Origin of the sequence: Paenibacillus provencensis, from assembly GCF_042678545.1 — a bacterium.
GTDB classification, from domain to species: domain Bacteria; phylum Bacillota; class Bacilli; order Paenibacillales; family Paenibacillaceae; genus Paenibacillus; species Paenibacillus provencensis.
Window position 1 is genome coordinate 1 of record NZ_JBHTKX010000012.1, and the last position, 55,861, is coordinate 55,861.

The window sequence follows — 55,861 nt, forward strand, 5'->3', positions numbered from 1 at the left end:
TTTGTTGCACAAATGCTCGTTTGGTGGCGATAGCGGAGGGGTTCCACACGTACCCATCCCGAACACGACCGTTAAGCCCTCCAGCGCCGATGGTACTTGGACCGCAGGGTCCTGGGAGAGTAGGACGTCGCCAAGCACATAAGACACTATCGATTTTCATCGATAGTGTCTTTTTTATTTGCATGACCTCTTATATAGAGCTCTTCAGATTGACAATTAGATTTAGATCTGACAAACTTTTGCTAGACTGAATCCCTATATTCACTCTCATAAATACATAGAGACTACAAATGTGCTAACTTACAAAATAATAAAAATAGTGAGGTGGGACCATGGAAATTCGGCAATTGAAAATGGAAGAGTTTGATGTAAGTACACAGTTATCTGAATATGCTTTTAGGTATAAGCTGACAGCCGATGAGAAGGAAAAGCGTAGGCAGCACTTCGTTCCTGAGCAGTACTGGGGCTTGTTTGATGATGAAGAGCTGCAAGCGAAGCTGACGCTATTGCCTTTTAAAGTATATGTAAATGGTAAAATATTTGATATGGGGGGCATTGCGGGGGTCGCCACTTGGCCGGAAAACCGTAGAAAGGGTCATGTCTCCCAATTGCTCAAGCATGCGCTGCAGGAAATGAAAAATCAAGGACAGAGCCTATCGTTCTTACACCCTTTTTTGGTGCCCTTTTATCGTAAATACGGCTGGGAGGTCTTTGCGGAATACAAAAGGTACTTCATTCAAGCTCGCCAGCTCCCCCCAAGAGTAGAATACGAGGGGAAGATTGTCCGTGATGTAACAGATATCGCTATACTTGATGGGTTGTATCAATCTTTTGTCAGTCGCTATAATGGTACCTTAGTCCGTGATGAAGCATGGTGGAAGCGCTCCGTGCTGAACGAGGATGGACATACGGCAGTGTACTATTCTCCTGAAGGAGAGGCGCAAGGATATGTGCTTTACGAGAATAAAGACAAAGAGCTTATATGTGATGAGTTTGTTTATCTGAATGAGAATGCACGCCGTGCGCTGCTGACTTATTTTGCAAACCATCCTAGTGAGCAGTTTAAGATAAGCATGGTACCCGTAGACGACGAGCTGCCCTTCTTGCTGCCTGAACCGAGAGTGAAGCAGGAGCTTGTTCCTTATTTTATGGCACGTATTGTTGATTTGAGAGCTTTTATCGATCAGTATCCGTTTGAAGCGAAGCATAGCTTGAACCTGATCCTCCAAGTGGAGGATCCTGTCGCATCCTGGAATACGGGATTCTGGCAGCTGACCGTAAGCGAGGATGGACACGGCAATATAGAACCTCTTCCTTCTGATGATAAGTTATCTGCGGATGTATCTGGGGACATTCAGTCATTTACAGCGATGTTTATGGGCTACAAGCGGCCACGAGAACTTTATTTAATGGAACGATTAGCAGGGAACCCGCTTAGAGCAACCCAGCTTGATCATGTGATTCCTGCGGGTCGAACATTTTTTATGGACTTCTTCTAATTTAACTTTGTGGCAGCTCAGGCTTAGGTAAGATACTTGAAGTTTTAAACTCTCCTGAACAATTCAGGGGAGTTTTTTTCGTAAGGCGCATATTTTATGTCAAAATGAGAAAAATGAAAAAGGAACGCCTCTTGAGAATTCTACATAATGTGATATAATGAATACAAAGTCAAAGAAAGTCAAAGTCAACAGAGATCAAACAGATAAATGTATCAGGGGACTTCTAATGTGAGTTTTATATGCGAAAGAGATTCGCACTCCATCCGAGATGGGTAATTTCAAGGATGGGTAGTAACCTCAGTAGGGAGATTTTTCCTTAGATACAGATGATCCGTGTAATTTAATGTAATGATTTCGAGCTATTAAGGGGCTAATATAGTGGGGGATGTAGAATGCGCAATATTTCTGATATTATCGAACAATATCTGAAAAATATTTTGCAGGATAGCTCTGAAGGCATGATTGAGATCCAAAGAAACGATCTCGCTGATAAGTTCTCTTGTGTACCGTCTCAGATTAATTACGTCATCAGTACAAGGTTTACCCTTGAAAAAGGCTATCTGGTGGAAAGTAAACGTGGCGGGGGCGGATATATTCGCATTCAGCGTGTGGAGCTTCCTGCACAGTTTGCTCTAAACGGGCATTTTCATCAGCATATTGGGGATGAGATTAATCAGACGGCAGCAGAAGGGCTTATCTATCAGCTGGAAGAGGCCGGATTCCTCAACCGCAGAGAGGCTGCTTTGGTCAAGGCGGCTATATCGCGAGAAGTACTGCTTATTAAACTTCCCTATCGGGATCAGATTCGCGCTCGAATGCTAAAAGCAATGCTGATCTCGGTCTTGGGCAAATGAATAGGATTGTTCATATGATCAAGAAAGTGAAGCAAAGGAGGTAAGCGGTTATGATGTGTCAACAATGTAATGAACGCGCAGCAACGCTCCATTTTACAAAGATAGTAAACGGAGAGAAGACGGAATTCCATATTTGCGAGAACTGTGCTAAGGAAAAAGGTGACCATATCTCAGGTATCTCTAATGGTTTTTCCATTCATGGGCTCTTGTCTGGTCTTATGGACTTTGAATCAGGCAAATATAAAACGGCTGGAGCACCGTCTCCGGAGACACTTCGCTGTGAGCAATGCGGAATGACGTTTAGTCAGTTCAGTAAGCTGAACCGATTTGGCTGCAGCTCCTGCTACAATCATTTCTCCAGTCGCTTGGATCCGCTTCTGAAACGCGTGCATGGCAACACCACACATATCGGGAAAGTACCCGTGCGCGCAGGGGAGAAAATCCACCTGAAACGAAGAGTGGATGAATTCAAGCGTGAAATGCAGGAGAAGATCAATCTTCAGGAATTTGAAGAGGCCGCTAAATTGCGTGACCAGATTCGTGAGCTTGAAAAAGAGATAACACAGGAGTAAAGTTTGGTAATAGAGTAAGGAGGTGTGCACCATGTCGGATATCCGGTTTACCGAAAAACCACTAAGTGATTGGATGCGGAATACCGCTGCTGACTCAGAGATTGTCATCAGTAGCCGGGTAAGAGTCGCTCGTAATGTGCAGAGCTTTCCGTTTCCAATGCTGGCAACAGAAGAACAGTCGAGAGAAGTGCGTCGCAACATTATTGATGTTCTTGGATTTGAGGAGGTTCATAAGTTTGGTGAATTCCATGTACTGAATTTGAATGAACTGGATCAATTCGATAAAGAAGTTCTGGTCGAAAAACATTTGATCAGCCCCGATCTTGCGAACGAATCGAGAAACGGAGCTGTAATCCTCAGTGAAGATGAATCCATTAGCATTATGGTGAATGAAGAGGATCACTTGCGTATCCAATGTTTATTCCCAGGTTTCCAGGTGCAGGAGGCATGGAAGAGAGCATCAGCGATTGATGATGTGTTCGAAGCCCATATCAATTATTCATTTGATGACAGAAGGGGCTATCTAACAAGCTGTCCTACCAATGTAGGCACAGGTCTCCGAGCTTCCGTAATGATGCATTTACCGGCTCTGGTCATGACGAAGCAAATCAGCCGAGTGCTTACTGCCGTATCACAAGTCGGTCTCGCTGTTCGCGGAATTTATGGGGAAGGCAGCGAAGCGACAGGGAATCTGTTTCAAATATCGAATCAAATTACATTAGGACAGTCCGAAGCCGAGATTATTGAGAACTTATATAGTGTCGTTCTTCAGATCATTGGTCATGAGCGTAATGCACGCGAGAGACTGATGCGCGATTCGAAGCAGCGCATTATGGACCGGGTTATGCGTTCTTACGGGATTCTATCCCATGCGGTGATTATGGATTCTAAGGAAGCTGCACAGCGCTTGTCGGATGTTCGATTGGGCATTGACCTTGGGTTGATTGAAGAGCCCTCTATTGTGCAAATGAATGAACTGAATGTCATGACTCAGCCCGGTTTTTTACAGAAAAAATTCGGTGAAGAAGTCTTGGACCCCAATGCGAGAGACATCTACCGCGCACAAATGATTCGAGATGTTCTTAAACATTAGCCCTGAGAAAGTATTTGGATTTACCGTTAGAGCGAATGCTTTACTTTCTCGGTGGGGATATAACAGTAATAACCCTGTTGAGTGCTGTTCTTGTCATAGGTAATAGGCAGGATAAGTAATCAGCTTGGGATGATACCGACTATTGTCGGCCAGAGCTGTCCGTGACAGGGCAACCTGGATAGAGATAAAAGCAATTAAACTTGTGGAGGTGCAAGAACTATGATGTTTGGAAGATTTACAGAACGAGCGCAAAAAGTGCTGGCTTTAGCTCAAGAAGAAGCGGTTCGTTTAGGTCATAATAACATCGGTACCGAACATATTTTGCTCGGCCTGATTCGAGAAGGCGAGGGCATTGCTGCCAAAGCTCTGATCGGTCTGGGTCTAGGACTTGAGAAAATTCAAGATGAAGTAGAAACGCTCATTGGCCGCGGTCAAGAGCAGCCTACGAACATTGCATATACACCACGTGCCAAGAAAGTCATTGAACTTTCGATGGATGAAGCACGTAAACTGGGCCATACCTACGTTGGAACCGAACATATTTTGCTCGGGCTTATCCGTGAAGGTGAAGGGGTGGCGGCACGAGTGCTGAACAACCTGGGCATCAGCCTGAACAAAGCTCGTCAGCAAGTGCTTCAATTGCTCGGAAGCAGCGAAGCGGTGTCCAGTCATAACGGAACACAAGCTAACGTTAGCACACCAACACTGGACAGCCTTGCACGCGACCTTACTTCCATTGCGAAGGAAGGCAACCTGGATCCGGTGATCGGCCGGAGCAAAGAGATTGAGCGTGTTATTCAGGTGCTGAGCCGCCGTACAAAGAACAACCCGGTGCTAATTGGTGAGCCAGGGGTAGGTAAAACAGCGATCGCTGAAGGTCTAGCTCAGAAAATTATTGCGAACGAAATTCCTGAAACGCTGCGTGACAAACGTGTTATGACCCTTGATATGGGCTCCGTCGTTGCAGGAACGAAATACCGTGGTGAATTCGAAGACAGACTTAAGAAGATTATGGATGAGATCCGCCAAGCAGGAAATATTATTCTCTTCATTGATGAGCTGCATACGCTGATTGGAGCAGGGGGAGCAGAAGGAGCTATTGATGCATCGAACATCCTTAAGCCGGCTCTGGCCCGTGGAGAACTGCAATGTATTGGTGCGACTACCCTGGATGAGTATCGTAAATATATTGAAAAAGATGCTGCGCTTGAGCGCCGTTTCCAACCGATTAATGTCGATCAGCCTTCCGTGGATGAAGCGATTCAAATCCTGCACGGCCTGAGAGATCGTTATGAAGCGCATCACCGTGTGAAAATTACAGATGAAGCGATTGAACAGGCAGTTAAATTGTCTGATCGTTACATTACTGACCGGTTCCTCCCGGATAAAGCAATTGACCTGATTGACGAAGCGGGCTCCAAAGTAAGGCTCAACTCTTATACGGTACCGCCTAATCTTAAGCAGCTCGAGAACAGACTCGATGATATTCGCAAAGAAAAGGATTCAGCTGTTCAGAGCCAGGAATTCGAGAAGGCGGCTGCCCTGCGAGATACAGAGCAGAAGATTCGCGAAGAGCTGGACGTAACGAAGAATCAGTGGAAGGAAAAACAAGGACGTACTGACTCCGAGGTAACGCCTGAAGATATCGCACAGGTCGTAGCCAGCTGGACGGGGATTCCTGTCAATAAGCTGAAGCAGGAAGAAACTGATCGACTGTTGAACATGGAAGGTATTCTGCACGAGCGTGTTATCGGGCAGGATGAAGCCGTTAAAGCAGTCAGCCGTGCAATCCGCCGGGCACGTGCAGGTCTAAAAGACCCGAAACGTCCGATGGGCTCCTTCATCTTCCTGGGACCAACTGGGGTAGGTAAGACAGAGCTCGCTCGTGCTCTTGCCGAATCGATGTTTGGCGATGAGAATGCCGTAATCCGGATTGATATGTCCGAATACATGGAGAAGCACTCCACATCCAGACTGGTTGGAGCGCCTCCGGGATATGTTGGCTATGAAGAAGGCGGTCAGCTGACTGAAAAAGTACGCCGCAAGCCATACTCTGTTGTTCTCCTGGATGAGATTGAAAAAGCCCATCCGGAAGTATTCAACATCCTGCTTCAAGTGCTGGAAGACGGTCGTCTGACAGATTCGAAGGGCCGTGTAGTCGATTTCCGCAACACACTCATCATCTTGACGTCGAACGTGGGTGCAGATGCCATTAAGCGTAATTCTACGCTGGGCTTTACGGCCGTTGTAGACGCAGGTGCGAATTATGACAACATGAAGGGTAAGGTGATGGATGAGCTGAAGAAGAGCTTCCGTCCTGAATTCCTTAACCGGATTGATGAGATCATCGTATTCCATTCCCTTGAGGAAAAACATATCGGTGAGATTGTTACCCTGATGGCGGAGGAGCTGCGTAAACGTCTGCGTGAGTATGATGTCGACTTTGAGCTGACAGATCAAGCGAAGTCGTTCCTTGCCAAAGAAGGCTTTGATCCTGCTTATGGGGCTAGACCGCTCCGCAGAGCAATTCAGAAGCATATTGAAGACCGGCTCTCTGAAGAGCTGCTCACGGGTAATGTGATAAAGGGTGATTCCCTGCTTATTGATGTGGACGAAGGAAATTTGGTGGTCACCAAAAAAGATAGTGTATCTACACCTACAAGTTCTTCTTAAATTTGTTTGCATCTGGATAGAATGAACTTAAGATTTCATTGTTCAATGCCACACGTATAACTATAAATGTTGGAAAGGGTTCTTGTCGCGTGAGCGATAAGGACCCTTTTTTTCAGGCAAGTGCATGATAGGCAGAAGTCATTTAAAAAGAACTGACTTGGAGAAAATACATCCTGTGTAAAGTTTGGTAATTATGCTTTACGTCAAAATGCATTCAATGTTAAACTTTTATTAAATCCTTTTTTAGTAAATTCGGCATTTGCACTTAAAGACGATTTTAATCGAATAGTGTAAAAATAAGGAGAAGTGAAGTGGCTAAAGTTAAAACGAAGTTTTATTGTACCGAATGCGGCTACGAAGCCCCTAAATGGTACGGTAAATGTCCGGGGTGTCAGTCCTGGAACTCCATGGTGGAGGAAACCGAAAGTATCGTTAAGACACAAGGGAGAGGTTCTTCCCTTTTTGATAGTAAAGAAAAGCCTCAGCCCATCATAAACATAGAGAGTGACCAGGAGCCCCGCATCCTTACAGGTATTAAGGAACTGAATCGAGTGCTCGGCGGCGGAGTCGTTCCGGGCTCTCTTGTTCTGGTCGGCGGAGATCCGGGTATCGGTAAATCTACGTTGCTCCTGCAAACCTCTCATGCTATGACTACAGCGGGACTGCGAGTGCTGTATATTTCCGGTGAGGAATCGGTAAGGCAGACGAAGCTGCGTGCGGATCGGCTGGAAGCTTTGTCTCCTGAGCTGTACGTGCTCAGCGAAACAAATATGGAACGGATTGAGGAAGCAGTCAAACAGGTGGAGCCGCATTTTTTGGTGATCGACTCCATTCAAACGGTGTATTTACCCGAAATTACGAGTGCGCCGGGCAGTGTGGCTCAGGTAAGGGAATGCACTTCAAGATTTATGCGAATTGCCAAAGGGCAGGGCATTGCGACCGTGCTTGTAGGGCATGTTACTAAGGAAGGGGCGATCGCAGGACCGCGAATGCTTGAGCATATGGTGGATTGTGTGCTCTATTTCGAAGGCGAAAGACATCATACGTATCGGCTGCTTCGTGCGGTGAAGAACCGTTTTGGCTCTACCAATGAGATGGGGATTTTTGAGATGGGTGAAATCGGGTTAACCGAGGTTGCCAATCCATCCGAGATGTTCTTGTCCGAACGACCGCTTGGGGTAGCAGGCTCCACTGTTGCTGCCAGCATGGAAGGGACCCGTCCAATGCTTGTTGAGCTTCAGGCACTGGTATCCGCAACCCAATTCCCTTCTCCAAGACGTATGGCTACCGGTGTTGATTACAATCGTATGGCACTCATCATCGCCGTGTTAGAAAAGCGTCAGGGCATGTTTTTACAGAACCAGGATGCTTATATAAACGTTGCCGGAGGGGTGAAGCTGGATGAGCCCGCTATTGATCTGGCGGTTGCCGTCAGTGTCGCATCTAGCTTCCGGGATATGCCGACCAAACCTTATGATGTTGTGTTTGGCGAGGTAGGCCTTACGGGTGAGGTTCGGGCCGTATCTCGTGCGGAGCAGAGAGCAAAAGAAGCGCAAAAGCTTGGATTCAAACGGGTGATTATGCCAGAGAAGAGCCTAAAAGGCTGGAAGCACCCGAAGGGAATAGAACTTATCGGTGTAAACACCGTCGGAGATGCACTAGCGGTTGCTTTAGATTAGGGGGCATTGAAAGATGAAAGAATCGAGCCAATTGGATAAAATGAATAATCTCTTAAGATTGGTTTCGCCCGGAACACCATTTCGAGAGGGACTGGAGAACGTGTTGCGTGCAAAAACGGGTGCGCTTATCGTTGTTGGTTACAGTCCTGAAGTAATGGAGGTTGTGGATGGCGGTTTTTCGATCAATTGTGATTTCTCTCCAAACTATCTATATGAGCTGGCCAAGATGGACGGAGCCATTATCTTAAGTGAGGATTTAAAACGAATTTTGTATGCGAATACGCAGTTGATTCCTGATTCTTCCATTTCTTCTTCTGAAACAGGAATTCGGCACAGAACCGCGGAGAGGGTTGCCAAGCAGACAGGCAAGCTCGTCGTATCGATATCACAAAGACGTAATATTATTACGCTCTACCAAGGTACACTGCGGTATGCATTGAAGGAAATTGGCGTAATCCTGACCAAAGCGAATCAGGCGATACAAACGCTTGAGAAATACAGAGCTGTGCTCAATCAATCCTTGACCAATCTCAGCGCGTCCGAATTTGAAGAGCTGGTGACCATACCTGAGGTTGTTAATGTCATTCAGCGTGTGGAAATGGTTCTTCGAATTAAGATGGAGATCAAGCGCTACATCAATGAGCTCGGGAATGAAGGGCGGCTTATCTCCATGCAGATGGAGGAGCTTGTCAGCAATACGGAAGAAGAAGCGATGCTTCTGTATAAGGACTATGCCAAGGATGACAGCGATGAGAAGATCAAAGAGATTGTGAGTGGTCTCAAACGTTCAACAGATGATGAACTGCTGGATACCCACCATATTGTCCGTTTGCTCGGCTATCCTGCATCAGCTGCGACCTCCGAAGAATCAGTTGCCCCAAGAGGGTACCGTGTTCTAAGTAAGATTCCTCGACTGCCAAATGTAATTATTCATAATTTGGTGGAGGAGTTTGAACACTTGCCGCACGTCATTATGGCAACAATTGAAGAATTGGACGAAGTCGACGGCATCGGAGAAGTACGTGCGCGTACGATCAAGGATGGACTGAAGCGACTACAGGAGCAAATGTTCATTGACAGACAAATATAAATAATTGAGAATTAATTATAATTTGTGTTTTTTATTGCCGCACATATGGGGTGACGTGATGATAACAAAATCAATTCCGAATTTATTTACCTTGGGTAATTTATCACTCGGAATGATTGCCATTTTGCTGGCCTCAGAGGATCAGTATACGACTGCTGCTTTTATGGTGGTCATAGCAATGCTCCTTGATGGTTTGGATGGCCGGATTGCAAGGGCGCTGAATGCTCAAAGCGAATTCGGTAAAGAACTGGATTCACTTTCTGATATTGTATCCTTTGGTGCCGCTCCTGCTTATCTGATGTATACCGTTTCTTTTCAGGAAGCTCCGGTAGCCATTGCTTGGATCGTAACCAGCGTATTTCCGATATGCGGTGCTCTGAGGTTAGCCCGATTTAATGTTAAACCCGGGATTCCCGGTTATTTCACAGGACTGCCTATACCGGCTGCAGGTGGAGTTCTTGCATTGCTGTCCTTATTTAACAAAGATATTTCTGCACCGTTTATGATGGTTGCTACACTGCTATTATCCTTGCTCATGGTTAGTTCGCTGAAATATCCAAATTTCAAAAAAGTAGGCATCCCCAAAAAAGCGGTGTGGATCGCTCCATTGGTCGTTTTGTTTTCAATTGCACTTGCATTTTTGTTCTCTGAGCAATTATCTATGTTTGTATTTATTCCTTTAGTGTTGTATGCCGTATACGGCCTGTCCCATAGTGTACAACGATACATTCACCGCAGACGCAATCGGAATCGGAATAAGAACCAGGAAGATGAAACATCACATCGTTATTAGGGAAAAATAGGGCAGAGATGCTCATTCGAATAAAAAAGCATTTATTCTCTCGTATTGTACCGGAGAGGATAAATGCTTTTTTTATGGTGTGGATTGCATTCATTGTAGTACGAATTAGAAGTGTATAGAAGGCTGTGTATATTTAGCAGAACTGATCTAGAGTTACTTGAATTTGAATTTTGTTACGATAGGTTGAATATGCCTAGTGTGGAACACTTGTTGGCTTCATTCTCCAGGACGTCCTCGAGCTGAATATTGAGCAGATTGCAAAGCGCTGACATATAGAACAGATTGCGGCCAAGCTCTGAGCCGACAATCTCTTTGCAATGGTCACATAAATCTCCATGTACATGCGTCTCTACAGAAGATTTAGCGTCCTCCAAATTCCCGTTAGGTGTGTATGACTGCTTGGAAGCATGAAGTTCAATACATCCGCACTCCGTAATGGCCTTGGAAACTGCACGATTAACAGAAGCGTCGGCTTGTCCTAACTTTGACAAGACATCAATGAGACTACGGTGACGGAGCAACAATTCGGATACTTGGTCTTGAAAGGTTTGCAGGCTGGAAGTGCTCATTCCTTATATTCACCTCAGTGTTTTCAGTTGAATTTATTATATGCCACCCCACAAACCATTTTCAACCATGATTTACAGTTCGATACTTATCCGCAAGTCTCAGCAGCGTAAAATGCTTTATTTAGCCTACTTATGGATCGAGGGGAGATCCAAGAGATATTTTTCCTTAAATATCCTGCATTACAGGATTAGGACCAACTTAATTGGTTCATACTGGATAGGGAAATGGTCAAAGGAGGTGAAGGGACATGTGGAAAAAAGTCATCTTAACATTTACCGGGCTAATGGGAGCGTGGTCTGGTTATGCGTTATATCATTCGGTAGGACTAACAGTCCCTTGGTTAAGAGAACTGGCTGACAGGCTGGGAACGACAACAGCACTTGCGTTATGGATGCTAGCAGGGATTGCAGTCTTTACTTTACTATGCAGTACGCTGGGTTCTGTGGTGAATGTAAGGGTAGAAGAAGGAGTAACGAAGCTCGCTCGTGTTCCTATGAGTGAATTGGCAGCGGGGGCTTTGGGGCTAGGAATTGGATTATTGTTCTCTATACTTCTATATCCGTCATTGAACTGGCTTGGAAAGCCAGGAGAGCTGCTTCAAGTGGCGATGATGCTTGTCTTCAGTTACATGGGACTTCGGCTTGGTCTTGCGAAGAAAGAGGACCTAGGGACGTTCTGGACTTCAGGACGTTGGAATAACGGTGCTATAAGTGAAGACAGACGGATTGAAGAGCATAAAATACTGGATACGAGTGTCATTATTGATGGCCGGATTGCGGACATCTGCAAGACAGGCTTTATCGAAGGAACCATCGTTATCCCTGAATTCGTACTGGAGGAGCTTCAGCATATTGCGGATTCATCGGATCTGCTCAAGCGTAACCGCGGACGGCGCGGGCTCGATATCCTTAACAAGATTCAAAAGGAATTGGAGATTAAAGTACTGATCTATGAAGGCGATTTTGAAGAAATATCTGAGGTGGACAGCAAGCTGGTTAAGCTTGCCAAGGTACTTCAGGGCAAGGTTGTAACCAATGACTTTAATCTGAACAAGGTATGTGAGCTTCAAGGCGTATCTGTGCTGAACATTAATGATTTGGCTAATGCAGTCAAGCCGGTAGTTTTACCAGGTGAGGAAATTATGGTCCAGATCATCAAGGACGGCAAGGAGCATGGTCAAGGCGTAGCCTACCTGGATGACGGCACCATGATTGTCGTCGAGGGTGGGAGAGAATACATCGGTACGATGATGGAGGTGCTTGTGACAAGCGTACTCCAAACCTCTGCAGGACGAATGATTTTTGCCAAGCCGAAACTGTTGGAAAAAGCTCAATAAAGCGGTATGATGGAGATTGAGTGTTCCGATAGCTGAATGCTTAAGCAGATGAACAAGGCAGGGGTTTAAGAGCATGGACAATTCATGGGGAGCCGTCATTGTGGCAGCAGGCAGAGGTACGCGTATGGGTTACGCGGAGAGCAAGCAGTTTCTGCTGCTGCAGGACAAGCCCATCTTTATACATACGCTTGAGGTGTTCAGCCGTGTGTCGCGAATTAAAGAGATGATCGTGGTAACAGGTGCTGCAGATGTTGCGCGCTGTGAAGAGTGGATCAAAAGGTTTGGCCTTGGGATTCAGGTTCGGGTTACTGCAGGAGGGTCTGAAAGGCAGGATTCCGTCTATGCAGGCTTGAAGGAGCTTACTTCCGATTATGTGCTTGTGCATGATGGAGTGCGGCCTTTCGTGACACCCGAGCTTATCGAGAACTGTATGGATGCTGCAATGGAGCATGGGGCTGCGCTGCTTGCAGTGCCTGTCAAGGATACGATCAAGCAAGTAAATGAAGAAGGCATTATTATGTCCACGCCGGATCGGCGAAGTCTGTGGAGTATCCAAACACCACAGGCTTTTCGTCTGTCTGCACTGCTTGAGGCTCATGAGCGGGCTAAGCAAGAGGAGTTTCTTGGAACAGATGACGCGATGCTGCTTGAACGGCTTGGGAAGCAGGTAAAGGTCGTAGAGGGCCGTTATACGAATATTAAAATTACGACGCCGGACGACCTGGATTATGCTGTATTTATGCAAAAAAGGGGAGAGTAGACTTATGATCCGTGTAGGACAAGGATTTGACGTTCATCAGCTAGTGGAGGGCAGACCATGCATTATTGGGGGAGTGACCATTCCCTATGAAAAAGGACTGCTGGGACATTCCGATGCGGACGTGCTTTTGCATGCGATAAGTGATGCCATTCTTGGTGCTCTGGGTCTTGGTGATATCGGCAAGCACTTTCCGGATACGGATCCGGTATTTAAAGACGCGGATAGTCTTAAGCTGCTGGAGCGAGTATGGGAGCTTGCTGTAGAGCGTGGATATCAGCTGGGTAATGTGGATTCGACGATCATTGCTCAAAAGCCGAAGATGGCGCCGTATATTCCGCAAATGGCAGAGATCATTGCCAAGGCGCTGGGTGCAGAGCTCTCTCAAGTTAATGTAAAAGCGACGACTACAGAGCAGCTTGGCTTTGCAGGACGGGGCGAGGGCATTGCTGCGCAATCGGTTGTATGCCTGATCCAACCTGTGCTATCATCTTGAAATAATGAATCGGAGGGGATATTATGAGCGCGGAAGTTCGCGTGCGTTATGCGCCGAGTCCGACAGGACATTTGCATATCGGAAATGCAAGAACGGCATTATTCAATTATTTATATGCGAGAAATCAAGGCGGGAAATTTATTATCCGCATAGAAGATACAGATACGAAGCGGAACATTGAAGGCGGAGAAGAGAGTCAGCTGACGTATTTGAAATGGCTCGGCATGGAATGGGATGAGAGTATTGATGTTGGGGGAGAATACGGCCCTTATCGTCAAACGGAGCGTCTCGATATCTACAAAAAATACTGGCAGGACTTGATTGACCGCGGTCTCGCTTATTTCTGTTATTGTACGGAGGAAGAGCTTGAACAGGAACGCGAGGAGCAGATGTCCCGCGGGGAGACGCCGCGTTACTCCGGCAAGCATCGTAATCTGACTGAAGATGAACGCAAGGCTTATGAAGCCGAGGGCCGTGTGCCAAGTGTACGTTTCCGTGTTCCGGAAGAGAAAATTTACACCTTTAATGACATGGTTAAAGGGACGATTTCCTTTAATTCCAAAGAAACCGGAGACTTTGTTATTGTCAAAAAAGACGGCATACCTACTTACAATTTTGCTGTTGCCCTTGATGATCATTTGATGAAAATCACACATGTTCTGCGTGGGGAAGACCATATCTCCAATACACCTCGCCAGCTGATGATCTATGAAGCTTTTGACTGGGAACCGCCGGTATTCGGTCATATGACCCTCATTGTTAATGAGAATCATAAGAAGCTCAGCAAGCGCGACGAGTCGATTATTCAATTTATTGAGCAATATGACAAGCTAGGCTATTTGCCGGAAGCACTGTTTAACTATATCTCACTGCTCGGCTGGTCTCCGGAAGGGGAAGAGGAAATTTTCAGCAAGGATGAGCTGATCAAGATTTTTGATCCGTCACGGCTGTCCAAGTCTCCTGCGGTATTTGACACGAATAAGCTGGCTCATCTCAATAACTCTTATATCAAGAATGCGGAACCGAAGCGAATCGCGGATCTTGCTATTCCGCACTTGCAGCAAGCGGGACTGCTTCCAGGTGAGCTTGATGCAGACAAGCAGGTCTGGGCAGAAGAGCTGGTGGCGCTGTATCAGGAGCAGATGGTTGCTGCATCCGATATTGTGGAGCTAGCGTCCTTGTTCTTCAAGGATGAAGTGGAATTTGAAGATGAAGCTGAATCGGTTCTGAAGGAAGAGCAGGTTCCAGCAGTCCTGAGGGCATTTGCTGATAAAGTAGAGACATCCGCTGACTTTACTGCCTCCCACATGCAGGCTTTGATCAAAGAAGTGCAGAAAGAAACAGGCTTCAAGGGCAAACAGCTGTTCATGCCGATTCGTGTGGCACTGACAGGCCAAACCCATGGCCGGGATTTGAATGCAACGATTTATTTGTTAGGCCGGGATAAGGTATTAGGCCGATTGAGAGCCCAATTTTAAATTTGTATTGAAGCTAGTAAGGATAATCCTTGTCAGCCGAAGTTCTTTTCGCTAAGATATATAAAAAGCAGTACATCACGATAAGCAGGCTCTGTTTGTCCTAATGTGATTAAGAGTAACCTTATGGGGAAGACTGACTATATTGAACAGCTGTGAACAGGAGAAGTACACAGTCATGAACGTGGACCAGAGAAGATAACCGGGTAAGACTTTTAACAAGTCTTCAAGGCTGGAAGTTATCTCACGCTCTGCTGATCGAAAATGCGCCTGGGAGCTGCGCCTCCGAACCTGGACCTTTCCTTTGCTGGAAAGCTACTTCGGGTAGGTAGCGACGTTTCGTCCTCGTTAACGGACGTCCGAGATAGGATTGGTGTGTTATGCGAATCCTAAGCAGAGTGGAACCGCGATTTGATAGACGCCTCTGCAGCCCAATGTGGCTGCTGAGGCGTTTTTTTCATTCTATGCTCTAACAAGCAGGATCAAAGTTACGAAAGACGAACGGGTAAATGATGCGAAGAGGGGAACAGTTATGTTTAAGAAAATAAAATCAGATATTCAGGCAGTCTTTGATAACGACCCGGCTGCTAGAAGTCGGTTTGAAGTGATATTTACTTACTCAGGATTGCATGCCATCTGGGCCCATCGCTTGGCGCATCATTTTTACCGATGGGGATGGTACACAGTGGCTAGAATCATTTCTCAATTTAGCCGGTTTATGACGGGGATTGAGATTCACCCAGGGGCTACAATCGGGAATCGGCTCTTCATCGATCATGGTATGGGGATCGTCATTGGGGAAACATGCGAAATTGGTGATGATGTGGTGATTTATCAAGGTGTGACCTTAGGCGGAACGGGTAAAGAGAAGGGAAAGAGACATCCTACCATTGGTAATCATGTGGTGATATCCTCGGGTTCCAAAGTGTTGGGATCGTTCAAAGTAGGGGATTACAGCAATATTGGAGCAAATTCCGTGGTATTAAGAGAAGTTCCGCCCAATAGTACGGTCGTTGGAATACCGGGGCGCGTCGTTAAGCAGGATGGCCGGAGAGTGGATCGACTGAGCCAGCAGCTGCCAGATCCAGTGGTTGATTCCATGCGTGAGCTGCAGCAAGAGCTGGTTACGCTGCGGGAGGAGCTGGATCAGCTTAGATCAGCAGTTAACGAAGGGAGCCGTAAAGAGGCGGTCATACGTGGTAACAAATCGTAAACGTGGTACAATATAATGATTGAAATGTATTGAAAGGAACGTGAATCATGGCACTTCATATTTATAATACGCTCACAAGGAGCAAGGATGTATTTACTCCTCAGGAGCCGGGAAAAGTGAAAATGTACGTGTGCGGACCGACAGTATACGACTATATCCATATCGGAAATGCACGACCGATGATATTTTTCGACGTGGTTCGTAGCTACCTAGAGACTGTGGGTAATGATGTGAACTATGTCGTTAACTTTACGGATGTAGACGATAAATTGATAAAAAAAGCTGAACAGACAGGACTCACTGTGCCGCAGGTTGCAGATCGGTTCATTAAAGCATATTACGAAGACCTAGATGGACTGGGCATTCCGAGAGCAACCCATAATCCGAGAGTTACCGAGAATATGGATCTGATTATTGATTTTATTGATCAGCTGTTCAAGGAAGGGATTGCATATGAGAATGGCGGGGATGTGTATTATCGTACTCATAAATTCCCGGAGTATGGCAAGCTCTCTAAGCAAAATCTCGATGAGCTTCAGTTCGGTATACGAATCGGTGTAGATGAACGCAAAGAAAATCCGCAGGATTTTGTTCTATGGAAAGCAGCAAAGCCAGGTGAAATTTATTGGGAAAGCCCTTGGGGTCCGGGACGCCCAGGCTGGCATATCGAGTGCTCGGCCATGGCGCGCAAGCTGCTCGGTGACACCCTGGATATTCATGGAGGTGGTCAAGACCTGCAGTTCCCGCATCATGAATGTGAAGTGGCCCAATCTGAAGCATTGACAGGCAAGCCGCTGGCTAATTATTGGATGCATAACGGCTTCATTCGGATCGACAATGAGAAAATGTCGAAGTCTTTAGGGAACGGGATTTTGGTAAAAGATTTACGTAATCTCTATCGCCGTGAAGCCATTCGATATTTCATGCTTTCGACACATTATCGAAACCCACTCAATTTCAGTGAAGATATTATGCAACAGGCCGAGAATAGTGTGGATCGGATTGCCATTGCGGTTAACAATGTGAAGCATCGTCTTGGAACGGTAACCTTGGACCAGCCTGTATCCGAGGAGCTGAAATCCAGACTTTCCGAAATTTTGTCCAGCTTTCATGAAAAAATGCAGGATGATTTTAATACACCAGATGCTATTACTGCCGTGTTTGAATGGGTAAATGAGGTCAATAGCCTGCTTCAGGCCGAAGTGGCCAACCGTGCAGAGCTTGAGGCAGTATTGGCCGCGTTCGATGAGATGAACGGAGTGCTCCGTATATACACATCGGATGAAGACGATCTGCACGAGGATGTAGAGAAATTGATCGCAGAGCGTAACGAGGCCCGTAAATCGAAGAATTGGGCACGAGCAGACGAAATTCGTGATGAATTGACTGCTATGGGTATTGTTATCGAAGATACGGCTCAAGGCATAAGATGGCGGCGCAAATGAGTGAAACGGATATTAATCTCAGCGAACAGGGAGAGCAGGATTGGTTATTCCCTTACTCTCCTTCACGCAAGCCGGAACTGATTCCGCCCATTGCGCTGGCCTATATCGGGGATGCGGTATACGAGGTAGCAGTAAGGCAATATTTGTTGTCGAAACCCAATCTGCGTCCACATCACCTTCACCAGAAAGCGACCAGTTTCGTATCAGCCAAAGGACAGAGTCGAATATTGTCTCTAATTGAGTCGAAGCTGGATGACAAGGAAATGGACGTGGTTAGACAAGGGCGGAATGCCAAGTCAAGCGTGCCGAAAAATGCGGATGTACAGCAATATCGTCATGCGACAGCATTTGAATGTCTTGTCGGATATCTGTACCTAAGCAAGAGGGAAGCGCGGCTGCGTGAGCTGATAGATTTGGGGATTACACAGATGCAGCAGGAGAATAACAACTAACTGAAATGAAGGCGTCAGCCAGGAGGATAAAGGAATTATGGAAGAAGAATGGATTGCCGGCAAGCACTCGGTTATCGAGGCGCTCCGTTCCGGAAGAACGTTAAACAAAGTGTGGATTGCCGATCAAGCCCAGAAGCACTTGACGATGCCGATTATTGCAGAAGCCAAAAAAGCAGGAGTCATCATCCAGCAAGTCGATAAGCGTAAGTTGGACCAGATGGTGCCAGGTATCCAACATCAAGGGGTTGTGGCACAGGCGGCACCCTACGAATATGCTGAGGTTGAGGATATCCTTGCTTCCGCACAAGAGAAGGGAGAAGCTCCGTTCCTTGTGCTGCTTGATGAGATCGAAGATCCTCATAATCTAGGTTCGATTTTGCGAACAGCGGATTGCACAGGTGCGCATGGTGTCATTGTTCCAAAGAGACGATCGGCGCAAGTGACAGCTACAGTATCCAAAACCTCAGCTGGAGCAGCTGAATATGTGCCTGTAGCAAGAGTAAGCAATCTGGCACAGACGATTGAGGAGCTGAAGGAAGCTGGAGTGTGGGTTGTAGGCACCGATATAAGAGCGACGGAGTCTGTCTTCGGAAATGGAGTGTTTACCGGGCCTGTTGCTGTAGTGATTGGAAACGAAGGCAAGGGCATGGGCCGCCTGGTTCGTGAAAAATGCGACATCCTTCTTAAGCTGCCGATGGCAGGACAGATCAATTCATTGAACGCCTCTGTAGCTGCCGGTGTAGTCATGTACGAAGTGCTCCGATCCCGAGAGGCCTAGGGGCTGGCGGGACATGAAGGATCTCCGTGATGTGCTTCTCGTGGACGGCTACAACATGATCGGAGCGTGGAAGGAGCTCTTTGCGCTAGCTCAGACCGACCTGGATGGAGCTCGGGACAAGCTTCTGGCTAAGCTTGCTGAATATCAGGGCTTCTCGGGTCGACGAGTCATTGTCGTATTTGATGCATACCGAGTTCCCGGCCTGGGCAAATCTTTTACAGAGAGCAAAGTCCAGGTCTATTTTACAAAAGAAAAAGAAACGGCAGACGAGTGCATCGAGCGTCTAGTTGGCGAGCTCAGCTCCCGCAGACGTCAGATCTATGTGGCAACAAGCGATATGGTGGAACAGCATGTCATCTTTGGGCAAGGTGCACTCCGCTTGTCTGCGCGCGAACTTCTGATCGAGCTGGAACAGAATGAGAAGGAAGTCGGCAAACGCATCAAAGAAGATTTTCAAAAAAAATCGACAAAAAATACGATAGATTCAAAGCTCACACCGGAAATGCGTAAATTGTTCGAGCAGTGGAGAAGAGATTGACAAATGCTCTTCGAGTGTAAATAATTGGTATTATGTATCTCTTGACATTTATATCATTCTTTTCAATTTTAGGCGGTGTGTGGTTGACGATGGAAGGTTCGATCATTTATACTGATGCTATTATTTTGATAGGTGACGGGGTTCCTTGCGTTGCAGCCGGAGGGATTGTTAGTGAGTGTTGACCTCAAAGATATCATGTTGTCCGAGTTTGATTACCTAAGCGATGAGGATATTGTCCAAGCGGTTCATAACAACGATAGTGAGGCGCTGGAATACTTGATTAACAAGTATCGTAATTTTGTACGCGCCAAAGCAAGATCTTACTTTTTAATCGGTGCCGATAGGGAAGATATCATTCAAGAAGGAATGATCGGGCTTTACAAGGCGATACGTGATTTCAGAGGGGACAAGCTTGCTTCTTTCAAGGCATTTGCAGAGTTATGTATAACTAGACAGATTATCACAGCCATCAAGACTGCAACTCGTCAGAAGCATATTCCGCTGAATTCTTATGTTTCTTTGGACAAGCCGATTTATGATGAAGAGTCAGACCGTACCCTGCTGGATGTCATTTGTGGATCCCAGGTGAGTGATCCTGAAGAACTTATCATTAATCAGGAAGAGTTTGTCGGCTTGGAAGACAAGATGTCCGAGATTCTAAGTGATCTGGAACGCAAAGTATTGATGCTTTATTTAGACGGCAGATCCTATCAAGAAATAGCGGTTGATCTTGATCGTCACGTAAAGTCCATCGACAATGCACTGCAGAGAGTGAAGCGCAAGCTTGAGAAATATCTTGAAGTACGAGATAATTAGAATATTGCAACTTGAAGAAAGACTCGAATAAGAGTCTTTTTTTGCTTGCATTCAAAGACAGGACGTTTAAAAAAAAGGAATGTTTAATACTGTATAATATTGGCGTTTCTATCATTCACGTTCGTCCAATTTATCGTTCGCATAGGAGAGAGACGCTTTCTGAGAACAAATCGAGACCTGAAAGTTCGCCGACTACAGGTTATTTTAGCCAGTGAATAAGGCTTATTCTTGCATTGACATGAATATACCCTTGTGATAAAGTGTTTTAGGTAGGCCTAAATTCGCGCTTTTTTTTAGGATCAATTTAGAGACTTCTGATAATGCTTCGGATGTCTTCGGGAGGTGCACATCATGCGGGTAATTATTACTTTGGCTTGTACGAATTGCAAACAAAGAAATTACACAACGACAAAAAACAAGCGTAATCACCCTGACCGCATGGAGATGAAGAAATTTTGCAAGTTTTGTAACGAGCAGACTTCTCATCGCGAAACCAGATAGTTAATTTGGAGGTGTAGTCGGCGTGAAACGTAGTTTCAAGTCTCTGTTTTCCTTTTTCTCAGAAAGCTGGGCAGAGCTTAAAAAAGTTCGCTGGCCTAATCGTAAAGAGTTAACTAACTACACCCTGATTGTTCTGGGGACGGTTATAGTTATCACGCTTTATTTTTGGGTTCTTGACATCGGAATTTCCTATGTGATCGATGCGATAATTTAAGAAGGGTCCCAGGTGGCTTGATATGGAAAAAAGATGGTATGTCGTTCATACCTATTCAGGGTATGAGAACAAAGTCAAAGCCAATTTGGAAAAGCGCGTAGAGTCCATGGGCATGGAGGACAAGATATTCCGTGTTCTTGTTCCAATGGAAGAAGAAGTGGTGAATAAGGACGGAAAGAAAAAGACTGTCATGCGTAAGATTTACCCGGGATATGTCCTGGTCGAAATGATTCAAACGGATGATTCCTGGTATGTTGTTCGCAACACGCCTGGAGTGACTGGGTTTGTAGGATCGACAGGGTCAGGTTCAAAGCCAACACCATTGCTGCCAGATGAAGTTGAACAGATTCTGAAGCATATGGGAGTGGTGGAACCGAAACCGAAGATTGAATTCGACATTAAGGAATCTGTACGAATTAAGGTTGGTCCTTTTGCGAATTTTGTGGGCTCCGTGGAAGAAATATTGGCTGAGAAAAGCAAACTGAAAGTTCACGTCAACATGTTTGGACGGGAAACCCCGCTTGAGCTGGATTATACTCAAGTGGAGAAATTATAAAAGCTCTATCGAAGCTGACATTGGTTTCTTGTGGGAGGGCTTATGAAGCTCGTCGACCACTATTGATGCAAGGAGGTGTCTTACATGGCCAAAAAGGTAATCAAAATGGTAAAACTGCAGATCCCTGCAGGAAAAGCGAATCCTGCGCCTCCGGTAGGTCCGGCATTGGGTCAAGCGGGTGTCAACATCATGGCATTCTGTAAAGAATTCAACGCTCGTACAGCCGATCAAGCAGGTTTGATCATTCCAGTTGAAATTACGGTGTTTGAAGATCGTTCCTTTACTTTCATCACCAAAACTCCACCGGCTGCAGTTCTGCTTAAAGTAGCTGCTAAACTTGAAAAAGGATCCGGTGAGCCGAACAAGAACAAAGTCGCAACTATTAAACGCGATGCTGTTCGTCAAATCGCTGAGCAAAAAATGCCTGACCTGAACGCTGCGAACGTTGAGTCCGCAATGCGCATGGTAGAAGGTACTGCTCGCAGCATGGGTATCACCATCGAAGACTAATTGAAGTGTTCGTAACGCGGGCTACAATTTGTGTCCGCCATGTGGGAGGTATATCCGCTAAAACCACAAAGGAGGAATAGAAACATGGCTAAACATGGTAAGAAATATGTTGAAGCTGCTAAGCTGATTGACAGCGAAGCTAGCTACGAGCCTTTGGAAGCTGTTGAGCTTGTCAAAAAGGCGGCGACTGCTAAATTCGACGAAACAGTTGAAGCTGCAGTTCGTTTGGGTGTAGACCCACGTAAACAAGACCAAGCTGTGCGTGGTGTTGTTGTCTTGCCTCACGGTACAGGTAAAACACAACGCGTATTGGTATTTGCAAAAGGTGACAAAGCGAAAGAGGCGGAAGCAGCTGGAGCAGACTTTGTTGGAGATCAAGATATGATCAACAAAATCCAACAAGGTTGGTTCGAGTTCGATGTCTGCGTAGCTACACCTGATATGATGAGCGAAGTAGGTAAATTGGGCCGTCTGCTCGGCGGTAAAGGCCTGATGCCTAACCCTAAAGCCGGAACGGTTACTTTCGATGTTTCCAAGGCTGTTCAAGAAATTAAAGCCGGTAAAATCGAGTATCGTCTGGATCGTGCAGGTCAAATTCACGCGCCAATCGGTAAAGCATCTTTCACTGCTGAGCAGTTGAATGATAACCTTAAAGCACTGATCGATGCACTTAACCGTGCAAAACCAGCTGCAGCAAAAGGTGTTTACCTGAAAAACATCAGCCTGTCCTCAACGATGGGACCTGGTGCTCGTGTGAGTACAGCTTCTTACAGATAATAAATACCAGTTGACTTTGGTCTACTGAATCTGTTATTCTGTAAAAGTTGTTAAGTCTTAAGTGACTGACCCTTAAATTCGAATATGCTTACCGTAGACAGTAGGTGCTTTTTATAAGCTTAATTTCCTACCGAGGTGTGATGATAGAACGTATCAATTGAGTTTCTATGCTCAATGTGACTTTATCAAGCCTTCGTGATTCTACGGAGGCTTTTCTTATTGGATAAATGAAGCTGATATATTGGATCAAGCCTCACCTATCTTACGGGAAACTTCCGCTTCTGGCGGTTAACGAAGATGCGAGGTGCCATACGGTACTGAGCAAGGAATCTATCAGGAGGTGTACAATTTGGCAAACGCAAAAGTGATTCAAGCTAAACAAGAAGCGGTTGATGTGGTAACTGCGAAATTGCGTGAGAGCGCAACTACAGTAGTAGCTGACTACCGTGGTCTGAACGTTGCCCAAGTAACTGAGCTGCGTAAACAGCTTCGTGAAGCGGGTATCGAATTCCAAGTCCTGAAGAACACATTGCTTCGCCGTGCTACTGCAGCTGCAGAGCTGACTGAACTTGATGAAGTTCTGACAGGTCCTACTGCGATTGCATTCAGCGGTGAAGATGCTGTTGCTCCAGCTAAAATTTTGAACGACTTCGCTAAGAAGAACGATGCACTGAAATTGAAAGGTGCGGTAGTTGAAGGACGTGTTGTTGGTGTTGAAGAAGTTAAAGCACTGGCAGAACTTCCATCCCGCGAAGGACTTCTTTCCATGCTCCTCAGCGTGCTTCAAGCACCTGTACGCAACTTCGCCCTTGCGGTTAAAGCAGTTGGCGAACAAAAAGAAGAGCAAGGCGCTTAATTTTTTGAATTACCAAGCTATATAAAATACTAATTTAAATAATGGAGGTTCTACCATGAGTAAAGAGCAAATCTTGGAAGCAATTAAAGGTATGACTGTTTTGGAACTGAACGATCTTGTTAAAGCAATCGAAGAAGAATTCGGCGTAACTGCTGCAGCTCCTGTAGCTGTTATGGGCGGCGCTGCTGGCGGTGCTGAAGCTGCTGAGCAAACTGAGTTCGACGTAATCTTGACATCTGCTGGTGCTTCCAAGATCAACGTAATCAAAGCGGTTCGCGAAATCACAGGTCTTGGCTTGAAAGAAGCTAAAGAACTCGTTGACAACGCTCCAAAACCACTGAAAGAAAAAGTAAGCAAAGAAGAAGCAGAAACAGTTAAAGCTAAACTTGAAGAAGTTGGCGCTTCTATCGAAGTAAAATAATCTATTTCACTTAACTAGTGAACTGGAAATAAAACATACAAACCCCTTGATAGAGTCAAGGGGTTTGTTGTTATGAATGGCAGTAACTTTTATGTGAAGGTGATTTGGAGGTGTCCCATGTCTGATCATTATTATTCTAATAAGCCTGAAGCCGCTCACGATAGACAAACTCTTGAAACCGTGCTGAGAGGGAACAAGCTTAAACTAACCAGTGATGCAGGAGTGTTTTCAAAGAACGGTGTGGACTATGGCAGCAGGGTTCTTATTGGAGCGATGGATCTTCAGGGAGCCAAGTCGGTTTTGGATGTAGGATGTGGCTATGGTCCGATTGGGATTGTAGCAGCTAAGCTGTTGCCGGATGCAGTTGTTACGATGATTGATATCAACGAACGCGCCGTAGAACTAGCGAGGCATAATGCAATTCAAAACCAGGTAAGTGCAAATACCGTCATTAAACAGAGTGACCGGCTGGAAGCAGTGAGAGAAGATAAGTTCGATGTCATTCTTACAAATCCTCCAATTCGGGCTGGCAAGGATGTTGTGCACGCTATTTTTGAAGAGGCCTATGAGCAGCTTCATAAGGGTGGATCGCTGTGGATCGTTATACAGAAGAAACAAGGGGCACCGTCTGCGAAGGCTAAGCTGGAATCGATGTTTAGTGTGGTTGAAGAAGTGACAAAGGATAAAGGGTACCGGATATTCAGGGCAGAGAAATAATGCGAATATGTTGCGAGGTTAGGGGCTTGTCGTTTGACTGCACAATAATCGAGTTAGTATATACAAACTAAAAAATATCGCAATAGGACTATTGACTTGGTATCGCCAATGTGGTATTCTTAATAAATGTCAGCATTAAGATGCCCTACTTAGCTTTAGTTTGTTAAAATGTCAATCTTTTTTTCGCATTGGATCGCATATTAATATGCTGATCCGCGTATAATATGTACATTTTGGGCAGACTATGAGGTAAGTGGGTTTTTCTGGGATGAAGGAGAAATTCACTAATAAGTTGCTCTTTTTTCGAAAAAACATTCGAGTAAGGGCTTTTCTTTATTTGTGGATGCTCTCTCTCTGCTTGATTCATCTTATATGAGTTCCATTATAAGGTTACAAACAGAGGTTCGCAACGTAATTTTTAAAAGTGAGTAGACATTGAGGGGTGAGTTTAAGTTGGCAGGACATCTTGTTCAGTATGGTCGACGCACTCGGCGCAGTTATGCACGAATTAACGAGATACTCGAAATTCCGAACCTGATTGAAATCCAACAAAAATCTTACGAATGGTTTTTGGAGGAAGGATTGCGCGAAATGTTCCAGGATATCTCGCCAATTCAGGATTTTACAGGTAATCTCGTATTGGAATTTATCGACTACAGTCTCGGTGAACCGAAATATACGGTAGACGGCGCGAAAGAACGCGACGTTACTTATGCCGCACCGCTTCGGGTAAAAGTCCGGCTCATTAATAAGGAAACGGGCGAAGTCAAAGAGCAGGAAGTGTTCATGGGTGATTTCCCGCTGATGACCGAAACAGGCACCTTTATTATCAACGGTGCGGAACGGGTTATTGTCAGCCAGTTGGTTCGCTCTCCTAGCGTCTATTTCAGTACCAAATTAGATAAGAACGCAAAGAAATCTTATACCGCAACAGTGATTCCGAATCGCGGAGCGTGGCTGGAGCTTGAGATGGATGCGAAGGATATTATTTATGTTCGTATCGATCGTACGCGTAAGATTCCGGTGACTGTACTGCTGAGAGCGCTTGGGTTCGGTACAGATGCTGAGATTCTGGATTTGCTGGGTAACGATGAATATATCCGGAACACACTGGATAAAGACAACACCGATTCGACAGAGAAAGCGCTGATCGAAATTTACGAACGTCTTCGTCCGGGCGAACCGCCGACTTTGGATAATGCGAAGAGCTTGCTTGTAGCGCGTTTCTTCGATCCAAAACGTTATGACCTTGCGAACGTAGGTCGTTACAAAATTAACAAAAAGCTTCACATCAAGAATCGTTTGTTCAACCAACGTCTTGCTGAATCCTTGATTGATATCTCTACTGGAGAGATCATTGCAGAGGCTGGACAAATTGTTGACCGCAGATTGCTTGATGAAATCATGCCTGCTCTTGAGAATGAGGAGGCTGTTGGACAACGTACTTATCATGTGGCGAACGGAGTTCTTGACGCTAATGATATTCCTGTTCAAACAATCGATGTATTCTCTCCGATTGAAGATGGTAAAGTTGTTAAACTGATTGCGAACAGCAACATTGATAAATCTGTGAAGCACATTACGCCAGCAGATATTATTTCTTCCATCAGTTACTTCTTGAACCTGCTTCATGGTATTGGTGATACAGACGATATTGACCACTTGGGTAACCGTCGTCTTCGTTCTGTTGGTGAGCTCTTGCAGAACCAGTTCCGTATCGGTCTTTCCCGTATGGAGCGTGTCGTTCGTGAGAGAATGTCCATTCAGGATGCAAATGTCATTACACCTCAGGCTTTGATCAACATTCGACCGGTAATTGCATCGATAAAAGAGTTCTTCGGAAGCTCGCAGCTGTCTCAGTTTATGGACCAAACGAACCCGCTGGGTGAACTTACGCATAAACGCCGTCTGTCCGCCCTAGGACCAGGTGGTTTGACTCGTGAGCGCGCAGGCTTTGAAGTCCGTGACGTCCATCCGTCCCATTATGGTCGTATGTGTCCGATCGAGACTCCGGAAGGACCGAACATTGGTTTGATCAACTCCCTGTCTACGTTTGCACGTGTCAATGAATATGGCTTTATCGAGGCTCCATATCGTTGGGTAGATCCGAAGACAGGTCAAGTTACTGATCAAGTTCGTTATGTAACTGCAGATGAAGAAGATAACTACGTTATCGCTCAGGCGAATGCCAAATTGAACGAAGATGGTTCCTTTGCTGAGGATATGGTCGTTGTTCGTTACAACAAGCAGTCTGACAACATCACAACGATGCCTAATGACCGCGTTGACTACATGGACGTATCTCCTAAGCAGGTAGTATCCGTTGCTACGGCGCTCATTCCGTTCCTTGAGAACGATGACTCCAACCGTGCACTCATGGGATCCAACATGCAGCGGCAGGCAGTTCCACTTCTCATCCCTAAAGCTCCGCTTGTAGGTACGGGTATGGAACACAAAGCCGCGAAAGACTCCGGTGTATGTATTGTATCCAAACATGACGGTATTATTGAGAGATCTTCTGCCAATGAAATTTGGGTTCGCAGAATTGAAGTCGTTGACGGCAAGGAAGTTAAGGGCGATATCGTTAAACATAAATTACACAAATTTATGCGTTCGAACCAAGGAACATGCATTAACCAACGTCCGATTGTAAAAATTGGCGATCACATTAAAAAAGGCGACATTTTGGCAGATGGACCATCTACTGAAATGGGTGAATTGGCACTGGGCCGCAACGTAGTCGTTGCCTTCATGACTTGGGAAGGTTACAACTACGAGGATGCGATTCTTCTTAGCGAAAAACTCGTTAAAGAGGACGTATACACCTCCATTCACATTGAGGAATATGAGTCTGAAGCGCGTGATACGAAGCTCGGACCTGAAGAAATTACTCGCGATATCCCTAACGTAGGTGAAGAAGCGCTTCGTAACCTTGACGAACGTGGAATTATCCGCATTGGTGCCGAAATTGCTGCCGGCGACATTCTTGTTGGTAAAGTTACACCTAAAGGGGTAACTGAGCTTACAGCTGAAGAGCGTCTCCTTCATGCTATTTTCGGTGAGAAGGCTCGTGAAGTACGTGATACTTCGCTCCGTGTACCTCATGGTACGGATGGTATCGTCGTAGATGTTAAAGTGTTCACACGTGAGAACGGTGATGAACTGCCTCCAGGTGTTAACCAGCTCGTACGTGTCTATATCGCTCAAAAACGGAAAATCTCCGAGGGTGACAAAATGGCCGGACGTCACGGTAACAAAGGGGTCGTGGCCCGTATTCTTCCAGAAGAAGATATGCCATTCCTTCCGGATGGAACGCCTGTGCAAGTCGTGCTTAACCCACTAGGGGTACCTTCCCGTATGAACATCGGACAGGTGCTTGAAGTTCACTTGGGTATGGCTGCAATGCAGCTTGGTATCCACGTGGCTACACCGGTATTTGACGGTGCAACCGAGCATGATGTATTTGACACGATGGAAGAAGCAGGAATGCAGCGTAATGGTAAGACTGTGCTCTTCGACGGACGTACGGGCGAGCGCTTCGAGCGTGAAGTTACCGTTGGTGTCATGCACATGATCAAACTTGCGCACATGGTTGACGATAAGATCCACGCCCGTTCGACAGGACCTTACTCTCTCGTTACGCAACAGCCGCTGGGTGGTAAAGCTCAGTTTGGCGGTCAGCGTTTCGGTGAGATGGAGGTTTGGGCGCTTGAAGCCTATGGTGCAGCATATACCCTGCAAGAGATTCTTACGGTTAAGTCCGATGATGTTGTTGGACGCGTGAAGACCTATGAATCCATTGTCAAAGGTGAGAATGTTCCAGAACCAGGTATCCCTGAGTCATTCAAGGTACTGATCAAAGAGCTGCAAAGCTTGGGTATGGACGTTAAAATGCTCACCAAAGACGAAGAAGAGATCGATCTGAAAGAATCGGATGACGATGATGACGCTGCAGGCGATAAACTAAGCCTTAACCTTGAAGGCACAGAAGTCGGTGTAGAGTAACATTATAGTCAACCGTAACAATACCGGAATTTTTCATCAGGCTCTGATCCCCTTTGAATCTTTTTGCTTCAGAGGGGGGAGAACCTAAAATTTAGGACTTGGTTAAGGAGGGTTGCTCCTTGTTGGACGTAAACAATTTCGAATATATGAAAATCGGGCTTGCATCCCCGGAAAAAATTCGCTCTTGGTCCCGCGGAGAAGTGAAAAAACCGGAAACGATTAACTATCGTACACTAAAACCGGAAAAAGAAGGTCTGTTCTGCGAGAAGATCTTCGGTCCTACAAAGGACTGGGAATGTCACTGTGGTAAATACAAACGCGTTCGTTATAAAGGCGTTGTTTGTGACCGTTGCGGCGTTGAAGTGACTCGTGCAAAAGTGCGCCGTGAACGTATGGGGCATATTGAACTGGCTGCTCCGGTATCTCATATCTGGTATTTCAAAGGCATTCCGAGCCGTATGGGTCTGGCTCTGGATATGTCTCCGAGATCTCTTGAAGAGATCATTTACTTTGCATCTTATGTTGTTACCGATCCAGGTGAAACTCCATTGGAGAAAAAACAACTGCTGTCTGAAAAAGAATACCGCAGCTATCGTGAGAAATACGGTTACGGTTTCCAAGCGGGCATGGGTGCAGAAGCGGTTAAAAAGCTGCTTCAAGACCTCGATGTTGATAAAGAGCTTGAATTCTTGAAAGAAGAGCTTCGCACAGCTCAAGGTCAGCGCCGCAACCGTGCGATTAAGCGCCTTGAGGTTATCGAAGCTTTCCGTAACTCCGGCAACAAACCGGATTGGATGATCATGGATGTACTTCCTGTCATTCCACCGGAACTTCGCCCGATGGTTCAGCTTGATGGCGGCCGCTTTGCGACTTCCGACTTGAACGATCTGTATCGTCGTGTAATTAACCGTAATAACCGTCTGAAACGCCTTCTTGATCTCGGTGCACCAGACATCATCGTTCAGAATGAGAAGCGTATGCTTCAAGAAGCAGTTGACGCTCTGATTGATAACGGTCGCCGTGGTCGTCCTGTTACAGGACCTGGTAACCGACCGCTCAAATCTCTCAGCCACATGCTGAAAGGTAAACAAGGTCGTTTCCGTCAGAACTTGCTCGGTAAACGTGTTGACTATTCCGGTCGTTCCGTTATCGTTGTAGGACCTTACCTTAAGATGTACCAATGCGGATTGCCTAAAGATATGGCGCTTGAGTTGTTCAAGCCTTTCGTTATGAAAGAGCTTGTGAACAAAGGTCTGGCTCATAACATTAAGAGTGCAAAACGTAAAGTAGAACGTGTTAGTCCTGAAGTATGGGATGTCCTTGAAGAAGTAATTAAGGAACACCCAGTACTCCTTAACCGTGCCCCTACGCTTCACCGTTTGGGTATTCAAGCATTTGAACCGATTCTAGTGGAAGGTAAAGCGATTCGTTTGCATCCGCTCGTATGTACGGCTTACAACGCCGACTTTGACGGTGACCAAATGGCCGTTCACGTACCTTTGTCCGCTGAAGCTCAAGCCGAAGCTCGTCTTCTTATGCTTGCGTCAGGTAATATCTTGAACCCTAAAGACGGTAAGCCGGTTGTTACTCCATCTCAGGATATGGTTCTTGGATCCTTCTATCTGACAATGGATAACAAAGAAGAAAAAGGCTCAGGTATGATCCTTCGTACAGTGAATGAAGCTGTATCTGCATACCAACGCGGAACTGCAGGTCTTCATGCACGTGTTGCGATCCCTGTTAAAGCTCTCAACAAAACAAGCTTTACGGATGAACAACAAAATGCGATGCTGATCACAACGGTCGGTAAGATTATCTTCAACGAAATCTTCCCAAGTAGCTTCCCATACATTAATGATGCAACTCGCGCTAACCTCTTCCAAGGTACGCCGGAGCATTCCTTTGTGTATGAGAAAGGTGCTGATCTTAGAGAAGCGATCATGAATGCACCTCAAGCGGGTGGAGTCGGCAAAGACTATCTTGGTCATATCATTGCACGCTGCTTCGAGGTATACCATACAACACAAACATCTATGATCCTGGATAAGGTCAAACAGCTTGGATTCACGTATTCCACTCGCGCTGGGGTTACCGTTGGTGTATCCGACGTTATTGTCCCTGATGAGAAGAATGAGATTCTACGTGTGTCAGATGAGAAGGTTGCTGTCGTTACGAATCAGTACCGTCGTGGTTTGATTACGAACGAAGAGCGTTATGACCGCGTAATTGATATCTGGTCCAAAGCAAAAGATGATATCACGGAAGTCCTTATGAAATCGATGGATCGCTTCAATTCCATCATGCTCATGGTTGACTCTAAAGCCCGTGGTAACAAATCGCAGATTACACAGCTGGGTGGTATGCGGGGTCTGATGGCCAACCCATCCGGTCGCATTATCGAACTCCCAATCAAATCGAACTTCCGTGAAGGTCTGACGGTACTCGAGTACTTCCTGTCCACGCACGGTGCGCGTAAAGGTCTTGCCGATACAGCACTGCGTACAGCTGACTCTGGTTACCTGACTCGTCGTCTCGTTGACGTAGCGCAAGACGTAATTGTTCGTGAAGATGATTGCGGAACAGATAAAGGCTTTACCGTAAGTCGTATTCAAGACGGTAAAGAGGTTATCGAAGATCTGTACGATCGTATTGAAGGCCGCTATTGCTTCCAAACCGTTCGTCATCCTGAGACAGGTGAAATCATTGCACATCGTAATGAACTCATCGACTCTGACAAAGCAGAAGCAATCGTTGCAGCAGGTGTAAACAAACTGCAAATTCGCTCTGTACTTAGCTGCCGTGCGCGTCATGGTGTCTGCAAGAAGTGTTATGGACGTAACCTGGCAACAGGTAAACACGTGGAGATCGGGGAAGCAGTTGGTATCATCGCTGCACAATCCATCGGTGAGCCAGGAACACAGCTTACAATGCGTACGTTCCACACTGGTGGTGTCGCAGGAGACGATATCACGCAAGGTCTTCCGCGTATCCAGGAGCTTTTCGAAGCGCGTAATCCGAAAGGTCAAGCAACCATCAGTGAAATTGATGGTGTCATCAAAGAAATCCGTGAAGCAAAAGATCGTCGTGAAATTGAAGTCCAAGGTGAAGCTGAGACAAAAGTCTATGCAGTTACCTACGGCTCCCGTCTGCGCGTAAGCGAGGGTATGGAGATTGAAGCGGGTGATGAGCTTACGGATGGTTCGATTGACCCGAAAGAAATGCTGCGCATCAAAGGTGTACGTGGTGTTCAGAACTACATCCTGCAAGAGGTACAGCGTGTATATCGTAACCAAGGTGTAGAAATCAACGACAAGCACGTTGAAGTTATGATTCGTCAAATGCTGCGCAAGATTCGTATCGTGGATGCAGGAGATACAACGCTGCTTCCTGGCTCATTTGTCGATACTCATGAATATGAAACAGCGAACAAGACAGCAATTCTTAGTGACAAGGAGCCTGCAGTGGCTAAGCCAGTCCTTCTGGGTATCACGAAGGCATCCCTTGAAACAGATTCCTTCTTGTCAGCAGCTTCCTTCCAGGAAACGACTCGTGTCCTGACTGATGCAGCAATCAAAGGTAAGGTCGATCAGCTTCTTGGATTGAAGGAGAATGTAATTATCGGTAAACTGATCCCTGCAGGTACCGGTATGAACCGTTACCGCAGTGTGAAGTTTGCTAATCCGGAAGACGGCGAATCTCAACTAGAAGAGCTTGAACCGGTATCTGTAGACTGATGAATAGCTCGAATTTGTCTGTATAAGGCGAATTCGATCGGTAAACACACCCGATTGTATATCAGGAGAGAAGCTTCATGCTTCCTCCTGATAATGCAATCTTAATGTTTAGAGTTTGATTGAATCTCTTGACAAAGAATGTGTTGTAATGCTAATATAGCAAAGGTGCGTGAGTAGCCGCATATTATCATGTCTTTTCGGAGGTATTGATAAATGTCGAATGACAACTTTTTGCAGGATGCTCATGTCAAGATCGGTACCAAGCAAACCATGAAGATGGTTGAATCAGGACTGGCTGCTGAGGTTTATGTAGCACAGGATGCTGATATGCGAATAACTTCAAAGATCAAGTCGCTATGTGAGAAGCATCAAGTGAAGCTGAATGTAGTCGACACGATGGAGCAGCTCGGCAAGGCTTGCGGAATTGAAGTGGGAGCGGCTATGGTGGCTGTATTGAAACAATAGGTATAAGAAGATGTTTTTGTCTGGAATGCAAGAGCTTCCTAACGGCAAAAACTTTTCATTTGTTCTTTTATGAACCGCCTGGGTCTGTGGACTTAAGAATTGAGGTTTATAAATAGAATGACGAATCTAGGAAGGGGGTGGCAACATGCCAACTATTAATCAGCTCGTTCGTAAAGGACGTCAAGCAAAGATCTACAAATCCAAATCTCCAGCGTTGCAAAAAGGCTTCAATGCCCTAAAACGTGAGTCTACTGATATCAGTGCTCCGCAAAAACGTGGTGTTTGTACTCGTGTAGGTACGATGACTCCGAAGAAACCGAACTCCGCGCTTCGTAAATATGCCCGTGTACGTTTGACTAACCGTATTGAGGTTACTGCTTACATCCCAGGTATCGGACACAACTTGCAAGAGCACAGTGTCGTTCTGATCCGCGGTGGTCGGGTTAAAGACCTTCCGGGTGTACGTTACCATATCGTTCGTGGTGCGCTTGATACTGCAGGTGTTAACAACCGTATGCAAGCTCGCTCCAAGTATGGTGCGAAACGCCCTAAAGCTAAAAAAGCGTAAGATCAATGCATTGATTTTACAGTCAGTAAGCCGTTTGCGAATAAGCGCTTCGGTTACAGAACAACAACAACAACAAATTAAGAATATTAAACATGCAAGAAAGGGGGATATCCATGCCACGCAAAGGTCCAGTTACCAAAAGAGACGTGTTGCCTGATCCGGTGTACAATAGCAAACTTGTTACTCGTCTGATCAACCGCATCATGCTTGATGGAAAACGTGGTGTTGCTCAAAGCATTCTTTACAATGCGTTCAACTTGATTCAAGAACGTACGGGTAAAGATCCTATGGAAGTTTTTGAAGCAGCTATCAAAAATATTATGCCGGTTCTGGAAGTTAAAGCTCGTCGTGTCGGCGGTGCTAACTACCAAGTACCTATCGAGGTTAAACCGGAAAGACGTACTTCCCTTGGTCTACGTTGGCTCGTAAACTACTCCCGCAGCCGCGGTGAGAAAACAATGGAAGAGCGTTTGGCAGCTGAGATTATCGACGCTTCCAACAACACTGGTGCTTCCGTTAAGAAACGTGAAGACACACACAAAATGGCTGAAGCGAACAAAGCGTTTGCTCACTACCGTTGGTAGGATTTATCAGTCTTTAAAATATAACTTCATTTTGAAGGGAGACCCATGTCATGGCAAGAGAGTTCTCCTTGAAAAATACACGTAACATCGGGATCATGGCGCATATTGACGCCGGTAAAACTACTACCACTGAGCGGATCTTGTTCTACACAGGCCGTACGCACAAAATCGGGGAAGTTCACGAGGGTGCTGCGACTATGGACTGGATGGAGCAGGAACAGGAGCGCGGGATCACGATTACTTCCGCTGCTACGACCGCTCAATGGAAAGGTCACCGCGTTAATATCATTGATACCCCGGGACACGTTGACTTCACAGTAGAAGTTGAACGTTCCCTTCGTGTATTGGACGGAGCAGTAGGTGTTTTCAGTGCGAAAGAAGGCGTTGAGCCTCAGTCTGAAACTGTATGGAGACAGGCTGACCGTTATGGCGTACCTCGTATCGCATATGTAAACAAAATGGATATCATCGGTGCAGATTACCTTAACGTTGTAAAGGATATGCGCGAGCGTCTTCAAGCAAATGCTGTTGCTATTCAGCTTCCAATCGGTGCTGAGAATGATTTCATTGGTATCATTGATATCGTTGAGCAAAAAGCATATATGTATAAAGACGATCTTGGTAAAGACATCGAAGAAACTGCAATTCCTGCAGAATATGCAGATCAAGTTGAAGAGCTTCGTATGGAACTGATCGAGAAAGTAGCAGAGCTTGATGAAGATCTGACTATGAAATACCTAGAAGGCGAAGAACTCACTGTTGATGAGATCAAATCCGCTCTTCGTAAAGGGGTAGTAGAAGTTAAAATCTTCCCAGTTATCTGTGGATCTTCTTACCGTAACAAAGGTGTTCAGCTGATGCTGGATGCGGTTCTAGACTATCTGCCAGCTCCAATTGATGTTCCTGACATCAAAGGTCATCTGGAAGATGGGACAGAAGCGATTCGTAAATCTTCTGACGAAGAGCCGTTCTCGGCACTTGCGTTCAAGATTATGACGGATCCTTATGTAGGTAAACTGACATTCTTCCGCGTATACTCCGGTGTTCTTACATCTGGATCCTACGTATTGAATGCAACTAAAGGAAAACGCGAACGTATCGGCCGTATCCTTCAAATGCACGCGAACAGCCGTCAAGAAATCACTGAAGTATATGCTGGTGATATCGCATCTGCTGTAGGTTTGAAAGATACAGGTACAGGTGATACACTATGTGATGAGAAGAATCCGGTAATTCTGGAGTCTATGAACTTCCCTGATCCGGTTATTCAAATCGCGGTTGAACCAAAAACCAAAGCTGACCAAGACAAAATGTCTGTTGCTCTCGGTAAGTTGACTGAAGAGGATCCAACTCTTCGTGCACATACTGATGAAGAAACAGGTCAAACTATTTTGGCTGGTATGGGTGAGCTTCACCTTGATATCATCATCGACCGTATGCGTCGTGAGTTCAAAGTGGACACAAACATTGGTCAACCACAGGTTGCTTACCGTGAAACATTCCGTCAAGCAGCGCGCGTTGAAGGTAAATTCGTACGTCAGTCCGGTGGCCGCGGTCAGTATGGACACGTATGGGTTGAATTCGAGCCGCTTGAAGCGGGTAGCGGTAACCAATTCGACAGCAAAATTGTGGGTGGATCTGTACCACGTGAATACGTTGGTCCTGCTCAACAAGGTATTGAAGAAGCTATGAAAAATGGTGTCCTTGCAGGATTCCCACTTGTAGACGTTAAAGCTACAATCGTAGACGGTTCATACCATGATGTCGATTCCAACGAGATGGCGTTTAAAATTGCCGGATCAATGGCGCTTAAAGCAGCTAAAGACAAGTGTAAAGCTGTCCTGCTTGAGCCAATCATGAAAGTGGAAGTTACTGTTCCAGAAGAGTACATGGGTGACGTAATGGGTATGCTGAACTCCCGTCGCGGTAGAATCGAAGGTATGGATTCCCGTGGTGGTACGCAAATCATTCGTGCTAAAGTACCTCTCTCTGAAATGTTTGGATACTCCACAACTCTCCGTTCTGGTACACAAGGACGCGGAGTGTTCTCCATGGAACTTTCTCACTACGAAGAAGTACCAAGAACAATCTCCGAGGAAATCGTGTCCAAAGTTAAGGGAGAATAAGTTTTACTCACTGATGTACACAGCGTCATAAGGTTTACTTATGGTGCTGTAGACACAGTGCCAACATATAATATAAACCACTTTAAGGAGGCCACGTTCAAATGGCAAAGGCTAAATTCGAACGTAATAAACCACACGTTAACATTGGTACTATTGGTCACGTTGACCATGGTAAAACTACTTTGACTGCAGCAATCACTACTGTATTGTCCAAAACTTACGGCGGTGCAGCAGTTGCATTCGATCAAATCGACAAAGCTCCAGAAGAGCGCGAACGCGGTATCACAATCTCTACTGCACACGTAGAGTACGAAACTGATGCACGTCACTATGCACACGTTGACTGCCCAGGTCACGCCGACTATGTTAAAAACATGATCACTGGTGCTGCACAAATGGACGGAGCGATCCTGGTTGTATCCGCAGCTGACGGTCCTATGCCGCAAACTCGTGAGCACATCCTTCTGTCCCGCCAAGTAGGCGTACCTTACATCGTAGTATTCTTGAACAAATGCGACATGGTAGAAGACGAAGAACTTCTTGAACTGGTTGAAATGGAAGTTCGCGACCTTCTTAGCGAATACGACTTCCCAGGTGATGACACTCCAATCACTCGTGGATCTGCTCGTGAAGCTCTTCAAAACCCAGATGGCGAGTGGGCTCAAAAAATCATTGAGATGTTCAAAGAGATCGACACTTACATCCCAACTCCTGAGCGCGACACTGACAAGCCTTTCTTGATGCCTGTCGAGGACGTATTCTCCATCACTGGTCGTGGTACAGTTGCTACAGGCCGTGTAGAGCGTGGTACTGTTAAAGTCGGCGATGAAATCGAAATCGTTGGTATCGCTGAAGAGTCCAAAAAATCCGTAGTAACGGGCGTTGAAATGTTCCGTAAACTTCTGGATTCCGCTCAAGCGGGTGACAACATCGGAGCATTGCTTCGTGGTGTAGACCGTGCTCAAATCGAGCGTGGACAAGTGCTTTCCAAACCAGGTTCAGTTAAACCTCATACTGAGTTCACTGCTCAAGTATACGTTCTGACTAAAGAAGAAGGTGGCCGTCATAAGCCTTTCTTCACTGGATACCGTCCTCAGTTCTACTTCCGTACAACTGACGTAACGGGTATCATCAACCTGCCAGAAGGTACTGAAATGGTTATGCCTGGCGACAACATCGAAGTAACAGTATCCCTGATCGCTCCAATCGCTATCGAAGAAGGAACTAAGTTCTCTATTCGTGAAGGTGGACGTACAGTAGGCGCTGGTGCGGTAGCAACAATCATTAAATAATTTGGCTGCAAGCCGAATCATATAAAGTAACAGTGTACTGTAATGAGCAACAGTGTATCGGAACGAACAAAAGGATCTTGGCGTTAATCGCCAAGATCCTTTTTCTATATAAGAAATTCATTTTCATAAATTACCTTTGGCTTTTTAGAGCTCTATCATATATAATAATTCGAGTTGCGATTCGGGAAGTGCATTCGAGAAAATAGGAAACTGAAGTCGATTCAGAATTTTATTTATCTTTTTTATATAAAAGCTTGCATTGCGCCTAAGTTTTCTATATAATAATGAATGTTGTTCTGTGACGTTGCGATGATGTGAGAGGTTACTGACACACCCGGCCCCTTTGCCATGGGAGAGTGGGTCAGAAAATTTTCACGGAGTATGTCCGATATTAAATTGGGCGATAGAAGGAGGGACTAAAATGGCAAAGCAAAAAATTCGTATTCGTTTGAAAGCTTACGACCACAGAATTCTTGATCAATCCGCTGAGAAAATTGTTGAAACGGCAAAACGTTCGGGTGCAGGTGTATCCGGTCCGATTCCGCTTCCAACTGAGAAACAAATTATTACTATTCTCCGTGCGGTACACAAGTACAAGGATTCCCGGGAGCAATTCGAAATGCGCACACATAAGCGTTTGATCGATATTGTTAACCCAACTCCACAAACTGTGGATGCCTTGATGCGCTTGGATCTGCCGTCCGGTGTAGATATCGAAATTAAATTGTAATCTAGTAATGTATTAATGGAAGGAAAAGAGGTGTCAACATGAAAGGTATCTTAGGTAAAAAACTAGGCATGACGCAAGTGTTTACTCCAGAAGGTAACGTAATCCCTGTTACAGTTATTGAAGCAGGTCCATCTGTTGTCTTGCAAAAGAAAGACCTTGAGAACGACGGCTATGAAGCGGTTCAACTAGGTTATGCCGATAAGAAAGAAAAAAGTGCTAACAAACCTGAAACAGGACATGCGAAAAAAGCTAATACAGCTCCTAAGCGCTACGTTCGCGAACTCCGCGGTGTTGATCTTGCGGGATTCGAGGTTGGCCAAGAAATTAAAGCAGACATCTTCGCTGAAGGCGAATTTGTTGACGTAACAGGAATCTCCAAAGGTAAAGGTTTTGCCGGCGTTATCAAACGTTGGGGACAAAGCACTGGACCTATGTCTCACGGTTCCCGTTATCATAGAGGTCCTGGTTCCATGGGTTCCATCCAAGCGAACCGTGTTCCTAAAGGTAAACACCTTCCGGGACATATGGGTCATGAGACAATCACAATTCAACGTCTTGAAGTTATCAAAGTAGACGCTGAGCGTAACGTATTGCTTGTTAAAGGTTCTATTCCTGGACCGAAAAACAGCTTCGTTAAAATTAGAGAATCGGTGAAGAAATAATCACCTAAAGAAAGGAGGAACACAAAATGCCAAAAGTAGCACTTTTTAATGTCAGTGGTAGCCAAGTAGGAGAAGTTGAACTGAACGATGCAGTATTCGGAATTGAGCCGAACACCCATGTACTTCACGATGCTGTTGTTATGCAACGCGCTTCCCTGCGTCAAGGTACACACAAAGTAAAAGGACGTTCTGAAGTACGCGGCGGTGGACGTAAGCCTTGGAAACAAAAAGGTACTGGACGCGCTCGTCAAGGTTCGATCCGTGCACCACAATGGGTAGGCGGCGGTACTGTGTTTGGTCCAACACCACGCAGCTATGCGTTCAAACTGCCTAAGAAAGTTCGTCGTCTGGCGATTAAATCCGCTTTGTCTTCCAAAGTGATTGATAACGAAATTATCGTTCTGGATGCTCTTGCTCTGAATGCACCGAAAACTAAAGAGTTTGCAGCTATTTTGAATAACCTCAAAGTAGATCGCAAAGCTTTGATCGTTGCTCCGGGCTATGATGATAATGTTGCTCTTTCCGCAAGAAATATTCCTGGTGTGAAATTTGTAGCGGCTGACGGCATTAATGTTCTTGACGTACTTACGTACGACAAACTGATCATTACGAAAGAAGCAGTTCAGAAGGTAGAGGAGGTGCTCGCGTAATGAAGAATCCTCGTGACATTATTAAACGTCCGGTGATTACTGAACGTACAGCTGATATGATGGCCGACTTGAAATATGTATTTGAAGTCGATATCCGTGCGAACAAAACCGAAATCAAAGCTGCTGTTGAAGAAATCTTCAACGTTAAAGTGAAAAACGTGAACACTCTTCGCGTACCTGGTAAGTTGAAACGCTACGGACGTTACTCTGGATACACTCCTGAGTGGAAAAAAGCATTCGTAACTTTGACTCCAGACAGCAAAGCTCTTGAGTTCTTTGAATCGGTATAATAAGAAACTTGAAGTAAGGAGGGAAAATCAGTGCCAATCAAAAAGTACAAACCGACGTCTCCGGCTAGACGTAACATGTCTGTGTCTACTTTTGAAGAGATCACAACAAATCAGCCAGAGAAATCGCTGCTTGCTCCACTGAGCAAAACAGCTGGCCGTAACAACCAAGGTAAAATTACGGTTCGTCATCATGGCGGCGGACACAAACGTAAATACCGTATTATTGATTTTAAACGTACTAAAGATGGAATACCGGGCCGCGTTGCTACAATCGAGTATGACCCGAACCGTACTTCCAACATCGCTCTGATCCATTATGCAGATGGTGAGAAACGTTACATCATCGCTCCTAAAGGACTTAAAGTAGGGGATCAAATCGAATCCGGACCTAGCTCCGACATCAAAACAGGTAACGCATTGCCACTTGAGAACATTCCAGTAGGTACCGTTATCCACAACATCGAACTTCAACCAGGTAAAGGTGGACAATTGGTTCGCGCAGCTGGTACTGAAGCTCAACTTCTTGGTAAAGAAGAAAAATATGTAACAGTTCGTCTTTCTTCCGGTGAAGTACGCCGCATCCTTAAAACTTGCCGCGCTACAATCGGATCTGTTGGTAACGAAGATCACGAACTTATTAAAATCGGTAAAGCAGGCCGTAGCCGCTGGCTCGGACAACGTCCTGAAGTTCGCGGGGTAGTAATGAACCCTAACGATCACCCTCACGGTGGTGGTGAAGGACGCGCTCCAATCGGACGTAAATCGCCAATGTCTCCATGGGGTAAACCAACTCTTGGTTACAAAACGCGTAAGAAAAACAAAGCTTCTGACAAATACATCGTTCGCCGCCGCACGAAGTAATACACAGTCTATCTGTGCATAACTTCGCGCGAGCGATCGTGAATGAACGAGAACATTGGATGAAGGGAGGATTTACACATGAGTCGCAGTCTTAAAAAAGGGCCATTCGTAGATGGCTACCTGTTGAAAAAAGTAGAAGACATGAACGAGTCTGGCAAAAAGCTGGTGATCAAAACTTGGTCCCGTCGTTCTACAATTTTCCCACAATTCATTGGACATACGTTTGGTGTGTATGACGGCCGTAAACACGTTCCTGTATATGTAACGGAAGATATGGTTGGACACAAGCTGGGTGAGTTCGCTCCTACGCGTACTTATAAAGGCCATGCAGCAGACGATAAGAAGACTAGAAGATAAATGATCATCAAGCGCTAATGTTTGAGAGGAGGTTAAACAATGGAAGCAAAAGCACATGCCAAGTTTATTCGGATTGCTCCTCGTAAAGTTCAACTCGTTGTTGACTTGATTCGCGGCAAGCAAGTGGGCGAGGCGATCGCGATTCTGCGCCACACTCCAAAATCCGCTTCTCCAGTAGTTGAGAAGTTGCTGAACTCTGCTATCGCAAACGCGGAGCACAACTACTCCCTGGATGTTAACAAACTGGTTATCTCGCAAGCTTACGTAAACCAAGGTCCGACAATGAAACGTTTCCGCCCTCGTGCAATGGGACGTGCAAGCCGGATCAACAAACGCACTAGCCACATTACTTTGGTGGTATCTGAAAAATAAGGAGGGAAAACGTGTGGGACAAAAGGTAAATCCCGTTGGACTCCGTATTGGTGTCATTCGTGACTGGGAATCCAAATGGTACGCAGGCAAAGATTTCGGTGATCTCTTGCTGGAAGACGTTAAAATTCGTGAATACCTGAAAAATAAATTGAAAGATTCCGCAGTATCTCGTATTGAAATCGAGAGAGCGGCTAACCGTGTCAACGTAACGATCCACACTGCTAAACCAGGAATGGTTATCGGTAAAGGTGGTTCTGAAGTTGAAATTCTCCGTGGTCAGATCACGAAGATTGCTGGCGGTAAGAAAGTTCATATCAACATCTCTGAAATCAAACAACCAGACCTTGACGCAATTCTCGTTGCTGAAAGCATTGCACAACAATTGGAACGCCGTGTTTCTTTCCGTCGTGCTCTGAAACAAGCAATTCAAAGAACTATGCGTGCAGGTGCTAAAGGTATCAAAACACAAGTAGGCGGACGTCTTGGCGGTGCTGAGATCGCACGTTCTGAAGGCTACAGTGAAGGAACTGTTCCACTGCACACGCTTCGTGCCGACATCGACTATGGTACAGCAGAAGCTCATACAACTTACGGCCGTCTTGGCGTGAAAGTATGGATCTATCGTGGAGAGGTTCTTCCTACGGCTAAGAAACAAGCTGCTAAGGAAGGAGGCAACTAATCATGTTGGTGCCAAAACGCGTAAAACACCGCAAGCAACAACGCGGTCACATGAAAGGTCAAGCTAAAGGCGGAACTACACTGAACTTTGGTGAGTACGGTCTGCAAGCAACTGAACCATCTTGGATTACGAACCGTCAGATCGAGGCTGCTCGTATCGCGATGACTCGTTACATCAAACGTGGTGGTAAAGTTTGGATTAAAATCTTCCCAGACAAACCTATTACTCAAAAGCCTCTCGAAGTACGTATGGGTAGTGGTAAAGGTAATGTTGAGAAATGGGTTGCTGTTGTAAAACCAGGTAAGATCATGTTCGAGCTTTCTGGTGTATCTGAAGAAGTTGCTCGCGAAGCAATGCGTCTGGCTGCTCACAAGCTGCCAATCAAGACGAAGTTCGTGAAACGTGAAGAATTGGGTGGTGAAGTAAATGAAGGCTAGTGAATTCCGCAACCTAACCACTGCTGAAATTGAGCAAAAGATTGCCGGATTTAAAGAAGAACTCTTTAACCTCCGCTTTCAACTCGCTACCGGTCAGCTTGATAACCCGACACGTATTCGTGACGTACGTAAAGAAATTGCACGTGCTAAAACGATCATCCGTGAAAGAGAACTTGGGATTAGCTAATAAATAGTACCGGATGGAACATCCGTCTGTAATTGAGGAAGGAGGCCAACAATGAGCGAAGAACGTAACGCACGTCGAGTGCAAATCGGTAAAGTGGTTAGCGACAAAATGGACAAAACAATCGTGGTTGCTGTAGAAACCTACAAAAAGCATGACTTGTACCATAAACGCATCAAATACACGAAAAAGTTCAAAGCACATGATGAAAATAACACTGCGAAAATCGGTGATACTGTTAAAATCATGGAAACTCGTCCTTTGTCGAAAGACAAAAACTGGAGACTTGTTGAAGTCGTAGAAAAAGCGGTTATCATTTAATGGTATTCAGCTTTGCTGAAAGGAGGAAAACAAGATGATTCAACCATTTACACGTTTGGCTGTAGCTGACAACTCTGGTGCGAAGGAACTGATGTGTATCCGCGTACTGGGTGGTACGGGACGTAGTCGTACAGCACAAATCGGAGACCTGATCGTTTGTTCAGTCAAACAAGCAACACCAGGCGGCGTTGTCAAAAAAGGTGATGTAGTAAGAGCGGTAGTTGTTCGTACGAAACGTTCTGTTCGTCGTAAAGACGGATCTTACATTGCATTTGATGAGAATGCAGCAGTTGTTGTTAAGGAAGACAGAAGCCCACGCGGAACTCGTATTTTCGGACCAGTTGCTCGCGAACTTCGCGAGAAAGACTACATGAAGATCGTTTCCTTGGCTCCAGAAGTTATCTAATGAACGTATATTGATCCTTGTATAAAGGATTCGATTCATACTTGTTCACGCAAGTCATAGGAGGTGTACGAAATGGCAAAAGTGAAAAAAGTCCTGGAATCTCATAACAACAAGTTGCACGTCAAAAAAGACGACACTGTTATGGTGATCAGCGGTAAAGACAAAGGCAAAAAAGGCCGTGTCATCGCAGCTTATCCTCGTGAGAATCGCGTTCTTGTTGAAGGTGTTAACCTCGTGAAGAAACACCAAAAGCCTAACCAGCTGAATCCACAAGGCGGCATCATCGAGAAAGAAGCTCCAATCCATGTATCGAACGTGATGCACATTGATCCGAAGAGCGGAAATGTAACTCGTATTGGTTACAATGTTTTAGACAACGGCAATAAAGTACGCGTTGCTAAACGTTCCGGAGAATCGATCGACTAATGTAATCGAATGAGAAAGGAGGTCCATAATTCATGGCAAGAATGAAAGAACGTTTTCTGAATGAAGTAACTCCTGCTTTGATGCAGAAGTTTGAATACAGCACAGTAATGCAAGTTCCTAAAATCGAGAAAGTGGTAATCAACATGGGTGTGGGCGACGCTGTCCAAAACTCCAAAGTACTTGATTCCGCTGTGAACGATATGCAGCTGATCTCTGGTCAAAAACCAGTAATCACTAAAGCTAAAAAATCGATCGCCGGTTTTAAACTTCGTGAGAACATGCCAATCGGGGTTAAAGTAACATTGCGCGGAGAGCGTATGTACCACTTCCTTGATAAACTGTTCAACATCACTCTACCTCGTGTACGTGACTTCCAAGGCGTATCGAACAAAGCGTTCGATGGTCGCGGTAACTACACACTTGGACTTAAAGAACAACTCATCTTCCCAGAGATTGAGTATGATAAAGTCGACAAAGTGCGCGGTATGGATATCGTAATCGTAACTACAGCTAAAACGGACGAAGAGTCCCGCGAATTGCTTACTCAACTTGGTATGCCATTCGCAAAGTAAGAAATAACAGTATCCGGGAATCCAGCTAGGGTCCCGAATTCTCCGAAATTATTTAGGAGGTGTCAGGCTAAGTGGCAAAAACTTCAATGAAAGTTAAACAACAACGCACACCGAAGTACAAAGTTCGTGCTTATACACGTTGTGAACGTTGCGGTCGTCCACATTCTGTATTGCAGAAGTTTAAAATTTGCAGAATTTGTTTCCGTGAATTAGCTTATAAAGGCCAGATCCCTGGCGTGAAAAAAGCAAGCTGGTAAAAAGTCCTGAACGGGAAGGAGGTTTACACACAATGACTATGTCTGATCCAATTGCAGATATGCTTACTCGCATTCGTAATGCGAACACAGTTCGTCACGAAACGGTAGAAATGCCTGCTTCGACGATGAAAAAACAAATCGCTGAAATCCTGAAGCGCGAAGGTTTCATCCGTGATGCAGAATATGTGGATGATAACAAACAAGGCATCATCCGTATCTTCTTGAAATACGGTCAAAACAACGAGCGTGTTATTACTGGTCTGAAAAGAATCAGTAAACCAGGTCTTCGCGTTTACACGAAAAGCAATGAAGTACCTCGCGTACTTGGTGGTCTCGGAATCGCGATCATCTCTACTTCCAAAGGTATAATGACAGATAAAGAAGCTCGTCAAGCTAAATCTGGCGGCGAAGTTGTCTGCTACGTTTGGTAATATAAAGTCACAGAACAAGGAGGTGCAACAACATGTCCCGTATTGGTCGTAAACCAATTACAGTACCAAGTGGCGTAGAAGTCACTCTGGACAACACCGCTATCACGGTTAAAGGTCCTAAAGGTACACTTACACGCGAACTTCATAAAGAAATGAAGGTTGCCGTTGAAAATAATGAAATTACTGTAACACGTCCTTCTGATAACAAAACACATCGTTCTTTGCACGGTACTACTCGTTCCGTAGTAAATAACATGGTGCTTGGCGTAACTGAAGGATTCTCCAAATCTCTGGAACTGGTTGGGGTCGGATATCGTGCAAGCAAATCCGGAGATAAAATCGTGCTGAACGTAGGTTACTCCCATCCGGTAGAAATCACACCGGAACCGGGTATTGAGTTCGAAGTTCCTTCGAACACTAAAATCATCGTTCGTGGAATCAACAAAGAGCGCGTAGGTGCTTATGCAGCTGAAATCCGCTCTGTGCGCGAACCTGAGCCTTATAAAGGTAAAGGGATTAAATATGAAGGCGAACGCATCATCCGTAAGGAAGGTAAAGCCGGTAAGAAGAAATAAGATTTCTTACCGACTTTGTGCCGTCCCCTGGCTTTTCAGGAGATGCTCGTGTTTCTAATATACCCTGTGCGTCTTAATGTGAAGCTACTCAAGGCTAACTGAAGGGAGGAAACGTGAAATGATTACTAAACAAGATAAGAACAAAGTGCGTCTGAAAAGACATATCCGTGTTCGTGGTAAAATTTCTGGTACGGCTGAGCGTCCACGTTTGAACGTGTTCCGTTCCGATAAACATATCTATGCTCAACTGATCGATGATGTAGCAGGTGTAACGATTGTATCTGCATCGACTGTAGACAAAGAAATCAGCGGCGAAATCACAAACGGTGGTAACGTTGAGGCAGCTAAGAAAGTTGGCGCTCTCGTTGCTAAACGTGCGAAAGAAAAAGGATACACTAACATCGTTTTCGATCGTGGTGGCTACCTTTATCATGGACGTATTCAAGCTTTGGCTGATGCTGCTCGTGAAGCAGGGCTTGAATTCTAAGATATTTTTTAAAAGGAGGTTAACGACTTGCGTGTAGATCCTAACACTTTAGAACTCACTGAAAGAGTTGTAAATATTAATCGCGTTGCTAAAGTAGTAAAAGGCGGACGTCGTTTCAGCTTCAGCGCTCTGGTAGTTGTCGGTGATGGCAACGGCTGGGTTGGAGCTGGTATCGGTAAAGCAGGCGAAGTACCTGATGCAATCCGCAAAGGTATTGAAGATGCTAAGAAAAATCTAATCCACGTACCACTCGTAGGAACAACAATTCCTCACTTGATCACTGGTAAATTCGGAGCTGGCCGTGTTCTTTTGAAACCAGCTTCTGAAGGTACTGGGGTTATCGCTGGTGGTCCAGTTCGTGCCGTTCTGGAACTTGCTGGTGTGGGTGACATTTTGACAAAATCACTGGGTTCTTCGAATTCCATGAACATGGTCAATGCGACCTTGGAAGGTTTGTCCCGCTTGAAACGCGCTGAAGATGTAGCGAAATTGCGTGGAAAAACTGTCGAAGAGCTTCGGGGCTAAGGAGGGAATCTCATGGCTAAACTGGAAATTACCCTCGTTCGCAGTTTGATCGGACGTCCTGAGACACAAAGAACGACTGTTAACACACTCGGTCTTCGTAAACTCAACCAAACTGTGGTTCATAACGACAATGCTGCGATCCGCGGTATGGTGAATAAAGTAAGTCACTTGGTTTCTGTTAAAGAAATCGAGGCATAAGGAATAGCATTATAGGGCTTGTTCCCACAAATCATTAAGGAGGTGCAACGATCGATGAAGTTACATGAGCTTTCTCCAGCTCCTGGATCCCGTAAAGAACGCAAACGCGTTGGTCGCGGTCCAAGTAGCGGTATGGGTAAAACATCAGGTCGCGGTCACAAAGGTCAAAACGCTCGTTCTGGCGGTGGTGTTCGCCCAGGCTTCGAGGGTGGTCAAAACCCACTGTATCGTCGTCTGCCAAAACGCGGTTTCGTAAACCCTACCCGCAAAGAATATGCGGTTGTGAACATTGAAGATCTGAATAGTTTTGAAGCAGGTACAGAAGTAACTCCAGAAGTTTTGGTTGAAACAGGTATTGTGAAAAACACAAAATCTGGCATCAAAATTCTTGGCAATGGCGAAGTTACTGTGAAACTTACAGTAAAAGCGAATAAGTTCTCTCAATCTGCGGTAGAGAAAATCGAAGCTGCCGGCGGTAAAACCGAGGTGATCTAATGCTCACATCCCTAAAGAATATATGGCGAGTCGAAGATCTTCGTAAACGAATTTTGTTCACTCTCTTTGTTCTAATTATTTACCGTATCGGCTCTTTTGTTCCTGTTCCAGGAGTTAACAAAGAAGTCTTCGAAGCGGTAGATTCGCAAGGCAGAGAATTGTTTGGTCTTCTAAACACATTCTCGGGCGGAGCGTTGTTCCAGTTCTCGATCTTTGCGCTAGGGATTATGCCATATATTACTGCATCCATCATTACACAATTGTTATCGATGGATGTTATTCCAAAACTTGCGGAATGGGCCAAACAAGGTGAGCATGGTAAGAAAAAATTAGCCCAGCTCACTCGGTATGGTACAGTGGTGTTGGGATTAATCCAAGCATTTGGTACATCGATCGGATTTAACCGGTTGTATGGACAGGAAATGGTGCCTAATGCAACAATGATTGACTTTATAGTCATCGCCATTGTACTGACAGCAGGTACATCATTCCTCATGTGGCTTGGTGAGCAGATCACGGAAAGAGGTATTGGTAACGGGATTTCAATCATTATCTTTGCCGGTATCGTAGCTACCATTCCGAATGTCATCCGTACAACAGTAGAATCAGAATTCATTCAGGCAGATCAAGTGTTCATGAACATCCTTAAGGTTGTTATCGTGGCACTGGTTCTTCTCCTGACCATTGTAGGGGTTATCTACATCCAGCAGGCGATCCGGAAGATTCCGGTTCAATATGCTAAGCGAGTTGTAGGTAACAAAATGTATGGTGGACAAAACACCCATATTCCGCTGAAAATTAATGCGGCGGGCGTTATCCCTGTCATTTTTGCTGTATCACTTCTTCAGTTTCCGATCATTATCGCTTCATTCTGGGCAGGTTATGGCTGGGCGAACTGGGTTACAGAGCATTTGTCATATGACAGACCTCTGGGTATGGTACTCTATGTTATCATGATTATTGGTTTCACGTTCTTCTACACTTTCGTGCAGATGAACCCGCAGCAAATGGCTGATAACATGAAGAAGAACGGCGGTTATATCCCAGGCATTCGTCCGGGTAAAGCAACTGAGAAATACTTGTCCCGTGTCTTGACTCGTTTGACGATGACCGGAGCTTTGTTCTTGGCTGTCATTTCCGTTCTACCTGTATTCTTGGGCTCACTTTCCGGTTTGCCTCAAGTTGCACAGCTTGCTGGTACTTCCATGCTGATCGTAATTGGTGTAGCATTGGATACGACTAAGCAAATTGAAAGTCAATTGATCAAACGCCATTACAAAGGTTTCATCAATAAATAGCCATAGGTTCCGGTAGAATGCAATAGTTCGCCCTTGCTGGTGAGTTGCTAAGACCGGCACCTATTGTGCTGTTTCTTGTTGAAGGGATAGTCTTGGAGGGAGTGACATAACGTGAACATCTTATTCATGGGCCCTCCTGGGGCAGGAAAAGGGACACAAGCAGAAGCGATTGTTAATGAATTCGGCATTCCTCACATTTCGACAGGCGATGCATTTCGTTTGGCGATAAAGCAAGGAACTCCTATTGGGATTAAAGCTAAAGAATACATGGATCAGGGTAAGCTTGTACCAGACGATGTTACCATCGGTATTGTTGAAGAACGTCTTCAGCAGCCTGATTGTGAGAAAGGATTCCTGTTGGATGGATTTCCACGGACCATTTCACAAGCAGAAGCGCTGGACGGTATTCTTGAACGTTTAAATACTGGTCTGGATCATGTCATCAACTTGAAGGTTGACCGCAACAAATTGCTGGCTCGACTTACAGGTCGCCGTTTGTGCAAAAATTGCGGTTCTACGTATCATGTTGTTTTTAATCCGCCTAAACAGGAAGGTATTTGTGATAAATGCGGCGGCGAGTTGTATCAGCGTTCTGACGACAACGAAGAGAGCGTAGGTACTCGTCTTGACGAATATATCAACAAAACAGCACCACTCCTCACGTTTTATGAGAACAAAGGTCTTCTGCGTCAAATCGACGGGGAACAGGAAATTCATGCGGTATCGCAAGAGATCGTATCCTTACTGCGGGGTTAATGGTAATGATCATTTGTAAGTCCGATGCAGAACTGGGTTGGAAGAGTGAGGAACGGTTATCCAGTACGCAAGTACAGGAAGATCAGACGGTTCACAATTCATCTCGGGTTTTGACCGGAGAACTTCACCAAATGACTGATCAATATCATCGCAGTCAAGGGGCTGTGTCGTCTTTCACAGGTTATCACGGTTTTCCTGCCAGTATTTGTACTTCAGTCGATGAACCGAAGGTGCATGGGATACCCAGCTATATTCGATTGTTTGCAATGTCGTATGACGGTCGATCTGTACTCCATTTTTGCGAAGGCGAGATGCGTAGGTGATGAGAAGATGAATGAAGAAATCCCACAAATCGGTCAAATCGTAAAAATCCTTCGAGGCAGGGATGCTGGCCAGTTTGCAGTAGTCATCGCTGTTGAGGACAACAGATATGTATATATTGCTGACGGGGACAAACGTAAGTTTGATGGAGCTAAGAAGAAGAACCTTCTTCATCTTGATCCCCAGCCGATGATCAGCAGCGAGGTTGTAAACAGTATTAACGAAATTGGACGGGTTACGAACGGGAAACTGCGTTATGCAGTCCAGCAGTTCATAAATGCAAGCGAAGTTCAAAGCTGAAGAAGAAAGGAGACTATCTGTGGCCAAAGAAGATGTCATTGAAGTGGAAGGAACGGTTATAGAGCCGCTTCCTAACGCAACGTTCAAAGTAGAGCTTGAAAATGGTCATCAAATTCTAGCTCACGTATCCGGCAAGCTGCGGATGCATTTTATCCGCATTCTGACAGGAGATAAAGTGGTTGTTCAGTTATCGCCTTATGATCTAACCAAAGGGCGTATAACTTATCGTAAATAGTAAGGTGCATTTTCTGAAATAACGAATGAGAGTTACAACAGTTTTGCATGTAAATGCAATCTTGGTGTACCCTATGTACATGAGACTGCTTCCATGAAGCTGTGGAATGCTTTCGAAGTCAGTTTTACTCATCGTAAAACTTTGAGGAGGTAATCAACATGAAGGTAAGACCTTCTGTAAAACCTATTTGCGAGAAATGCAAAGTCATTCGCCGCAAGGGTAATGTAATGGTCATCTGCGAAAATCCGAAACACAAACAAAAACAAGGTTAATAGAAGGGGGTGTAGCGTAAAATGGCTCGTATAGCTGGTGTGGATTTGCCACGTGACAAACGCGTTGAGATCGCCTTGACTTACATTTTCGGAATCGGTAAAACGACTTCCCAGAAAATTCTGAGCGAAACAGGCATTAGTCCAAATACTCGTGTCCGTGATCTAACGGAAGATGAAGTGAGCAAATTACGTGATGGTATCGACAAATTGGTTAAAGTAGAAGGTGACCTTCGTCGAGAAATTTCTTTAAATATTAAACGTCTGACTGAGATTGGCTGCTACCGCGGTATTCGTCACCGTCGTGGGCTTCCAGTTCGTGGACAACGTACTAAAACAAATGCTCGTACGCGTAAAGGTCCTCGTCGTACTGTAGCAAACAAAAAGAAATAAGAAGGGAGGATAATCTACAATGGCTAAACCGAAAAAAGTCGTACGTACTAAACGTCGTGACCGTAAAAATATTGAGTCTGGCGTGGCACACATCCGTTCCACGTTCAACAACACAATTGTTACCATTACGGATCCACACGGTAACGCTATTTCCTGGGCAAGCTCCGGCGGTCTTGGATTTAGAGGTTCCCGTAAGTCGACTCCGTTCGCAGCTCAAATGGCAGCAGAAACTGCAGCTAAAGCAGCAATGGAACACGGCATGAAAGTAGTTGAAGTTATGGTTAAAGGACCAGGTGCTGGCCGCGAAGCAGCTATCCGCTCTTTGCAAGCTGCAGGTCTGGAAGTTAACCTGATCAAAGACGTAACTCCTGTGCCACATAACGGATGCCGTCCTCCAAAACGTCGTCGTGTCTAATGAGATTTGCCCCCTTAGTGTGGTATAATCCGGCACAATCTGTTAATAATGGTTGTTTAGGCATACTACATGGCTACACTAGATAAGGTAAATGTTTCATATAGGACCGACGTTTTGAAGGAGGGGTATTGCAGTGATAGAAATCGAAAAGCCGAAAATTGAGACGGTAGACGTCAATGATGATGGCACTTACGGCAAATTTGTGGTGGAACCGTTGGAACGTGGATATGGTACGACGCTGGGCAACTCGCTTCGCCGTATCTTGCTTTCCTCGCTTCCAGGTGCAGCAGTATCATCGGTACAAATCGATGGTGTGTTGCATGAATTTGCTACAGTTCCTGGCGTAATGGAAGACGTAACGGAAATCATTTTGAACCTGAAAGCTTTGTCTTTGAAAATTCATTCGGATGAAGAGAAAGTTCTTGAGATTGATGCTGAAGGTGAAGGGGCTGTAACAGCCGGAGATATTCGTGCGGATAGTGATGTGGAAATCCTTAACCCGGATCTTCATATTGCAACAATTGGTCCAGGTTCGAGACTACACATGCGTATTTTTGCCAATCGCGGTCGTGGCTACGTCCAAGCGGATCGGAATAAACGCGATGACCAACCGATCGGCGTCATCCCTGTGGATTCCATCTATACCCCGATTGCACGTGTCAACTACGGTGTTGAGAATACGCGTGTTGGTCAAGTAACGAACTATGACAAGCTGACGCTTGAAATTTGGACTGATGGAAGCATTCGTCCAGAAGAAGCGGTTAGTCTTGGCGCCAAAATTTTAACCGAGCACCTGTTCTTGTTCGTTGGTCTGACTGACGAAGCTAAAGATGCAGAGATCATGGTTGAAAAAGAAGAAGACAAAAAAGAAAAAGTACTCGAAATGACGATCGAAGAGCTCGATCTATCTGTTCGATCCTATAACTGCTTGAAGCGTGCTGGTATCAACACGGTTCAGGAATTGACCACTAAGACTGAAGAAGACATGATGAAGGTGCGTAACCTTGGTCGCAAATCTTTGGAAGAAGTGCAAGAGAAGCTCGAAGAGCTTGGTTTGGGACTTCGTACAGAAGAATAGCAAGCGATCGTTTGAAGTGAAGGAGGGGAAAACATGGCATACCAAAAGTTGGGTCGTAACTCCAGTGCTCGTAAAGCATTGTTCCGTGACCTCGTAACGGATCTGTTCTTGTATGAGCGTATTCAAACGACTGAAGCAAAAGCGAAAGAAGTTCGTTCTATCGCTGAAAAGCTGATCACCAAAGCGAAGCAAGGGGATCTTCATGCACGTCGTCAAGTGGCTGCTTATGTACGTCGCGAGACGATTGATGGTGAACAGGATGCAATTCAAAAACTGTTTGGCGAAATCGCACCTCGTTACGCTGAGCGTCCAGGTGGATACACTCGTATCATGAAACTAGGACCTCGTCGCGGTGACGCTGCGCCTATGGTTTACTTGGAACTGGTAGACCGCGCGTAAATAGTGGCATAAAGAGAGGGAAGGGTGACAGGATATACATTCTGAACATGCCCTTTTTTTCCTTGCCTCATTGAAGCAACGGTTTGGGGAGGAGCTCCGATAGGAGCTCTTTTTCATTATGATGAAGATTGGGTGCTGTATGTTTTGACTTAAAAGGCTGTGTGCTTAGTATGGGATAAAGGTGTGAATTCGATGCGGAACATATGTATGAAAGTGAATTATGATGGTACGGATTATTTCGGTTTCCAAACCCAGCCGATCGGGAACACCATTCAGGATCGAATTGAAGAAGCGATCAAATCACTTACAGGTGAGGTGGTCAAAATACATGCATCAGGTCGTACAGACGCTGGGGTGCATGCTATTGGACAGGTTTTTCATTTTCATACTGAATCTCTAATTCCGATCGATCGTTGGTGTATGGCGCTGAATGGCAGATTGCCTCAAGACATCATACTCACAGATGCTTTTGAAGTCCCGCTTGAGTTTCATTCCAGACGTTCCGCCAAAAGAAAAACATATCGTTACTCCATTAATGCCAATCAGTTTCTCGATCTATTTAATAGACGGACGCAGCTGCATCATCCAGGTAAGCTTGATATTCAAGCGATGCAGGAGAGTCTTCCATACTTGCTCGGGACTCATGACTTTACTTCTTTCGCTTCCCGGCATTCGACCAAACAATCTCATATCAGGACACTGTATGAGGCGAAGCTAACTGTCGATACTTCCATGTGCCGCAAAGGTCATCCGCGAGATCAAGGTGTTATACATCTGTTTATTACCGGAAACGGCTTCTTGCAGCATATGGTTCGTATTATTGTGGGCACGATGCTGGAGGTCGGCGAGGGGAAGCGTAAGCCTGAAGATATGAAGATAATCTTGGAGGCAGAGGATCGCTCTGCAGCAGGTCCTACAGCAGTCAGCAAAGGGCTGATGCTGTGGAACGTAGAGTATGAAGATTTCTAAAAAAACCTCGGATAAATGCCTTGCGAACTTGGCTGCAATCGTGTAATATATAAGTTGTGTTTTCTTAATGGCTTTCCCACAGCCCCAATTAAGTGAACCACCAAATGCAACATCAATCCATCAATCAAACAGTTGAACTTAACGAATATAAACGACTAACATTTATGCGTATTATGAAACGCGAACATTTGAAGGAGGAACTTTTCATGCGTACCACTTATATGGCGAAGCCTAATGAAGTTGAGCGTAATTGGCACATCATTGATGCTGAAGGCAAAACGCTCGGCCGTCTGGCAAGCGAAGCTGCGGCTTTGATCCGCGGTAAACACAAGCCACAATTTACTCCACATGTTGACACTGGCGATTTCGTTGTTGTCATCAATGCAGAGAAAATCGTTCTTACTGGTAAGAAAATGGAGAACAAAAACTACTACCGTCACTCTATGCACCCAGGTGGTCTGAAAGTCACTCCTGCCAAAGAAATGGTTAAAAACAAACCTGAACGTATGATCGAACTCGCTGTACACGGCATGCTTCCTAAGACTCGTATGGGTAACCAAATGAAGCTTAGACTAAAAGCATACGCTGGCGCTGAACATCCACATGCAGCACAAAAACCTGAAGTTTACGAACTTCGCGGATAATTAAAAGGAGGACAGTTTCATGGCACAAGTACAATACTATGGGACAGGTCGTCGTAAACATTCGGTAGCACGTGTTCGCCTTGTACCGGGTGAAGGACGCATTGTCATTAACAAACGCGACATCAACGATTATTTTGGCGGTTTGGAAACACTCAAACTGATCGTTAAACAACCACTTGAACTGACTGAAACTTTGGGCAACTACGATATTCTCGTTATCGCTCATGGTGGTGGTATCACTGGTCAAGCAGGCGCAATCCGTCACGGTATCTCCCGTGCACTTCTGAAAGCTGACCCAGAATACCGTCGAGGTCTGAAAAAAGCAGGCTTCCTGACTCGTGACCCACGTATGAAAGAACGTAAAAAATACGGTCTCAAAGCCGCTCGTCGTGCACCACAATTCTCGAAACGTTAATATTTATCTTGGATTTCCAAGATTACAGCCTCTGGCCATCAGGTCAGAGGTTTTTTATTTATGGTGTATTGACTATGTGAAGTGCGTCATTATTACAGATATGTATATTTCACTGTTCATGATTATATCTGTGTATTATTAATCTCCCTTTAGTCACATCTTGCAATATGTTCATATTCCTTCGGTTTATAGAGAATATTGCACTTATCAGCTACATACCCAGCCTCTGCTGCAACCTTGTTAGAGATATCATCGTTTAGAGTACGAAAAGGAGTTCTATTCTTTAAGCGGAAGGCAGGTTAAGGCGATGCGACGAATGAAAACAATTGTTACTGGGCTCATGACGGTTTCTTTAGCTTTTACAGCAGGTGCGGCTTTAACGTATGCAGATGCCGGTTTCTCCGATGTTCGAAGTATACATGGAGAGGCTGAGATTCTTTCCTTGCAGGAAAGAAATATCGTAAGAGGGACAGGCAACAGGGAGTTTAAGCCTGAATTCGCCTTATCGACCGCGGAGGCTGTTCAGCTGATTGCGCGATGTCTTGAGTCGATCCCTTATATAAAGCAGATTCCTGCCGATAAACAGGGGGCACTGAAGGTGATGGGAGAGGCATATGGATCATACAGTGAGGAATGGCTTGAAGGCTGGTATGCAGACGCAGTCCAAGAAGTCAGCAACAATGGTTTAATGGTTCCGGCTGAGCTGACGCCATCAACGTCGATTACCAAGGAGCAATATACAGCGCTATTGGTAGAAATGATTGAAAATTACGCAGGTTTGCCGCTGATCAACATCAAGCCTGTAGAAATCTCCGATGCGGATTCCATCACTCCATCTTACCAAGGGGCAATTCAGCGCTCATTAATTTGGGACATTACAAGTCTGGATGATAAGCTTAGCTTCTCTCCGAGGTCAGAGATTACGCGGGCGGAGGCTTCGGTTATGCTCTTCAATGCACTGGAGTTTCTGAACAAGCATCCTTATAGGCA

69 protein-coding genes, 1 rRNA gene and 1 other annotated feature (1 of these 71 cut by a window edge) are annotated in these 55,861 nt (G+C 45.4%); of the genes, 69 read left to right on the forward strand and 1 reads right to left on the reverse strand.

The window, feature by feature from the left end:
- Positions 1-19: 19 nt before the first annotated feature.
- From rrf to pssA, 9 genes are all read left to right on the forward strand, one after another.
- A 5S ribosomal RNA gene (rrf, locus tag ACFQ3J_RS25955) occupies positions 20-136 on the forward strand.
- Positions 137-332: 196 nt separating this feature from the next.
- Complete coding sequence (locus tag ACFQ3J_RS25960) at positions 333-1,499, forward strand: GNAT family N-acetyltransferase (protein ID WP_251584798.1); 1,167 nt, start codon at positions 333-335, stop codon at positions 1,497-1,499.
- A gap of 392 nt (positions 1,500-1,891) precedes the next feature.
- A complete protein-coding gene (locus ACFQ3J_RS25965) occupies positions 1,892-2,353 on the forward strand; it encodes a CtsR family transcriptional regulator (RefSeq protein ID WP_091161556.1) in 462 nt (153 codons plus the stop codon).
- A gap of 50 nt (positions 2,354-2,403) precedes the next feature.
- Positions 2,404-2,925, forward strand: coding sequence for a UvrB/UvrC motif-containing protein (locus ACFQ3J_RS25970; protein WP_091161558.1), 522 nt, complete (start codon positions 2,404-2,406; stop codon positions 2,923-2,925).
- Between the two features lie 31 nt (positions 2,926-2,956).
- A complete protein-coding gene (locus tag ACFQ3J_RS25975) occupies positions 2,957-4,018 on the forward strand; it encodes a protein arginine kinase (protein ID WP_251584800.1) in 1,062 nt (353 codons plus the stop codon).
- 219 nt (positions 4,019-4,237) lie between these two features.
- On the forward strand, positions 4,238-6,691 hold the full coding sequence (gene clpC / locus ACFQ3J_RS25980; protein ID WP_091161561.1) for an ATP-dependent protease ATP-binding subunit ClpC: 2,454 nt from the start codon (positions 4,238-4,240) through the stop codon (positions 6,689-6,691).
- A gap of 311 nt (positions 6,692-7,002) precedes the next feature.
- Entirely contained in the window at positions 7,003-8,370 is a 1,368-nt protein-coding gene (radA, locus tag ACFQ3J_RS25985) for a DNA repair protein RadA (protein WP_090727878.1), read from the forward strand.
- A 13-nt stretch (positions 8,371-8,383) separates the two neighbouring features.
- Complete coding sequence (disA, locus tag ACFQ3J_RS25990; RefSeq protein ID WP_091161563.1) at positions 8,384-9,460, forward strand: DNA integrity scanning diadenylate cyclase DisA; 1,077 nt, start codon at positions 8,384-8,386, stop codon at positions 9,458-9,460.
- 58 nt (positions 9,461-9,518) lie between these two features.
- Positions 9,519-10,253, forward strand: a complete 735-nt coding sequence (gene pssA / locus ACFQ3J_RS25995) for a CDP-diacylglycerol--serine O-phosphatidyltransferase (protein WP_091161565.1) — start codon at positions 9,519-9,521, stop codon at positions 10,251-10,253.
- 182 nt (positions 10,254-10,435) lie between these two features.
- Here the strand turns inward: pssA and ACFQ3J_RS26000 are convergent, their stop codons facing one another.
- Positions 10,436-10,831 (reverse strand): DUF1573 domain-containing protein, encoded by a 396-nt coding sequence (locus ACFQ3J_RS26000; RefSeq protein ID WP_091161566.1) that lies wholly within the window; start codon positions 10,829-10,831, stop codon positions 10,436-10,438.
- 248 nt (positions 10,832-11,079) lie between these two features.
- On the opposite strand from ACFQ3J_RS26000, the gene ACFQ3J_RS26005 reads away from it, so the two are divergent.
- From ACFQ3J_RS26005 to ACFQ3J_RS26300, 60 genes are all read left to right on the forward strand, one after another.
- Positions 11,080-12,168, forward strand: coding sequence for a PIN/TRAM domain-containing protein (locus ACFQ3J_RS26005; RefSeq protein WP_091161568.1), 1,089 nt, complete (start codon positions 11,080-11,082; stop codon positions 12,166-12,168).
- 73 nt (positions 12,169-12,241) lie between these two features.
- A complete protein-coding gene (gene ispD, locus ACFQ3J_RS26010; protein ID WP_251584802.1) occupies positions 12,242-12,928 on the forward strand; it encodes a 2-C-methyl-D-erythritol 4-phosphate cytidylyltransferase in 687 nt (228 codons plus the stop codon).
- Positions 12,929-12,932: 4 nt separating this feature from the next.
- The gene (gene ispF, locus ACFQ3J_RS26015; protein WP_047914111.1) at positions 12,933-13,421 is read left to right on the forward strand and encodes a 2-C-methyl-D-erythritol 2,4-cyclodiphosphate synthase; all 489 of its coding nucleotides are present in this window, start codon (positions 12,933-12,935) and stop codon (positions 13,419-13,421) included.
- A gap of 23 nt (positions 13,422-13,444) precedes the next feature.
- The gene (gene gltX, locus ACFQ3J_RS26020; protein WP_251584804.1) at positions 13,445-14,899 is read left to right on the forward strand and encodes a glutamate--tRNA ligase; all 1,455 of its coding nucleotides are present in this window, start codon (positions 13,445-13,447) and stop codon (positions 14,897-14,899) included.
- A 529-nt stretch (positions 14,900-15,428) separates the two neighbouring features.
- Positions 15,429-16,109, forward strand: a complete 681-nt coding sequence (gene cysE, locus ACFQ3J_RS26025; protein WP_091161573.1) for a serine O-acetyltransferase — start codon at positions 15,429-15,431, stop codon at positions 16,107-16,109.
- Between the two features lie 47 nt (positions 16,110-16,156).
- Complete coding sequence (gene cysS / locus ACFQ3J_RS26030; RefSeq protein ID WP_091161575.1) at positions 16,157-17,554, forward strand: cysteine--tRNA ligase; 1,398 nt, start codon at positions 16,157-16,159, stop codon at positions 17,552-17,554.
- Positions 17,551-18,006: a Mini-ribonuclease 3 gene (locus ACFQ3J_RS26035; RefSeq protein WP_091161577.1), complete on the forward strand. Its 456-nt coding sequence runs from the start codon at positions 17,551-17,553 to the stop codon at positions 18,004-18,006. The genes cysS and ACFQ3J_RS26035 overlap by 4 nt, the downstream gene beginning before the upstream one ends.
- Positions 18,007-18,043: 37 nt before the next feature.
- Positions 18,044-18,784, forward strand: coding sequence for a 23S rRNA (guanosine(2251)-2'-O)-methyltransferase RlmB (gene rlmB, locus ACFQ3J_RS26040; protein ID WP_091161579.1), 741 nt, complete (start codon positions 18,044-18,046; stop codon positions 18,782-18,784).
- A 13-nt stretch (positions 18,785-18,797) separates the two neighbouring features.
- Positions 18,798-19,322 carry an NYN domain-containing protein gene (locus ACFQ3J_RS26045; protein WP_091161581.1) on the forward strand — a complete coding sequence of 175 codons (525 nt, stop codon included), beginning with the start codon at positions 18,798-18,800 and terminating at the stop codon, positions 19,320-19,322.
- Positions 19,323-19,493: 171 nt separating this feature from the next.
- Positions 19,494-20,138, forward strand: a complete 645-nt coding sequence (gene sigH, locus ACFQ3J_RS26050; protein WP_047914105.1) for an RNA polymerase sporulation sigma factor SigH — start codon at positions 19,494-19,496, stop codon at positions 20,136-20,138.
- A gap of 351 nt (positions 20,139-20,489) precedes the next feature.
- The gene (gene rpmG, locus ACFQ3J_RS26055) at positions 20,490-20,639 is read left to right on the forward strand and encodes a 50S ribosomal protein L33 (RefSeq protein ID WP_072735843.1); all 150 of its coding nucleotides are present in this window, start codon (positions 20,490-20,492) and stop codon (positions 20,637-20,639) included.
- A 22-nt stretch (positions 20,640-20,661) separates the two neighbouring features.
- Positions 20,662-20,853: a preprotein translocase subunit SecE gene (secE, locus tag ACFQ3J_RS26060; RefSeq protein WP_047914104.1), complete on the forward strand. Its 192-nt coding sequence runs from the start codon at positions 20,662-20,664 to the stop codon at positions 20,851-20,853.
- 22 nt (positions 20,854-20,875) lie between these two features.
- Positions 20,876-21,409 (forward strand): transcription termination/antitermination protein NusG, encoded by a 534-nt coding sequence (gene nusG / locus ACFQ3J_RS26065; RefSeq protein ID WP_047914103.1) that lies wholly within the window; start codon positions 20,876-20,878, stop codon positions 21,407-21,409.
- Between the two features lie 84 nt (positions 21,410-21,493).
- Entirely contained in the window at positions 21,494-21,919 is a 426-nt protein-coding gene (gene rplK, locus ACFQ3J_RS26070) for a 50S ribosomal protein L11 (RefSeq protein WP_091161582.1), read from the forward strand.
- Positions 21,920-22,003: 84 nt separating this feature from the next.
- Positions 22,004-22,696: a 50S ribosomal protein L1 gene (gene rplA / locus ACFQ3J_RS26075; protein ID WP_091161584.1), complete on the forward strand. Its 693-nt coding sequence runs from the start codon at positions 22,004-22,006 to the stop codon at positions 22,694-22,696.
- A 73-nt stretch (positions 22,697-22,769) separates the two neighbouring features.
- Positions 22,770-22,922: a sequence feature (ribosomal protein L10 leader region), on the forward strand.
- A gap of 123 nt (positions 22,923-23,045) precedes the next feature.
- Entirely contained in the window at positions 23,046-23,552 is a 507-nt protein-coding gene (gene rplJ / locus ACFQ3J_RS26080) for a 50S ribosomal protein L10 (protein ID WP_076315693.1), read from the forward strand.
- 55 nt (positions 23,553-23,607) lie between these two features.
- Positions 23,608-23,973 carry a 50S ribosomal protein L7/L12 gene (rplL, locus tag ACFQ3J_RS26085; protein WP_047914099.1) on the forward strand — a complete coding sequence of 122 codons (366 nt, stop codon included), beginning with the start codon at positions 23,608-23,610 and terminating at the stop codon, positions 23,971-23,973.
- Positions 23,974-24,090: 117 nt separating this feature from the next.
- Positions 24,091-24,690, forward strand: a complete 600-nt coding sequence (locus tag ACFQ3J_RS26090; protein WP_091161586.1) for a class I SAM-dependent methyltransferase — start codon at positions 24,091-24,093, stop codon at positions 24,688-24,690.
- 453 nt (positions 24,691-25,143) lie between these two features.
- On the forward strand, positions 25,144-28,695 hold the full coding sequence (gene rpoB, locus ACFQ3J_RS26095; RefSeq protein ID WP_379294352.1) for a DNA-directed RNA polymerase subunit beta: 3,552 nt from the start codon (positions 25,144-25,146) through the stop codon (positions 28,693-28,695).
- A gap of 119 nt (positions 28,696-28,814) precedes the next feature.
- Positions 28,815-32,429, forward strand: a complete 3,615-nt coding sequence (gene rpoC, locus ACFQ3J_RS26100; RefSeq protein WP_091161589.1) for a DNA-directed RNA polymerase subunit beta' — start codon at positions 28,815-28,817, stop codon at positions 32,427-32,429.
- Between the two features lie 213 nt (positions 32,430-32,642).
- Entirely contained in the window at positions 32,643-32,894 is a 252-nt protein-coding gene (locus tag ACFQ3J_RS26105; RefSeq protein WP_091161591.1) for a ribosomal L7Ae/L30e/S12e/Gadd45 family protein, read from the forward strand.
- A gap of 145 nt (positions 32,895-33,039) precedes the next feature.
- Positions 33,040-33,462, forward strand: a complete 423-nt coding sequence (rpsL, locus tag ACFQ3J_RS26110; protein WP_047914094.1) for a 30S ribosomal protein S12 — start codon at positions 33,040-33,042, stop codon at positions 33,460-33,462.
- A gap of 113 nt (positions 33,463-33,575) precedes the next feature.
- A complete protein-coding gene (rpsG, locus tag ACFQ3J_RS26115; RefSeq protein ID WP_047914093.1) occupies positions 33,576-34,046 on the forward strand; it encodes a 30S ribosomal protein S7 in 471 nt (156 codons plus the stop codon).
- 50 nt (positions 34,047-34,096) lie between these two features.
- Positions 34,097-36,172 (forward strand): elongation factor G, encoded by a 2,076-nt coding sequence (gene fusA / locus ACFQ3J_RS26120; protein WP_251584806.1) that lies wholly within the window; start codon positions 34,097-34,099, stop codon positions 36,170-36,172.
- Positions 36,173-36,273: 101 nt separating this feature from the next.
- Positions 36,274-37,464: an elongation factor Tu gene (gene tuf, locus ACFQ3J_RS26125; protein ID WP_091161594.1), complete on the forward strand. Its 1,191-nt coding sequence runs from the start codon at positions 36,274-36,276 to the stop codon at positions 37,462-37,464.
- A 421-nt stretch (positions 37,465-37,885) separates the two neighbouring features.
- Positions 37,886-38,194 (forward strand): 30S ribosomal protein S10, encoded by a 309-nt coding sequence (rpsJ, locus tag ACFQ3J_RS26130; protein WP_005544556.1) that lies wholly within the window; start codon positions 37,886-37,888, stop codon positions 38,192-38,194.
- A gap of 38 nt (positions 38,195-38,232) precedes the next feature.
- Entirely contained in the window at positions 38,233-38,856 is a 624-nt protein-coding gene (gene rplC / locus ACFQ3J_RS26135) for a 50S ribosomal protein L3 (RefSeq protein ID WP_091161595.1), read from the forward strand.
- A 26-nt stretch (positions 38,857-38,882) separates the two neighbouring features.
- Entirely contained in the window at positions 38,883-39,506 is a 624-nt protein-coding gene (rplD, locus tag ACFQ3J_RS26140) for a 50S ribosomal protein L4 (protein ID WP_047914089.1), read from the forward strand.
- Positions 39,506-39,796 (forward strand): 50S ribosomal protein L23, encoded by a 291-nt coding sequence (gene rplW / locus ACFQ3J_RS26145; RefSeq protein WP_091161597.1) that lies wholly within the window; start codon positions 39,506-39,508, stop codon positions 39,794-39,796. The genes rplD and rplW overlap by 1 nt, the downstream gene beginning before the upstream one ends.
- 30 nt (positions 39,797-39,826) lie before the next feature.
- Positions 39,827-40,657: a 50S ribosomal protein L2 gene (gene rplB / locus ACFQ3J_RS26150; protein ID WP_091161598.1), complete on the forward strand. Its 831-nt coding sequence runs from the start codon at positions 39,827-39,829 to the stop codon at positions 40,655-40,657.
- Positions 40,658-40,735: 78 nt separating this feature from the next.
- Complete coding sequence (rpsS, locus tag ACFQ3J_RS26155) at positions 40,736-41,014, forward strand: 30S ribosomal protein S19 (protein WP_076315702.1); 279 nt, start codon at positions 40,736-40,738, stop codon at positions 41,012-41,014.
- A 39-nt stretch (positions 41,015-41,053) separates the two neighbouring features.
- A complete protein-coding gene (rplV, locus tag ACFQ3J_RS26160; protein WP_047914085.1) occupies positions 41,054-41,386 on the forward strand; it encodes a 50S ribosomal protein L22 in 333 nt (110 codons plus the stop codon).
- 13 nt (positions 41,387-41,399) lie between these two features.
- Positions 41,400-42,065 carry a 30S ribosomal protein S3 gene (gene rpsC / locus ACFQ3J_RS26165; RefSeq protein ID WP_076315703.1) on the forward strand — a complete coding sequence of 222 codons (666 nt, stop codon included), beginning with the start codon at positions 41,400-41,402 and terminating at the stop codon, positions 42,063-42,065.
- Between the two features lie 2 nt (positions 42,066-42,067).
- Positions 42,068-42,502: a 50S ribosomal protein L16 gene (gene rplP / locus ACFQ3J_RS26170; RefSeq protein ID WP_047914083.1), complete on the forward strand. Its 435-nt coding sequence runs from the start codon at positions 42,068-42,070 to the stop codon at positions 42,500-42,502.
- A complete protein-coding gene (gene rpmC, locus ACFQ3J_RS26175; protein ID WP_047914082.1) occupies positions 42,492-42,689 on the forward strand; it encodes a 50S ribosomal protein L29 in 198 nt (65 codons plus the stop codon). Before rplP ends, rpmC begins: the two co-directional genes overlap by 11 nt.
- Before the next feature lie 51 nt (positions 42,690-42,740).
- Positions 42,741-43,007 carry a 30S ribosomal protein S17 gene (gene rpsQ, locus ACFQ3J_RS26180; RefSeq protein ID WP_076315704.1) on the forward strand — a complete coding sequence of 89 codons (267 nt, stop codon included), beginning with the start codon at positions 42,741-42,743 and terminating at the stop codon, positions 43,005-43,007.
- A 34-nt stretch (positions 43,008-43,041) separates the two neighbouring features.
- A complete protein-coding gene (gene rplN / locus ACFQ3J_RS26185) occupies positions 43,042-43,413 on the forward strand; it encodes a 50S ribosomal protein L14 (RefSeq protein ID WP_076315705.1) in 372 nt (123 codons plus the stop codon).
- A 72-nt stretch (positions 43,414-43,485) separates the two neighbouring features.
- Entirely contained in the window at positions 43,486-43,839 is a 354-nt protein-coding gene (gene rplX, locus ACFQ3J_RS26190) for a 50S ribosomal protein L24 (protein ID WP_251584808.1), read from the forward strand.
- Between the two features lie 32 nt (positions 43,840-43,871).
- Positions 43,872-44,411, forward strand: a complete 540-nt coding sequence (rplE, locus tag ACFQ3J_RS26195; RefSeq protein ID WP_091161602.1) for a 50S ribosomal protein L5 — start codon at positions 43,872-43,874, stop codon at positions 44,409-44,411.
- Between the two features lie 71 nt (positions 44,412-44,482).
- Entirely contained in the window at positions 44,483-44,668 is a 186-nt protein-coding gene (locus tag ACFQ3J_RS26200) for a type Z 30S ribosomal protein S14 (RefSeq protein ID WP_074961883.1), read from the forward strand.
- Between the two features lie 32 nt (positions 44,669-44,700).
- Positions 44,701-45,099 carry a 30S ribosomal protein S8 gene (gene rpsH, locus ACFQ3J_RS26205; RefSeq protein WP_091161604.1) on the forward strand — a complete coding sequence of 133 codons (399 nt, stop codon included), beginning with the start codon at positions 44,701-44,703 and terminating at the stop codon, positions 45,097-45,099.
- Positions 45,100-45,131: 32 nt separating this feature from the next.
- Positions 45,132-45,674, forward strand: a complete 543-nt coding sequence (rplF, locus tag ACFQ3J_RS26210) for a 50S ribosomal protein L6 (RefSeq protein ID WP_091161606.1) — start codon at positions 45,132-45,134, stop codon at positions 45,672-45,674.
- Between the two features lie 118 nt (positions 45,675-45,792).
- Positions 45,793-46,161, forward strand: a complete 369-nt coding sequence (gene rplR, locus ACFQ3J_RS26215; protein WP_091161607.1) for a 50S ribosomal protein L18 — start codon at positions 45,793-45,795, stop codon at positions 46,159-46,161.
- Between the two features lie 27 nt (positions 46,162-46,188).
- Positions 46,189-46,686 (forward strand): 30S ribosomal protein S5, encoded by a 498-nt coding sequence (gene rpsE / locus ACFQ3J_RS26220; protein WP_091161609.1) that lies wholly within the window; start codon positions 46,189-46,191, stop codon positions 46,684-46,686.
- Positions 46,687-46,698: 12 nt separating this feature from the next.
- Positions 46,699-46,884 (forward strand): 50S ribosomal protein L30, encoded by a 186-nt coding sequence (rpmD, locus tag ACFQ3J_RS26225; RefSeq protein ID WP_091161611.1) that lies wholly within the window; start codon positions 46,699-46,701, stop codon positions 46,882-46,884.
- Positions 46,885-46,938: 54 nt separating this feature from the next.
- Positions 46,939-47,379 (forward strand): 50S ribosomal protein L15, encoded by a 441-nt coding sequence (rplO, locus tag ACFQ3J_RS26230; protein ID WP_091161612.1) that lies wholly within the window; start codon positions 46,939-46,941, stop codon positions 47,377-47,379.
- On the forward strand, positions 47,379-48,677 hold the full coding sequence (secY, locus tag ACFQ3J_RS26235) for a preprotein translocase subunit SecY (protein ID WP_251584811.1): 1,299 nt from the start codon (positions 47,379-47,381) through the stop codon (positions 48,675-48,677). The genes rplO and secY overlap by 1 nt, the downstream gene beginning before the upstream one ends.
- A gap of 111 nt (positions 48,678-48,788) precedes the next feature.
- Positions 48,789-49,433, forward strand: a complete 645-nt coding sequence (locus ACFQ3J_RS26240) for an adenylate kinase (RefSeq protein ID WP_047914071.1) — start codon at positions 48,789-48,791, stop codon at positions 49,431-49,433.
- Between the two features lie 5 nt (positions 49,434-49,438).
- Positions 49,439-49,756 carry a hypothetical protein gene (locus ACFQ3J_RS26245; protein WP_139237053.1) on the forward strand — a complete coding sequence of 106 codons (318 nt, stop codon included), beginning with the start codon at positions 49,439-49,441 and terminating at the stop codon, positions 49,754-49,756.
- 7 nt (positions 49,757-49,763) lie between these two features.
- Positions 49,764-50,054, forward strand: coding sequence for a KOW domain-containing RNA-binding protein (locus ACFQ3J_RS26250; protein WP_047914070.1), 291 nt, complete (start codon positions 49,764-49,766; stop codon positions 50,052-50,054).
- Between the two features lie 19 nt (positions 50,055-50,073).
- The gene (gene infA / locus ACFQ3J_RS26255) at positions 50,074-50,289 is read left to right on the forward strand and encodes a translation initiation factor IF-1 (protein ID WP_006212898.1); all 216 of its coding nucleotides are present in this window, start codon (positions 50,074-50,076) and stop codon (positions 50,287-50,289) included.
- A gap of 158 nt (positions 50,290-50,447) precedes the next feature.
- Complete coding sequence (rpmJ, locus tag ACFQ3J_RS26260; RefSeq protein WP_003333770.1) at positions 50,448-50,561, forward strand: 50S ribosomal protein L36; 114 nt, start codon at positions 50,448-50,450, stop codon at positions 50,559-50,561.
- 21 nt (positions 50,562-50,582) lie between these two features.
- Positions 50,583-50,951, forward strand: coding sequence for a 30S ribosomal protein S13 (gene rpsM / locus ACFQ3J_RS26265; protein ID WP_091161615.1), 369 nt, complete (start codon positions 50,583-50,585; stop codon positions 50,949-50,951).
- Between the two features lie 19 nt (positions 50,952-50,970).
- On the forward strand, positions 50,971-51,366 hold the full coding sequence (rpsK, locus tag ACFQ3J_RS26270) for a 30S ribosomal protein S11 (RefSeq protein WP_091161617.1): 396 nt from the start codon (positions 50,971-50,973) through the stop codon (positions 51,364-51,366).
- 133 nt (positions 51,367-51,499) lie between these two features.
- Positions 51,500-52,444, forward strand: coding sequence for a DNA-directed RNA polymerase subunit alpha (locus tag ACFQ3J_RS26275; RefSeq protein ID WP_091161618.1), 945 nt, complete (start codon positions 51,500-51,502; stop codon positions 52,442-52,444).
- A 33-nt stretch (positions 52,445-52,477) separates the two neighbouring features.
- Entirely contained in the window at positions 52,478-52,843 is a 366-nt protein-coding gene (rplQ, locus tag ACFQ3J_RS26280; RefSeq protein WP_047914067.1) for a 50S ribosomal protein L17, read from the forward strand.
- 192 nt (positions 52,844-53,035) lie between these two features.
- Positions 53,036-53,812 (forward strand): tRNA pseudouridine(38-40) synthase TruA, encoded by a 777-nt coding sequence (gene truA / locus ACFQ3J_RS26285; RefSeq protein WP_251584813.1) that lies wholly within the window; start codon positions 53,036-53,038, stop codon positions 53,810-53,812.
- A gap of 206 nt (positions 53,813-54,018) precedes the next feature.
- Complete coding sequence (gene rplM / locus ACFQ3J_RS26290; RefSeq protein WP_076315714.1) at positions 54,019-54,456, forward strand: 50S ribosomal protein L13; 438 nt, start codon at positions 54,019-54,021, stop codon at positions 54,454-54,456.
- A gap of 19 nt (positions 54,457-54,475) precedes the next feature.
- Positions 54,476-54,871 (forward strand): 30S ribosomal protein S9, encoded by a 396-nt coding sequence (rpsI, locus tag ACFQ3J_RS26295; RefSeq protein ID WP_251584815.1) that lies wholly within the window; start codon positions 54,476-54,478, stop codon positions 54,869-54,871.
- A 316-nt stretch (positions 54,872-55,187) separates the two neighbouring features.
- Positions 55,188-55,861: the 5' portion of an S-layer homology domain-containing protein gene (locus tag ACFQ3J_RS26300; protein WP_251584817.1), read on the forward strand. The gene runs 4 nt beyond the window's last position; the window shows 674 of its 678 coding nt (coding positions 1-674); the start codon lies at positions 55,188-55,190; its stop codon lies off the right edge, out of view.

What these genes read in the sequence shown, in the direction of transcription:
- ACFQ3J_RS25960 (WP_251584798.1), top strand. Translation starts at nt 333, where the DNA reads ATGGAAATTCGGCAATTGAAAATGGAAGAGTTTGATGTAAGTACACAG.
- ACFQ3J_RS25965 (WP_091161556.1), top strand. Translation starts at nt 1,892, where the DNA reads ATGCGCAATATTTCTGATATTATCGAACAATATCTGAAAAATATTTTG.
- ACFQ3J_RS25970 (WP_091161558.1), top strand. Translation starts at nt 2,404, where the DNA reads ATGATGTGTCAACAATGTAATGAACGCGCAGCAACGCTCCATTTTACA.
- ACFQ3J_RS25975 (WP_251584800.1), top strand. Translation starts at nt 2,957, where the DNA reads ATGTCGGATATCCGGTTTACCGAAAAACCACTAAGTGATTGGATGCGG.
- clpC (WP_091161561.1), top strand. Translation starts at nt 4,238, where the DNA reads ATGATGTTTGGAAGATTTACAGAACGAGCGCAAAAAGTGCTGGCTTTA.
- disA (WP_091161563.1), top strand. Translation starts at nt 8,384, where the DNA reads ATGAAAGAATCGAGCCAATTGGATAAAATGAATAATCTCTTAAGATTG.
- pssA (WP_091161565.1), top strand. Translation starts at nt 9,519, where the DNA reads ATGATAACAAAATCAATTCCGAATTTATTTACCTTGGGTAATTTATCA.
- ACFQ3J_RS26000 (WP_091161566.1), bottom strand. Translation starts at nt 10,831, where the DNA reads ATGAGCACTTCCAGCCTGCAAACCTTTCAAGACCAAGTATCCGAATTG.
- ACFQ3J_RS26005 (WP_091161568.1), top strand. Translation starts at nt 11,080, where the DNA reads ATGTGGAAAAAAGTCATCTTAACATTTACCGGGCTAATGGGAGCGTGG.
- ispD (WP_251584802.1), top strand. Translation starts at nt 12,242, where the DNA reads ATGGACAATTCATGGGGAGCCGTCATTGTGGCAGCAGGCAGAGGTACG.
- ispF (WP_047914111.1), top strand. Translation starts at nt 12,933, where the DNA reads ATGATCCGTGTAGGACAAGGATTTGACGTTCATCAGCTAGTGGAGGGC.
- gltX (WP_251584804.1), top strand. Translation starts at nt 13,445, where the DNA reads ATGAGCGCGGAAGTTCGCGTGCGTTATGCGCCGAGTCCGACAGGACAT.
- cysE (WP_091161573.1), top strand. Translation starts at nt 15,429, where the DNA reads ATGTTTAAGAAAATAAAATCAGATATTCAGGCAGTCTTTGATAACGAC.
- cysS (WP_091161575.1), top strand. Translation starts at nt 16,157, where the DNA reads ATGGCACTTCATATTTATAATACGCTCACAAGGAGCAAGGATGTATTT.
- ACFQ3J_RS26035 (WP_091161577.1), top strand. Translation starts at nt 17,551, where the DNA reads ATGAGTGAAACGGATATTAATCTCAGCGAACAGGGAGAGCAGGATTGG.
- rlmB (WP_091161579.1), top strand. Translation starts at nt 18,044, where the DNA reads ATGGAAGAAGAATGGATTGCCGGCAAGCACTCGGTTATCGAGGCGCTC.
- ACFQ3J_RS26045 (WP_091161581.1), top strand. Translation starts at nt 18,798, where the DNA reads ATGAAGGATCTCCGTGATGTGCTTCTCGTGGACGGCTACAACATGATC.
- rpmG (WP_072735843.1), top strand. Translation starts at nt 20,490, where the DNA reads ATGCGGGTAATTATTACTTTGGCTTGTACGAATTGCAAACAAAGAAAT.
- nusG (WP_047914103.1), top strand. Translation starts at nt 20,876, where the DNA reads ATGGAAAAAAGATGGTATGTCGTTCATACCTATTCAGGGTATGAGAAC.
- rplK (WP_091161582.1), top strand. Translation starts at nt 21,494, where the DNA reads ATGGCCAAAAAGGTAATCAAAATGGTAAAACTGCAGATCCCTGCAGGA.
- rplA (WP_091161584.1), top strand. Translation starts at nt 22,004, where the DNA reads ATGGCTAAACATGGTAAGAAATATGTTGAAGCTGCTAAGCTGATTGAC.
- rplL (WP_047914099.1), top strand. Translation starts at nt 23,608, where the DNA reads ATGAGTAAAGAGCAAATCTTGGAAGCAATTAAAGGTATGACTGTTTTG.
- ACFQ3J_RS26090 (WP_091161586.1), top strand. Translation starts at nt 24,091, where the DNA reads ATGTCTGATCATTATTATTCTAATAAGCCTGAAGCCGCTCACGATAGA.
- ACFQ3J_RS26105 (WP_091161591.1), top strand. Translation starts at nt 32,643, where the DNA reads ATGTCGAATGACAACTTTTTGCAGGATGCTCATGTCAAGATCGGTACC.
- rpsL (WP_047914094.1), top strand. Translation starts at nt 33,040, where the DNA reads ATGCCAACTATTAATCAGCTCGTTCGTAAAGGACGTCAAGCAAAGATC.
- rpsG (WP_047914093.1), top strand. Translation starts at nt 33,576, where the DNA reads ATGCCACGCAAAGGTCCAGTTACCAAAAGAGACGTGTTGCCTGATCCG.
- fusA (WP_251584806.1), top strand. Translation starts at nt 34,097, where the DNA reads ATGGCAAGAGAGTTCTCCTTGAAAAATACACGTAACATCGGGATCATG.
- tuf (WP_091161594.1), top strand. Translation starts at nt 36,274, where the DNA reads ATGGCAAAGGCTAAATTCGAACGTAATAAACCACACGTTAACATTGGT.
- rpsJ (WP_005544556.1), top strand. Translation starts at nt 37,886, where the DNA reads ATGGCAAAGCAAAAAATTCGTATTCGTTTGAAAGCTTACGACCACAGA.
- rplC (WP_091161595.1), top strand. Translation starts at nt 38,233, where the DNA reads ATGAAAGGTATCTTAGGTAAAAAACTAGGCATGACGCAAGTGTTTACT.
- rplD (WP_047914089.1), top strand. Translation starts at nt 38,883, where the DNA reads ATGCCAAAAGTAGCACTTTTTAATGTCAGTGGTAGCCAAGTAGGAGAA.
- rplW (WP_091161597.1), top strand. Translation starts at nt 39,506, where the DNA reads ATGAAGAATCCTCGTGACATTATTAAACGTCCGGTGATTACTGAACGT.
- rpsS (WP_076315702.1), top strand. Translation starts at nt 40,736, where the DNA reads ATGAGTCGCAGTCTTAAAAAAGGGCCATTCGTAGATGGCTACCTGTTG.
- rplV (WP_047914085.1), top strand. Translation starts at nt 41,054, where the DNA reads ATGGAAGCAAAAGCACATGCCAAGTTTATTCGGATTGCTCCTCGTAAA.
- rplP (WP_047914083.1), top strand. Translation starts at nt 42,068, where the DNA reads ATGTTGGTGCCAAAACGCGTAAAACACCGCAAGCAACAACGCGGTCAC.
- rpmC (WP_047914082.1), top strand. Translation starts at nt 42,492, where the DNA reads ATGAAGGCTAGTGAATTCCGCAACCTAACCACTGCTGAAATTGAGCAA.
- rpsQ (WP_076315704.1), top strand. Translation starts at nt 42,741, where the DNA reads ATGAGCGAAGAACGTAACGCACGTCGAGTGCAAATCGGTAAAGTGGTT.
- rplN (WP_076315705.1), top strand. Translation starts at nt 43,042, where the DNA reads ATGATTCAACCATTTACACGTTTGGCTGTAGCTGACAACTCTGGTGCG.
- rplX (WP_251584808.1), top strand. Translation starts at nt 43,486, where the DNA reads ATGGCAAAAGTGAAAAAAGTCCTGGAATCTCATAACAACAAGTTGCAC.
- rplE (WP_091161602.1), top strand. Translation starts at nt 43,872, where the DNA reads ATGGCAAGAATGAAAGAACGTTTTCTGAATGAAGTAACTCCTGCTTTG.
- rpsH (WP_091161604.1), top strand. Translation starts at nt 44,701, where the DNA reads ATGACTATGTCTGATCCAATTGCAGATATGCTTACTCGCATTCGTAAT.
- rplF (WP_091161606.1), top strand. Translation starts at nt 45,132, where the DNA reads ATGTCCCGTATTGGTCGTAAACCAATTACAGTACCAAGTGGCGTAGAA.
- rplR (WP_091161607.1), top strand. Translation starts at nt 45,793, where the DNA reads ATGATTACTAAACAAGATAAGAACAAAGTGCGTCTGAAAAGACATATC.
- rpmD (WP_091161611.1), top strand. Translation starts at nt 46,699, where the DNA reads ATGGCTAAACTGGAAATTACCCTCGTTCGCAGTTTGATCGGACGTCCT.
- rplO (WP_091161612.1), top strand. Translation starts at nt 46,939, where the DNA reads ATGAAGTTACATGAGCTTTCTCCAGCTCCTGGATCCCGTAAAGAACGC.
- secY (WP_251584811.1), top strand. Translation starts at nt 47,379, where the DNA reads ATGCTCACATCCCTAAAGAATATATGGCGAGTCGAAGATCTTCGTAAA.
- ACFQ3J_RS26245 (WP_139237053.1), top strand. Translation starts at nt 49,439, where the DNA reads ATGATCATTTGTAAGTCCGATGCAGAACTGGGTTGGAAGAGTGAGGAA.
- ACFQ3J_RS26250 (WP_047914070.1), top strand. Translation starts at nt 49,764, where the DNA reads ATGAATGAAGAAATCCCACAAATCGGTCAAATCGTAAAAATCCTTCGA.
- rpmJ (WP_003333770.1), top strand. Translation starts at nt 50,448, where the DNA reads ATGAAGGTAAGACCTTCTGTAAAACCTATTTGCGAGAAATGCAAAGTC.
- rpsM (WP_091161615.1), top strand. Translation starts at nt 50,583, where the DNA reads ATGGCTCGTATAGCTGGTGTGGATTTGCCACGTGACAAACGCGTTGAG.
- rpsK (WP_091161617.1), top strand. Translation starts at nt 50,971, where the DNA reads ATGGCTAAACCGAAAAAAGTCGTACGTACTAAACGTCGTGACCGTAAA.
- rplQ (WP_047914067.1), top strand. Translation starts at nt 52,478, where the DNA reads ATGGCATACCAAAAGTTGGGTCGTAACTCCAGTGCTCGTAAAGCATTG.
- truA (WP_251584813.1), top strand. Translation starts at nt 53,036, where the DNA reads ATGCGGAACATATGTATGAAAGTGAATTATGATGGTACGGATTATTTC.
- rplM (WP_076315714.1), top strand. Translation starts at nt 54,019, where the DNA reads ATGCGTACCACTTATATGGCGAAGCCTAATGAAGTTGAGCGTAATTGG.
- rpsI (WP_251584815.1), top strand. Translation starts at nt 54,476, where the DNA reads ATGGCACAAGTACAATACTATGGGACAGGTCGTCGTAAACATTCGGTA.